54 protein-coding genes and 2 pseudogenes (1 of these 56 only partly in view) are annotated in these 56388 nt (G+C 58.2%); 25 read left to right on the top strand and 31 right to left on the bottom strand.

Annotated features, from left to right (window positions below; genetic code table 11):
- Nucleotides 1–105 carry the 3' portion of an H-NS family nucleoid-associated regulatory protein gene (locus tag B3229_RS14810; protein ID WP_048784849.1) on the top strand. It extends 297 nt beyond the left edge of the window, so 105 of the gene's 402 nt are visible here — the last part of the coding sequence; its start codon lies beyond the left edge, outside the window; the stop codon is at nucleotides 103–105.
- 67 nt (nucleotides 106–172) lie between these two features.
- Here the strand turns inward: B3229_RS14810 and B3229_RS14805 are convergent, their stop codons facing one another.
- Both B3229_RS14805 and B3229_RS14800 read right to left on the bottom strand, forming a co-directional pair.
- Nucleotides 173–1474, bottom strand: a complete 1302-nt coding sequence (locus B3229_RS14805; protein ID WP_048784847.1) for an LLM class flavin-dependent oxidoreductase — start codon at nucleotides 1472–1474, stop codon at nucleotides 173–175.
- A gap of 39 nt (nucleotides 1475–1513) precedes the next feature.
- Nucleotides 1514–2587: an iron-containing alcohol dehydrogenase family protein gene (locus B3229_RS14800; protein WP_286871935.1), complete on the bottom strand. Its 1074-nt coding sequence runs from the start codon at nucleotides 2585–2587 to the stop codon at nucleotides 1514–1516.
- A 269-nt stretch (nucleotides 2588–2856) separates the two neighbouring features.
- Here B3229_RS14800 and B3229_RS14795 point away from each other — a divergent pair, with 269 nt between their 5' ends.
- On the top strand, nucleotides 2857–4158 hold the full coding sequence (locus tag B3229_RS14795; RefSeq protein WP_286871932.1) for an MmgE/PrpD family protein: 1302 nt from the start codon (nucleotides 2857–2859) through the stop codon (nucleotides 4156–4158).
- Nucleotides 4159–4168: 10 nt separating this feature from the next.
- On the opposite strand, the gene B3229_RS14790 is transcribed toward B3229_RS14795, so the two are convergent.
- Genes B3229_RS14790 through B3229_RS14775 form a run of 4 tightly spaced genes read right to left on the bottom strand, consistent with a single transcriptional unit; the run spans nucleotide 4169 to nucleotide 9049 of the window.
- Nucleotides 4169–6451, bottom strand: a complete 2283-nt coding sequence (locus B3229_RS14790) for a molybdopterin-dependent oxidoreductase (protein WP_286871930.1) — start codon at nucleotides 6449–6451, stop codon at nucleotides 4169–4171.
- A gap of 24 nt (nucleotides 6452–6475) precedes the next feature.
- Nucleotides 6476–7237 (bottom strand): amino acid ABC transporter ATP-binding protein, encoded by a 762-nt coding sequence (locus tag B3229_RS14785; RefSeq protein ID WP_048784839.1) that lies wholly within the window; start codon nucleotides 7235–7237, stop codon nucleotides 6476–6478.
- Nucleotides 7230–8156 carry an amino acid ABC transporter permease gene (locus tag B3229_RS14780; RefSeq protein WP_048784838.1) on the bottom strand — a complete coding sequence of 309 codons (927 nt, stop codon included), beginning with the start codon at nucleotides 8154–8156 and terminating at the stop codon, nucleotides 7230–7232. The genes B3229_RS14785 and B3229_RS14780 overlap by 8 nt, the downstream gene beginning before the upstream one ends.
- Entirely contained in the window at nucleotides 8153–9049 is an 897-nt protein-coding gene (locus B3229_RS14775) for an ABC transporter substrate-binding protein (RefSeq protein WP_286871924.1), read from the bottom strand. The genes B3229_RS14780 and B3229_RS14775 overlap by 4 nt, the downstream gene beginning before the upstream one ends.
- Before the next feature lie 286 nt (nucleotides 9050–9335).
- Between B3229_RS14775 and B3229_RS14770 the strand changes: the two genes are divergently transcribed.
- The 5 genes from B3229_RS14770 (at nucleotide 9336) to B3229_RS14750 (ending at nucleotide 14359) form a co-directional block, all read left to right on the top strand.
- A complete protein-coding gene (locus tag B3229_RS14770) occupies nucleotides 9336–11480 on the top strand; it encodes a TonB-dependent siderophore receptor (protein ID WP_286871964.1) in 2145 nt (714 codons plus the stop codon).
- Nucleotides 11481–11713: 233 nt separating this feature from the next.
- Nucleotides 11714–11917 (top strand): hypothetical protein, encoded by a 204-nt coding sequence (locus tag B3229_RS14765; protein WP_033748479.1) that lies wholly within the window; start codon nucleotides 11714–11716, stop codon nucleotides 11915–11917.
- A 187-nt stretch (nucleotides 11918–12104) separates the two neighbouring features.
- On the top strand, nucleotides 12105–13361 hold the full coding sequence (locus tag B3229_RS14760; RefSeq protein WP_277268446.1) for a mechanosensitive ion channel family protein: 1257 nt from the start codon (nucleotides 12105–12107) through the stop codon (nucleotides 13359–13361).
- Nucleotides 13362–13564: 203 nt separating this feature from the next.
- Nucleotides 13565–13750 (top strand): general stress protein, encoded by a 186-nt coding sequence (locus B3229_RS14755; protein ID WP_071997410.1) that lies wholly within the window; start codon nucleotides 13565–13567, stop codon nucleotides 13748–13750.
- A gap of 351 nt (nucleotides 13751–14101) precedes the next feature.
- On the top strand, nucleotides 14102–14359 hold the full coding sequence (locus B3229_RS14750) for a hypothetical protein (RefSeq protein WP_033748473.1): 258 nt from the start codon (nucleotides 14102–14104) through the stop codon (nucleotides 14357–14359).
- Nucleotides 14360–14375: 16 nt separating this feature from the next.
- Here the strand turns inward: B3229_RS14750 and B3229_RS14745 are convergent, their stop codons facing one another.
- Entirely contained in the window at nucleotides 14376–15065 is a 690-nt protein-coding gene (locus B3229_RS14745) for a B3/B4 domain-containing protein (protein WP_286871961.1), read from the bottom strand.
- A 43-nt stretch (nucleotides 15066–15108) separates the two neighbouring features.
- Here B3229_RS14745 and B3229_RS14740 point away from each other — a divergent pair, with 43 nt between their 5' ends.
- From B3229_RS14740 to B3229_RS14725, 4 genes are all read left to right on the top strand, one after another.
- Nucleotides 15109–15711, top strand: a complete 603-nt coding sequence (locus B3229_RS14740; protein ID WP_286871918.1) for a helix-turn-helix domain-containing protein — start codon at nucleotides 15109–15111, stop codon at nucleotides 15709–15711.
- A 31-nt stretch (nucleotides 15712–15742) separates the two neighbouring features.
- Nucleotides 15743–16636: a dihydrodipicolinate synthase family protein gene (locus tag B3229_RS14735; RefSeq protein ID WP_286871914.1), complete on the top strand. Its 894-nt coding sequence runs from the start codon at nucleotides 15743–15745 to the stop codon at nucleotides 16634–16636.
- A gap of 137 nt (nucleotides 16637–16773) precedes the next feature.
- Nucleotides 16774–17235 carry a YlaC family protein gene (locus B3229_RS14730; protein ID WP_286871912.1) on the top strand — a complete coding sequence of 154 codons (462 nt, stop codon included), beginning with the start codon at nucleotides 16774–16776 and terminating at the stop codon, nucleotides 17233–17235.
- A gap of 80 nt (nucleotides 17236–17315) precedes the next feature.
- The gene (locus B3229_RS14725; RefSeq protein WP_286871911.1) at nucleotides 17316–17573 is read left to right on the top strand and encodes a hypothetical protein; all 258 of its coding nucleotides are present in this window, start codon (nucleotides 17316–17318) and stop codon (nucleotides 17571–17573) included.
- A gap of 242 nt (nucleotides 17574–17815) precedes the next feature.
- Here the strand turns inward: B3229_RS14725 and B3229_RS14720 are convergent, their stop codons facing one another.
- The 3 genes from B3229_RS14720 to B3229_RS14710 all read right to left on the bottom strand — a co-directional run bounded on the left by B3229_RS14720 (nucleotide 17816) and on the right by B3229_RS14710 (nucleotide 19028).
- Nucleotides 17816–18091, bottom strand: a complete 276-nt coding sequence (locus B3229_RS14720; RefSeq protein WP_048784829.1) for a biofilm development regulator YmgB/AriR family protein — start codon at nucleotides 18089–18091, stop codon at nucleotides 17816–17818.
- A 110-nt stretch (nucleotides 18092–18201) separates the two neighbouring features.
- The gene (ycgZ, locus tag B3229_RS14715) at nucleotides 18202–18429 is read right to left on the bottom strand and encodes a regulatory protein YcgZ (protein ID WP_048784826.1); all 228 of its coding nucleotides are present in this window, start codon (nucleotides 18427–18429) and stop codon (nucleotides 18202–18204) included.
- 290 nt (nucleotides 18430–18719) lie between these two features.
- Nucleotides 18720–19028: a hypothetical protein gene (locus B3229_RS14710; RefSeq protein WP_048784825.1), complete on the bottom strand. Its 309-nt coding sequence runs from the start codon at nucleotides 19026–19028 to the stop codon at nucleotides 18720–18722.
- A gap of 414 nt (nucleotides 19029–19442) precedes the next feature.
- On the opposite strand from B3229_RS14710, the gene B3229_RS14705 reads away from it, so the two are divergent.
- Both B3229_RS14705 and B3229_RS14700 read left to right on the top strand, forming a co-directional pair.
- Nucleotides 19443–20615 carry a diguanylate phosphodiesterase gene (locus B3229_RS14705; protein WP_286871908.1) on the top strand — a complete coding sequence of 391 codons (1173 nt, stop codon included), beginning with the start codon at nucleotides 19443–19445 and terminating at the stop codon, nucleotides 20613–20615.
- Between the two features lie 120 nt (nucleotides 20616–20735).
- Complete coding sequence (locus B3229_RS14700) at nucleotides 20736–21368, top strand: alanyl-tRNA editing protein (protein ID WP_277268444.1); 633 nt, start codon at nucleotides 20736–20738, stop codon at nucleotides 21366–21368.
- Nucleotides 21369–21399: 31 nt separating this feature from the next.
- Here B3229_RS14700 and B3229_RS14695 read toward each other — a convergent pair whose 3' ends face one another.
- The 3 genes from B3229_RS14695 to B3229_RS14685 all read right to left on the bottom strand — a co-directional run bounded on the left by B3229_RS14695 (nucleotide 21400) and on the right by B3229_RS14685 (nucleotide 24567).
- The gene (locus B3229_RS14695; protein ID WP_286871959.1) at nucleotides 21400–22131 is read right to left on the bottom strand and encodes a DUF421 domain-containing protein; all 732 of its coding nucleotides are present in this window, start codon (nucleotides 22129–22131) and stop codon (nucleotides 21400–21402) included.
- A 6-nt stretch (nucleotides 22132–22137) separates the two neighbouring features.
- Nucleotides 22138–22830: a DUF421 domain-containing protein gene (locus B3229_RS14690; RefSeq protein WP_286871904.1), complete on the bottom strand. Its 693-nt coding sequence runs from the start codon at nucleotides 22828–22830 to the stop codon at nucleotides 22138–22140.
- Nucleotides 22831–23073: 243 nt separating this feature from the next.
- On the bottom strand, nucleotides 23074–24567 hold the full coding sequence (locus tag B3229_RS14685; protein WP_286871900.1) for an alpha/beta hydrolase: 1494 nt from the start codon (nucleotides 24565–24567) through the stop codon (nucleotides 23074–23076).
- A gap of 388 nt (nucleotides 24568–24955) precedes the next feature.
- On the opposite strand from B3229_RS14685, the gene B3229_RS14680 reads away from it, so the two are divergent.
- Entirely contained in the window at nucleotides 24956–25312 is a 357-nt protein-coding gene (locus B3229_RS14680) for a hypothetical protein (RefSeq protein ID WP_065426306.1), read from the top strand.
- Nucleotides 25313–25363: 51 nt separating this feature from the next.
- Here B3229_RS14680 and B3229_RS14675 read toward each other — a convergent pair whose 3' ends face one another.
- Nucleotides 25364–25672: a hypothetical protein gene (locus B3229_RS14675; protein ID WP_033748457.1), complete on the bottom strand. Its 309-nt coding sequence runs from the start codon at nucleotides 25670–25672 to the stop codon at nucleotides 25364–25366.
- 111 nt (nucleotides 25673–25783) lie between these two features.
- Between B3229_RS14675 and B3229_RS14670 the strand changes: the two genes are divergently transcribed.
- Together B3229_RS14670 and B3229_RS14665 are read left to right on the top strand one after the other, a co-directional pair.
- Nucleotides 25784–26065 carry a VF530 family DNA-binding protein gene (locus tag B3229_RS14670; protein ID WP_033748455.1) on the top strand — a complete coding sequence of 94 codons (282 nt, stop codon included), beginning with the start codon at nucleotides 25784–25786 and terminating at the stop codon, nucleotides 26063–26065.
- A 30-nt stretch (nucleotides 26066–26095) separates the two neighbouring features.
- Nucleotides 26096–26890: a hypothetical protein gene (locus tag B3229_RS14665; RefSeq protein WP_286871896.1), complete on the top strand. Its 795-nt coding sequence runs from the start codon at nucleotides 26096–26098 to the stop codon at nucleotides 26888–26890.
- Between the two features lie 202 nt (nucleotides 26891–27092).
- Here B3229_RS14665 and B3229_RS14660 read toward each other — a convergent pair whose 3' ends face one another.
- The 8 genes from B3229_RS14660 to B3229_RS14625 all read right to left on the bottom strand — a co-directional run bounded on the left by B3229_RS14660 (nucleotide 27093) and on the right by B3229_RS14625 (nucleotide 36713).
- Complete coding sequence (locus B3229_RS14660; protein WP_286871893.1) at nucleotides 27093–27764, bottom strand: hypothetical protein; 672 nt, start codon at nucleotides 27762–27764, stop codon at nucleotides 27093–27095.
- Between the two features lie 52 nt (nucleotides 27765–27816).
- Entirely contained in the window at nucleotides 27817–28122 is a 306-nt protein-coding gene (locus B3229_RS14655; RefSeq protein ID WP_286871891.1) for a hypothetical protein, read from the bottom strand.
- A 664-nt stretch (nucleotides 28123–28786) separates the two neighbouring features.
- Nucleotides 28787–30238, bottom strand: coding sequence for a flagellin (locus tag B3229_RS14650; protein ID WP_286871888.1), 1452 nt, complete (start codon nucleotides 30236–30238; stop codon nucleotides 28787–28789).
- 320 nt (nucleotides 30239–30558) lie between these two features.
- Nucleotides 30559–31566: a substrate-binding domain-containing protein gene (locus B3229_RS14645; protein ID WP_048784592.1), complete on the bottom strand. Its 1008-nt coding sequence runs from the start codon at nucleotides 31564–31566 to the stop codon at nucleotides 30559–30561.
- Between the two features lie 36 nt (nucleotides 31567–31602).
- On the bottom strand, nucleotides 31603–32622 hold the full coding sequence (locus tag B3229_RS14640; RefSeq protein ID WP_369799136.1) for an ABC transporter permease: 1020 nt from the start codon (nucleotides 32620–32622) through the stop codon (nucleotides 31603–31605).
- Between the two features lie 33 nt (nucleotides 32623–32655).
- Nucleotides 32656–34161: a sugar ABC transporter ATP-binding protein gene (locus tag B3229_RS14635; RefSeq protein WP_286871886.1), complete on the bottom strand. Its 1506-nt coding sequence runs from the start codon at nucleotides 34159–34161 to the stop codon at nucleotides 32656–32658.
- A complete protein-coding gene (gene xylB, locus B3229_RS14630) occupies nucleotides 34158–35675 on the bottom strand; it encodes a xylulokinase (protein ID WP_286871883.1) in 1518 nt (505 codons plus the stop codon). Before xylB ends, B3229_RS14635 begins: the two co-directional genes overlap by 4 nt.
- 3 nt (nucleotides 35676–35678) lie before the next feature.
- Nucleotides 35679–36713 carry an NAD(P)-dependent alcohol dehydrogenase gene (locus tag B3229_RS14625; RefSeq protein WP_048784589.1) on the bottom strand — a complete coding sequence of 345 codons (1035 nt, stop codon included), beginning with the start codon at nucleotides 36711–36713 and terminating at the stop codon, nucleotides 35679–35681.
- A 221-nt stretch (nucleotides 36714–36934) separates the two neighbouring features.
- Between B3229_RS14625 and B3229_RS14620 the strand changes: the two genes are divergently transcribed.
- Both B3229_RS14620 and B3229_RS14615 read left to right on the top strand, forming a co-directional pair.
- The gene (locus B3229_RS14620) at nucleotides 36935–37477 is read left to right on the top strand and encodes a D-lyxose/D-mannose family sugar isomerase (protein WP_048784588.1); all 543 of its coding nucleotides are present in this window, start codon (nucleotides 36935–36937) and stop codon (nucleotides 37475–37477) included.
- Between the two features lie 83 nt (nucleotides 37478–37560).
- Nucleotides 37561–38562, top strand: coding sequence for a LacI family DNA-binding transcriptional regulator (locus B3229_RS14615; RefSeq protein WP_048784587.1), 1002 nt, complete (start codon nucleotides 37561–37563; stop codon nucleotides 38560–38562).
- Nucleotides 38563–38611: 49 nt separating this feature from the next.
- On the opposite strand, the gene B3229_RS14610 is transcribed toward B3229_RS14615, so the two are convergent.
- Together B3229_RS14610 and B3229_RS14605 are read right to left on the bottom strand one after the other, a co-directional pair.
- Nucleotides 38612–38995, bottom strand: coding sequence for a VOC family protein (locus tag B3229_RS14610; RefSeq protein ID WP_033748429.1), 384 nt, complete (start codon nucleotides 38993–38995; stop codon nucleotides 38612–38614).
- Nucleotides 38992–40149, bottom strand: coding sequence for an MFS transporter (locus B3229_RS14605; RefSeq protein ID WP_286871876.1), 1158 nt, complete (start codon nucleotides 40147–40149; stop codon nucleotides 38992–38994). The genes B3229_RS14610 and B3229_RS14605 overlap by 4 nt, the downstream gene beginning before the upstream one ends.
- Nucleotides 40150–40284: 135 nt before the next feature.
- Between B3229_RS14605 and B3229_RS14600 the strand changes: the two genes are divergently transcribed.
- Complete coding sequence (locus tag B3229_RS14600) at nucleotides 40285–41055, top strand: DeoR/GlpR family DNA-binding transcription regulator (protein ID WP_286871873.1); 771 nt, start codon at nucleotides 40285–40287, stop codon at nucleotides 41053–41055.
- Between the two features lie 4 nt (nucleotides 41056–41059).
- Here the strand turns inward: B3229_RS14600 and B3229_RS14595 are convergent, their stop codons facing one another.
- Nucleotides 41060–42547, bottom strand: a complete 1488-nt coding sequence (locus B3229_RS14595; RefSeq protein ID WP_286871870.1) for a PLP-dependent aminotransferase family protein — start codon at nucleotides 42545–42547, stop codon at nucleotides 41060–41062.
- Between the two features lie 178 nt (nucleotides 42548–42725).
- On the opposite strand from B3229_RS14595, the gene gabP reads away from it, so the two are divergent.
- Nucleotides 42726–44141, top strand: coding sequence for a GABA permease (gabP, locus tag B3229_RS14590; protein ID WP_286871867.1), 1416 nt, complete (start codon nucleotides 42726–42728; stop codon nucleotides 44139–44141).
- A 95-nt stretch (nucleotides 44142–44236) separates the two neighbouring features.
- Here gabP and B3229_RS14585 read toward each other — a convergent pair whose 3' ends face one another.
- On the bottom strand, nucleotides 44237–45121 hold the full coding sequence (locus B3229_RS14585) for a siderophore-interacting protein (RefSeq protein ID WP_286871864.1): 885 nt from the start codon (nucleotides 45119–45121) through the stop codon (nucleotides 44237–44239).
- A gap of 14 nt (nucleotides 45122–45135) precedes the next feature.
- Nucleotides 45136–46314, bottom strand: a complete 1179-nt coding sequence (locus tag B3229_RS14580; protein WP_286871957.1) for an MFS transporter — start codon at nucleotides 46312–46314, stop codon at nucleotides 45136–45138.
- Nucleotides 46315–46478: 164 nt separating this feature from the next.
- Between B3229_RS14580 and B3229_RS14575 the strand changes: the two genes are divergently transcribed.
- The 5 genes and pseudogenes from B3229_RS14575 (at nucleotide 46479) to B3229_RS14555 (ending at nucleotide 54428) form a co-directional block, all read left to right on the top strand.
- The gene (locus B3229_RS14575; RefSeq protein WP_286871862.1) at nucleotides 46479–48221 is read left to right on the top strand and encodes an IucA/IucC family protein; all 1743 of its coding nucleotides are present in this window, start codon (nucleotides 46479–46481) and stop codon (nucleotides 48219–48221) included.
- A complete protein-coding gene (locus B3229_RS14570) occupies nucleotides 48221–49168 on the top strand; it encodes a GNAT family N-acetyltransferase (RefSeq protein ID WP_286871859.1) in 948 nt (315 codons plus the stop codon). The genes B3229_RS14575 and B3229_RS14570 overlap by 1 nt, the downstream gene beginning before the upstream one ends.
- A complete protein-coding gene (gene iucC / locus B3229_RS14565; protein ID WP_286871856.1) occupies nucleotides 49165–50892 on the top strand; it encodes an aerobactin synthase IucC in 1728 nt (575 codons plus the stop codon). Before B3229_RS14570 ends, iucC begins: the two co-directional genes overlap by 4 nt.
- On the top strand, nucleotides 50889–52214 hold the full coding sequence (locus B3229_RS14560) for a lysine N(6)-hydroxylase/L-ornithine N(5)-oxygenase family protein (RefSeq protein ID WP_286871854.1): 1326 nt from the start codon (nucleotides 50889–50891) through the stop codon (nucleotides 52212–52214). The genes iucC and B3229_RS14560 overlap by 4 nt, the downstream gene beginning before the upstream one ends.
- Before the next feature lie 25 nt (nucleotides 52215–52239).
- A pseudogene (locus B3229_RS14555) lies at nucleotides 52240–54428 on the top strand (TonB-dependent siderophore receptor).
- Between the two features lie 191 nt (nucleotides 54429–54619).
- On the opposite strand, the pseudogene B3229_RS14550 reads toward B3229_RS14555, so the two are convergent.
- From B3229_RS14550 to B3229_RS14535, 4 genes and pseudogenes are all read right to left on the bottom strand, one after another.
- A pseudogene (locus B3229_RS14550) lies at nucleotides 54620–54772 on the bottom strand (DUF3916 domain-containing protein); the annotation flags it as partial.
- A gap of 100 nt (nucleotides 54773–54872) precedes the next feature.
- Complete coding sequence (locus B3229_RS14545; protein WP_286871848.1) at nucleotides 54873–55325, bottom strand: GNAT family N-acetyltransferase; 453 nt, start codon at nucleotides 55323–55325, stop codon at nucleotides 54873–54875.
- 211 nt (nucleotides 55326–55536) lie between these two features.
- Nucleotides 55537–55899 carry a hypothetical protein gene (locus tag B3229_RS14540; RefSeq protein WP_286871845.1) on the bottom strand — a complete coding sequence of 121 codons (363 nt, stop codon included), beginning with the start codon at nucleotides 55897–55899 and terminating at the stop codon, nucleotides 55537–55539.
- A 32-nt stretch (nucleotides 55900–55931) separates the two neighbouring features.
- Nucleotides 55932–56381: an anti-virulence regulator CigR family protein gene (locus B3229_RS14535; RefSeq protein ID WP_286871956.1), complete on the bottom strand. Its 450-nt coding sequence runs from the start codon at nucleotides 56379–56381 to the stop codon at nucleotides 55932–55934.
- Nucleotides 56382–56388: the final 7 nt, after the last annotated feature.

Genomic DNA, 56388 nt, shown 5'->3' with positions numbered 1-56388 from the left:
GATGAAACCGGCGAAACCAAATTCTGGACCGGTCAGGGCCGCACGCCTTCGCCGATCAAAAAAGTGCTGGATGCAGGCGGCTCGCTCGACGAGTTCCTGATCTAATAAGAAAGGCGCTGATATCAGCGCCTTTTTTTATTTCTGCATTGCGGCTTTCTGCGCGGCGGCCAGGTCAGACCTTTGGCAGGCCGAGGTTCTCACGCAGCGTAGCGTAAGCATAGTCGGTCGGAAACAGGCCGCGACGGCGCAGCTCCGGGATCACCAGCTCCACAAACAGATCCAGCTGCTCCGGCATAATGGCCGGCATAATATTAAAGCCGTCCGCGCCGCCCTGCTCCAGCCAGAGCTGGAAGTCGTCGGCGATATCCTCTGCGGTACCGACAATGACCCGGTGCCCGCGCGAGCCCGCTGCGATCGCCGCCAGCTCGCGCAGCGTCAGGTTCTCGCGCTTCGCCATATCGGTCATTAGCTTCACGCGGCTCTGGTTGCCTTCGCCCAGCGGTACTTCCGGCACCGGGCCGTCCAGCGGATAGCTGGAGAGATCCATGCCAAAGCGCAGCGAAAGCTGTTTCAGCCCGTTGTCGATATCCACCAGCGTGTTCAGCTCTTTCCACAGCGCTTTCGCCTCGTCGCGCGTGCGGCCGACAATCGGCATCACGCCCGGCATGATCACCACGTGATCCGGGTTGCGGCCCGCGGCTGCGACCTGCGCCTTCTGCGACTGATAAAACGCCTGCGCCTCTTCCAGACTGGCGGCGGCGGTAAAGACCACTTCGGCGGTTTCGGCGGCGAGCTGCTGCCCGTCGGCGGAGGATCCCGCTTCGATAATCACCGGACGCCCCTGCGGAGAGCGGGTGATATTCAGCGGGCCCTGCACCTGGAAATGCTCGCCAACGTGGTTAATCGGGTTGATCTTGTCGTTAACGAAATACTGGCCCGATGCCGGATCCGGCTGTACCGCGCCCTCTTCCCAGCCTTCCCATAGTTTACTGGTCACCTGCAGAAATTCGCGCGCGCGCGCATAGCGCTCGGCGTGGTTAGGCATATCGTCGCGGCTGAAGTTTTTCGCCACGTCGGCGGAGAACGACGTCACCACGTTCCAGGCGGCGCGGCCGCGGCTGATATGGTCGAGCGACGAGAAGGTGCGCGCCATGGTAAAGGGATCGCTGAAGGTGGTCGACGCGGTGGCGGCCAGGCCGATACGGCGGGTATTAACCGCCACCGCCGACAGCATGGTCAGCGGCTCGAGGCGCGCCATGGTAGAAGGCAGACGATACATGCTGGTCGCCAGCGCGTCGCCGACGAAAAAGAGGTCGAAACGTCCCGCTTCCGCTTTCTGCGCCAGGCGAATCAGCCAGTCGATATCGGTCGGCGCGCCCAGCTCTTCGGTCAGGCGCCAGCCGCTCACGTGATGCCCTACCGGCTGAACGAAAAGACCAAGACGCAGACGATTTTTTGCAGATGAACTGTCCATATTATTTCCCTGATTGCAGTAAGCGCCGTCTTTGGGCGGCTATGAAAAATGATCGGTGGCGATAAGCGCCTGTTCCAGCGCCGCTGGCGACACCTCAAACGGCAGACGCGCCGCGCTGGCCGCCGGAAAACGCACTTCAGCGGCCAGACGATGCAGCGCCGCCGCGCGATCGCCTGCCAGCGTGGGCAGCTTCAGCGGGGCGTCGAAGCGCCGCAGCAGCGCCACCAGCGCCGGGTCCGGTTCGCCGTTGCCCTGCTCCATAAAAGACTGAACCAGCAGGCTGTAGCCGACTTTTTCGCCGTGCAGCCAGTGGTGCAGCTCCGGCAGTCCGGTCAGGCGATTATGAATAGCGTGGGCGTAGCCGGGCGTCGGTAGAGTATCGCGCATACTGTTGGCCAGTCCAGCCAGCACGATATTCGCGTCGATGATGCGCTCCAGCGCAAAGGTCACCTGGCGTTGCCGGTTGGCTTCTACCGCCTCGTCGCCCCACTGCCGATAAGCGTCCACCGCGCGCTGCGCCGCCATGACCTTCAGGTCGAGCGCCAGGCTGTCGGGATTATGGCGCTGATAGGGCCGAAACTCGTACCATTTGGCCAGCGCGTCGACGATGCCCGCTTTCAGGTAGCGCACATCGCTGCGGGCGATAATTTCGCTGTCCACCAGCACCAGCGCCGGCATATTGCGCAGCGGCTGGCTGCGCAGATGCGCGCCCTGCGCATTATAGACAATCGCCACCGGCGACCAGGCGGCGCAGGTGGCGGCCAGCGTGGCAAAGTTAATCACCGCAACCTTATCCAGCCCGTCGCCCGCCGCTTTGGCGCAGTCCAGCACGCGCCCGCCGCCGACGGCCAGAATCGCCTCCGCGCCCTGCTGCGCCGTATTCGCCTGAAGCTGGCTAATCGCCTCGTCGGTGCATTCGCCGTCGAGCAGCTCCAGCTGCCAGCGGATACCCTGACTCTCGAGGCTTTGGGTGAGCTCAGGATTCACCGCCTGCCAGGCGCGCGGTGAGGTGAAAATGCGAAGATGGGTAGCGATGGGACGAATATGTTCTCCGGCCCGCGCGCGGATCCCGGCCTGCTGTAGATAGGCTTGCGGCGATTTGATGGCTAACACGGCTTATCCTGCTGTGGGTCTGTCCCCCGCTAAAAAGGTCGGGTAAACAGAGAGTTAATAAGGTTGCCCATGCGCGTGGCGTATGCAGGGCATAGTACGACAAACGCTAATTTAAGCAACGCCTTATGCGGTCTTGCTTCTTCACAAATTCGCATTAGCTTAGCGATATTTCAGATATAGACAGGAGCGCCTTTGTTGCTACCCTCTGGGTTCTGCTTTTTTATTTCGGAGATGTCGATGCGTTTTTTCCGTTATCTGGCGGCGACGCCGTGAGCCTGACCGCGCAGCTCAGCCAGCCGATTCGCCTGTCACAGCCCGATGACAACGCGCGCCAGCGCGCACGCGAAGGGGTGCAGGATTTTCTCGCCGTAAGCTGGCCGATACTCAACCAGCAGGCGCCGGACAGCGGCTTGCCGCTGCTGAAAACGATTTATGCCGATAGCGGCCCGGCGTCGCGCGCGCTGCTGCTCGGCTACGCCGCGCACGCGCTCGACTATGACGATTTTCACGCCGACTTTCGCGGCCATCCCAGCGTGGTGATCCTGCCTGCGCTGCTGGCGTGGGCGGCGGAGAATGACGCGTTTGACGCAGCGCGCTTTCTGGACGCCTGTATCATCGGCGTGGAGATGGCTGGCCGGCTCGGCCTGGCGATGACGCAAAGCCACTATACGCTCGGCTACCACAATACCGCGTCGCTCGGCACGCTGGCCGCCGCCGCCGCGCTGGCGCGCTTTAGCGGCGCGGACGCGCGGCAGACTGCGGTGCTGCTCGGCATCGCCGCCACCGAGGCAAGCGGCCTGCGCGCCCAGTTCGGCTCGGCGGTGAAGCCGCTGCACGCCGGTTTCGCCGCCGAACGCGCGGTGCGCGCCGCGCAGCTGGCGCTGGCGGGATTCGACGGGCAGGCGGAGGGCGTACTTGAGGCCTTTATTTCGCTGGGCAGCGCGCGTGAGGCGCAGCCTGAAAAGCTGCTGGAAAACTGGGGCGCGCCCTGGCGCATCGTCTCGCCAGGTCTGGAGTTCAAACCCTTCGCCACCTGCGCCGGCACGCACAGCGCGGCGGAGGCGACGCGCGAGATCCGCCAGCGCTGGAGCGGTTCGACGGCAGAGCTGCTGAGCGCTATCGATCGCATAACCGTGGCTTTTCCGCCCGGCGGTGATATCGCCGCCTCGGTGCGCCAGCCGAAAAACGGCATTGAGGCGCGTTTTAGCCTGGAGTATGTCATCGCCGCCATGCTGATTTACGGCGACCTGCGCATGGCAGACTTTGCCGAAGGCGAAGTCAATCCGCAGATTATGGCGCTGGCGGCAAAGGTAGCGCGCCAGCCCGACCAGGATGCGCCACCAGACGCCATCAATCCCGGGCTGCGCTTCCATGAGGTAACGCTGTTTCTCCACGACGGCTCGCTGCTGCGCCAGCGGCGCACCCGTCAGCAGTCGCTGGCGACGCCGGTGGACGTCGCGGGCAAGCTGCGCGCGGCGCTGGACGGGCAGCCCGCGCTGCTGGCCTGCAGTGCCTTGCGCAATGATGAGGATTTGCGCCGCCTGGCGCAGACGCTGATCGCCGCGCTGTAGCGCCCGGCGCTTAGCCCTGCGGCGGCGTAAAGGCGGCGACCGGCGGCGCGTCGCCGATATATTTTCTGACGTTCACCACGGCAATCTGGCCGGTGCAGCCCTGCGCCAGCGCCGAGGTGCCGATATCCTGTGTCAGCACGTTGGGGTTGCCGTGACGGCAGAGCGGCCGCGCCGCGGCGGGATCGACCGGGTCGTACCAGGCGCCGGTCGGCAGCCGCACCACGCCAGGCCTGATCGCCTCGGTGAGCGCGGCGCTCGCCAGCAGGTGCCCGCGCGCGTTGTAAAGCTCAATCACGTCGTTATCGGCGATGCCCAGCCGCTGCGCGTCCAGCGGATGCAGGCTGCAAACCTCGCGCCCGTTGCGCTTGCCGCTGCGGCTGTAATCGCCGAAATCGAGCTGGCTGTGCAGGCGCGTCGCCGGCTGGTTGGCGATCAGCCAGAAAGGATAGCTTGCGGAGGGCTGCTCGCGCGGCGCGCGCCAGACCGGATGGCCGGGACAATCTTCATAGCCGAAACCGGCGATGGCGTCGGAAGCGATCTGAATCTTCCCGGTGGGCGTCGGCAGCGGATGGGCCGTTGGATCGGCGCGAAACGCGTTCATCATGCGGCCGCCATCCTGCAACTGCGGCAGCGTCACCACGCCTTCCTGCCAGAAGGCGGCGAAATCGGGCAGCCCTACCTGATGCACCGCCAGCTTTTCCTGCAGCTGCGCATAGAGATGTTCAAGCCAGCCGCGTGCGTCGCGCCCTTCGGTAAACGCCGCCTCCCGTCCCAGTCGCCGCGCCAGCTCGCTGAATATCTGGTAATCGTCCCGCGCCTCGCCGTACGGGGCCGCCACCGGTTGCATGGCGATAAGATGGCGATCGGTCGGCGCCCCGCCGACATCTTCGCGCTCCAGCGTCATGGTGGCGGGCAGCACGATATCCGCGTGGCGCGCGCTGGCAGTCCAGGCGCTCTCATGGACGATCAGCGTATCGAGACGGCAAAAGGCGTGACGTAGCCGCGCCAGATCCTGATGATGATGAAACGGGTTGCCGCCCGCCCAGTAGGCCAGCCGGATATTGGGATAGGTGAGATGGCGCCCGTTATAGTGAAATTTCTCGCCGGGATGCAGCAGCATATCGGCGATGCGCGCCACCGGAATAAAGCGGTCGATGCCGTTTTTACCCTGCGGCAGCGCCGGAAAGCTCGCCAGATTATGGTGTTTGCCGTAGTGCCCCAGCGCGCCGAGCGCATAGGTAAAGCCGCCGCCGGGCAGGCCAGGCTGCCCCAGCGCGGCCGCCAGCGCCAGTCCCAGCCAGACCGGCTGCTCGCCATGCTGGGCGCGCTGCAGGGCGTGCGCCACGGTGATCAGTACGCGCTTGCCGTGCAGCGCATGCGCCAGCGCGCGAATCTGCGCCGCAGGCAGGTCGCAGAGATCGGCGGCCCAGTCGGCGTCGCGCGCGATACCATCCTCTTCGCCCAGCAGATAGGCTTTGAGCGTCGGCCAGCCGTGGGTATAGCGCGCCAGAAAGTCGTCGTCGGTCAAACCCTGTGTGGTCAGCTCATGCAGCAGCGCCAGCATCAGGGCCGCGTCGGTACCGGGGATCAGCGGCAGCCATTCGTCCCCTGCTTCATCGGGCAGATCGCTTTTCAGCGGGCTGACGGAAATAAAGCGCGTGCCGCGTCGGGCAGCGCGCTGCATAAAGCCGCGCTCGGTGTGCTCGCTAAGGCCGCCGCTCGCTACCTGAGAATTTTTCAGCGCCAGCCCGCCGAACGCCAGCACCACTTCGCTGTGCGAAGCGATCGTCTCCCAGCTCACGCCGCGCCGCGCAATCTCATTCATATCGCCGACGATATGCGGCAGCAGCACCGAGGCCGCGCCGGAGCTGTAGCTGTTGACCGAGCGTACATAGCCGCCCATCACGGTATTCAGAAAGCGGTGCACCTGACTTTGCGCATGGTGAAAGCGTCCGGCGCTCGACCAGCCGTAAGATCCGCCGAAAATGCCGGCCGGGCCGTAACGTTCTCCGACGCGCCGCAGTTCCTCCGCCACCCGCGCGTAAGCCTCTTCCCAGCTCACCGCCACGTAGCTGTCCAGACCGCGACGCGCGTCGGGACCCGGCCCGTTCTCCAGCCAGCCGCGCCGTATCATCGGGCGCGCCACGCGCGCCGGATGCGCGAGCGCGTTGTGCAGATTCGCCAGCAGCGGGCTGGGATCGGGGTCGGCGCTAAAAGGGGTAATCGTCAGGCTGTCGCCGTCGCGGCGCGCGCGAAATGCGCCCCAGTGGGCGCTGTGCATACTGTCGGTCATGGTCGTCCTGCGGAGAAATGGCGCTCAGAGCACCGTTGCGATGAAGTTGCGCACGCGTCCGTTGTTGGGATCGTCAAGCACCTGCTGCGTCGGCCCGGCGGCAACGATCCGGCCGCTCTCCATAAACACCAGGGTATCGGCGATTTCGCGCGCGAAGCCGATTTCGTGCGTAACGATCACCATGGTGATGCCGGAGTGCGCCAGCTGCTTAATTACCTGCAGCACTTCGCCTACCAGCTCGGGATCGAGCGCCGAAGTCGGCTCGTCAAACAGCAGCACGCCGGGATCCATCGCCAACGCGCGGGCGATGGCGACACGCTGCTGCTGCCCACCCGACAAATTTTGCGGCCACTCCTCTTCTCGGCCCGCCAGCCCAACCTGCTGCAGCAGCGCGCGCGCTTTTTCCAGCGCCTGCTGTCGCGGCGCCTTTTTCACGCGTATCGGCGCGTCGGCGATGTTTTGCAGCACCGTGCGATGAGGAAAGAGATTGAACTGCTGAAACACCATGCCGATGTCGCGGCGCTGGCGCGCCACCTCGCCGCTGCTCAGCTCATGCAGCGTCTGTCCTTTTTGCCGGTATCCCACCAGCTCGCCGCCGATGCGGATGGTGCCGCCATCCAGCTTTTCCAGGTGATTAATGCAGCGCAGCAGCGTCGACTTGCCCGAGCCGGACGGCCCGAGGATCACCGTCACCGAACCGGCCGGAATATCCAGATCGACCTCATCAAGGACGGTGACGCCGGAAAAGCGTTTGGTCACGTTACGCAGGGCAATTGCCTCAGCCATGGGTGATACTCCTTTCGCTGCGCGTCGGCGTAAAGCCGTTGAGCAGGCTGCGCCACAGGGTGTTCGACTGACCGCGCGATACGCCGCGCGAGAAATAGCGTTCGACATAGAACTGTCCGACCGACAGCACCGAGGTCATCAGCAGATACCAGAGCGTCGCTACCAGCAGCAGCGGGATCACCTCATAGGTGCGCTGATAGATGATCTGCGCGGAAAAGAGCACATCCTGCAGCGAGATCACCGACACCACCGCCGTGGTTTTTAGCTGGCCGATCACCTCATTGCCTGCCGGCGGCAGAATGGCGCGCATCGCCTGCGGCAGAATGGTGAAGCGGAAGATCTGCGCCGGGCGATAGCCGAGCGCGCGCGCCGCCTCAAGCTGCCCGTTGCCGACGCTCTGGATGCCGGCGCGCACGATCTCCGCCGCGTAGGCGGACTGGTGCATCACCAGCGCGATAACGGCGGCGCTGAACGGGCTAACCAGCGCGTTGGACTGGGCGCTCCACAGCTCGCCGACGCCCGGCAGCGACAGAGAGAGAGTGGGATAGAGCGCGGCGATGTTGTACCAGAGAAACAGCTGCACCAGCATCGGCACGCCGCGAAAGAACCAGGTATAGGCCCAGCTTACCGCCACCAGTACCGGATTCGAGGAGATCCGCATCAGCGCCAGCACCGTGCCGAAGGCGAACCCCAGCACCACCGATATCGCCGTCAGCTGCAGGGTCATTAAAACCCCCTGCAGAATCGACGCTTCGGTAAAGTTGTCGGCAATAACGCCCCATTCGAAGCGTGGGTTATTGATCATCGAGTGGGCCATTGCCACTACGCACAGCAGCACCAGCAGCGCGCTCAGCCAGCGGCCATAGTAACGTTTGCCGACGATGCGCAGCTCCTCAGCGCGATGCGGTTCCGGGTTCACTGGAAGATCTCCTGATTACGTTTCGCCTCTTTCACCGCGCCGAAGCCGATCTCCCAGCGATCGAGGATCTTCTGGTAGCTGCCATCTTTGATCAGCGAATTGAGCGCCGCCTGCACCGCAGGCTCCAGCGGTGCATCCTTCGGGAAGGCCACGGAAACCGGCGCATCGTTGACGCTGATCTCGCCGCTCATGGTCAGCGGTTTGATCAGCTTCACCTGCCAGGTCAGCCCCTCGTAAGGCCCGAAGAACATCGGCACGCGTCCGCTGACCACCGCCTGTACGCCAGCCGGACGATCCGGGAAAACGGCGATTTTAATCGGCGGCTTGCCTGCGCTTTCGCAGGCTTTGCTCGCCTCTTCGAGACGGGTGATTTGCGTGGTGCCAGCCCCCGCGCCGACCTCTTTGCCGCAGACCGCGTCGAAGGTGGTGAACGGCGCGATACTGGCGCTTTTCAGAGAGATAATGCCGAGGCGGCTGGCGTTGTAGTAGCCGACGAAATCGACCTGCTTCAGGCGCGCCTGGGTGGCGTTGATATTGGAGAGCGCCACATCGTAGCGGCCGGTTTTCAGGCCGGGAATGATATTGTCGAAGCCGCCGGTGTCGCGCCACTGCACCGCGACGCCAAGCCGTTCGCCGACGGCGTTCATTACGTCGATTTCGCGCCCCGCCAGGGTTTTGTTGTCTTCTTTATAGAAGGTGGTCGGCGGCGTGTTGGGGTTAGTCCCGGCGACAATATAGCCGCGCTGCAGGATAGCGGCAGGCACCAGGCTTTTCAGCGCGGGATCGGCCTGCACATGCAGCGAACTGTCGGTCGGCACCGAGGTTTCAGCGGCTATCGCGCCCTGCGCGGCCAGAGCGAGAGCGATAAAGGTGACGCCTTGCGTGAGTTTCACGGGGATCTTTCTCCTGATCAAATAAAACCCCTTGCGGGAAAAGTGGATATGTATCCAAACGGCCAGACGGCTTCATTCTCAAGGAGGAGAGGCAGGCTTAACAAATGCGAAAAAACGCTAAGTATTGCCGGAATAGGCATGAAGCAATGTAAATATGCTGACGCTATCTATACAATGAGAATCATTATCACTATCATGCGCATTTACTTACACTCATTAACGTATCAGGGAGAAAGTTTAAGTGAATGTAACGGTAGATTTCAGAAAGCGCCCTTGCGCCCTGCTGATGGTCGGCATGCTGAGCGCCACCGGCGTCGGCGCGGCGGAAGAGACAGAAAAGCTGGCTGACGACGAGACGATGCTGGTCACCGCCGAGCAGATCCTCAGGCAGCAGCCCGGCGTCTCCACCATTACCGCCAAAGATATTGAAAAAAGCCCGCCGGTGAACGACCTCTCCGACATCATCCGTAAAATGCCCGGCGTCAATCTGACCGGCAACGGCGCCAGCGGTAGCCGCGGCAACAACCGCCAGATCGATATTCGCGGCATGGGGCCGGAAAATACCCTGATCCTGATTGACGGCGTGCCGGTTTCCTCGCGCAACGCGGTGCGCTACAGCTGGCGCGGCGAACGCGATTCGCGCGGCGACAGCAACTGGGTACCGCCGGAAATGGTGGAGCGTATCGAGGTGATCCGCGGCCCGGCGGCGGCGCGCTACGGCTCCGGCGCGGCGGGCGGCGTGGTGAATATTATTACTAAACGGCCCACCAACGACTGGCACGGCTCCCTTTCTCTGTTTACCAACCAGCCCGAAGACAGCAAAGAGGGTGCGACCAAACGCGCCAACTTCAGCCTGAGCGGGCCGCTGGCGGGCGACGCGTTGACGATGCGCCTCTATGGCAACATCAATAAAACCGACGCCGACGCCTGGGACATTAATACCGCGCAGAACGGCTCCTATGCCGCGGGTCGCGAAGGCGTACGTAATAAAGATATCAACGGCGTGCTCTCCTGGAAGATAACCCCAGAGCAGATCCTTGATTTCTCATACGGCTACAGCCGTCAGGGCAATATCTACGCCGGCGACACGCAAAACAGCAACGGCAATAACAGCGCCAACGGGCTGGTTGAGTCGCTGGTCGGCAGCGAAACCAACCGTCTTTACCGCCAGTCTTACGGCCTGGCGCACAACGGCATCTGGGACTGGGGCCTGTCGAAGCTGACGTTCAACTACGAGAAAACCAATAACACGCGCCTGCAGGAAGGCACCGGCGGTAGCGTGGAAGGAATGATCAACAGCGATAAATTCGCCACCAGCCGTCTGGAGAGCTACCGCGGCAACGCGGAGATTAACTTCCCGCTCGACTGGCTGCGCGATCAGACGGTAACGCTGGGCGCGGAGTGGAACCATGACAAGCTGAACGATCCCGCCTCGATGCAGGCCGCCAACCAGGCAGGCGTCAATATCGGCGGCGTCAGCGGCAACGCGGCGGATCGCAGCAGCAAGAACAGCGCGACCCTCAGCTCGCTCTACTTCGAGGATAATATCGCCGCGACCGACTCGACCGAGATCATTCCCGGCATCCGCTTCGACTATCACAACAGCTTCGGCGCCAACTGGAGCCCGAGTCTCAACCTGTCGCAGGGTCTGGGAGACTACTTTACGCTTAAGGCGGGTATCGCTCGCGCCTTCAAAGCGCCGAACCTCTATCAGTCCACCGAAGGCTATCTGCTCTCCACGCGCGGCAACGGCTGTCCGAAAGATATCGCGTCAGGCAGCTGTTATCTGCTGGGCAGCGACGATCTTGAGCCGGAAGTGAGCGTCAATAAAGAGCTGGGCATTGAGTTCACCCATCAAGGCTATGTGGCGGGCATCACCTGGTTCCGCAACGATTATAAAAACAAGATCGTCTCTGGCCGCGAGCGTGTAGGCATCGCCTCTAACGGCTATAACATTCTGCGCTGGGAAAATGGCGGCAAAGCGGTGGTCGAAGGGCTGGAAGGCAACCTGACGGTGCCGCTGATCGCCGATACGCTGGAGTGGCGCAGCAACGCCACCTATATGCTGAAGTCGGAAGATAAAGAGACCGGCAATCCGTTGTCGATTATTCCCAAGTACACCATCAACTCGCAGCTTGAGTGGCAGATGACGCGCGACCTTTCCGGCAATATCAACTGGACGATGTACGGCCGCCAGAAGCCGCGCGAGTTTTCCGAATCGCGGCTGGAGGTGAACAATCTGTCGCAGCGTGAGGTTGGCGCCTACTCGGTGCTGGGCCTTAACCTTAATTACGACCTGACGAAAAACCTGCGCGCCAACGCGGGCGTCAGCAATCTGCTCGATAAGCGGCTCTATCGCGAGAACGCGGGCGCGTCGACCTATAACGAGCCCGGTCGCGCCTGGTACGCCGGCGTGACGTACAACTTCTGACCGGCCCTGCCGCCGCCGTTGCGCGACGCATTTGCGCGACGGCGGACAGTCGGTGAAAGATTGCTGATTTAACCTGATGTAAAGCGAGGCGCGTGGGGTTATGATGCTGCCGCTGCGGGTCATGCGTCGTCACTATCCGCCGCGCCTTGCGGGAAAAAGCAGACAGATGCACAGGCGCGGGTTTCGACGCCAGGCTACGCTGAATAAACCCGTAATTCAGGAGAGTAAAGCCCGTGAAATTTGAAAATCAGGATGCGTTTAAACTGGCGGTGGCTTATATGGAGCGTAAAGAGAATGTCACCGGCATTACCGTCTACTTTAAATCCTTTATCGAGACCTACCAGAAATTCGATCGCTGGCTGAGCGCCGCCGATCCGGTGCAGGCTGTCGAAGAGGAGAAAAAAGCGGCTAAAGCCAATCCGGATTCTCTGCTCTGACGCGCCGCGCGACGGGATAAGACAGTTAGCTTTCCCTCAGTCTTAACCCGTCGACATGGCGCCCCTCGCCCGGCTCCGTCTGGGCGTTGTCCTCTTGCCGTTGCCCCTTAGCGACGCATTCGTCGCTTATCATCCGCCTCTGTTTTATGCTTAACTTTCGCTCTACCTTTTTCAGTACGTGGTAAAAATGCACTATTTTAACGATCTAATGGGCTTTATTGAGGGGAACGTCGCGCTTTCCGCTACCTTCAATATTATTATGCTGATCCTCGCCGGCATGGTTGCGCATCTTGTCTGCAAATTCTTCGTGGTCAAAGTGGTGCGCAAAGTCTTTTTCAGCACCCATAAAAGCGACGTGCCGCTGGATAAGGATGTCAGGATATCGGAAAAGCTCTCCAACTTTATTCCGGTTATCACCGTCTATTATCTGCTGCAGTTTATGCCCGAACTGCCTGAGCATCTGCAAATCGCTATCAGAACGCTGTGCGGCATTCTGTTCTTCGTCTATTTATCGCTCTTTTTTAATGAAGTGCTGGAGATCGTCAACAACTCCTATTCGAAAAAATCGAAGCGTAAAAATCATTCGATTAAAGGCTATATTCAGGTCGGCAAAATTCTGGTGCATATTTTATCGGCGATTATGATCCTGGCGATCATGTCGAATAAATCGCCGGTGATTATTATTTCCAGCCTGGGTGCGGCGGCAGCGGTATTAATGCTGGTTTTTCAGCATACGCTGCTGTCGCTTGTGGCCAATATTCAGGTCTCTTCTAACGACGTGCTGCAGCTCGGCGACTGGATAGAGATGCCGGATAAAAATCTTAGCGGCGAAGTCACCGATATCGCCCTGCATACCATTACTATCCGCAACTGGGATAACACCATCTCCCGCATTCCCACCAAAAATTTCCTGACGGAAACCTACACCAACTGGCAGGCGATGTTTTCGTCGGGCGCGCGGCGCATTATGCGCAGCTTTTATCTCGATCTCGATTCGGTCACCTTTGTGAATCAGGAAATGCTGCAGTCGATGACCCAGCTGCGCGGCGTCAGCGAACCGCTTTCGGTGCTGCTCGACGGGCGCGACATCAGCGCCGTGGGCGATCGCTGGTTTATTGAAAACGGCATGACCAATCTCACCGTGTTCCGCCACTACCTGACCGCCTGGCTGGCGCAGCGCGACGACATTCGCAAGGATATGTATATCGTGGTGCGCGCGCTCAAACCCTCGCCGGACGGACTGCCGATCGAGGTCTACTGCTTTACCTCGTCGACGCTGTGGGCCGACTATGAAAATTCGCAGTCGGCGATTTTCGAGTATATCTACGCCGTCGCCGGGATCTTTTCGCTACGCATTTATCAGCACCCTTCCGGCTCCGATTTCTGGCGTCTTTCGCGCGATCGCGCGCAGGCGTCTGAGGAAAATCGCTCGCCTTTCGCCTGAATACGTTAGGGTTTTCAGACAGACTCACCTTGCTTTTTTTCATGCCGCTGCGCGCAGCGGCACCCTCCGCTTTTTAATTAACTTCGCGAAAAATAAGCATCTTTTGCTGCGGCATTCGCTTGCTTAAGCGTAACGCCGGGCTACGCTTAAAGGGTGACTAGCTAGTCCTTTTATCTAATGGAACATTGATAGGAGTTCTTTCTATGACACAACAGAAGTACAGAGGCGGCGCTGGTAATTTTGCTAACGATCCGGATCGAGCCAAAGAAGCGGGCAGTGCAGGAGGCAAAGCCAGCGGAGGCAATTTCAGAAACAATCCTGACAGAGCCAGGGAAGCCGGCCGGAAAGGTGGTCAGAAAAGCCGTCGCCCGCCAGGTAATTCTGAGTAAGGTGCCTTTAGGAATGTTGTTCGCCATGGAATGGCGGTTTCCTTTATCTCTTCAGACACGCATAAAAAAGGCCGCCCGAAGGCGACCTGACAGAATACGCGTGCCCCATCCGGCGCTTATCTCCGGCACTCGCAATGGCTTAGCTCTTGAAGGGGCGTAAGAATAGTCTCATAAATTTCACCGTGCGCTTTAACCTTTCTTGCTCATGAAACTATTAGCCTGCTAACAGATCATGGCGAGACGAACGGATCGCTTCTGCTTCTTTCACGCCTCTCCCCCCTTTTATAGCTACACTAAAGTCATCGCTGGCGTTTTTTGCCGCGCAGTTCTCTCCCTGATGAGGTCAAGCTTATGCCGTCCGGACAGTTCTATATACTCGATAAGCCTGAGCTTTCTTTTAGCTGCAACTACCATCTCGATAGCGTTGCCGATCGCGCGTTTGAGTCGCGCATGCTGCTTGAGATCCAGAAAGAAAACCAGCCGGTTGAAGTCTTCGCGCCGCTCAGCATTGGTCAGGATATGGTATTCGTTTCGCCCAGCGGCGAAGCGAAAAACCTCTATTTGATCAGCGAAACCGATACCCACTTTATTTTTTCTTCTCGCGCCTGAGGGCGCCGTTCGGGGTTTATATCGGTCCAAGCAGCGTCAACTCGCACTCCGCACCGGGCATGATGTTATCCAATCCGTCGGTCAGCATCTGCCCGGCAGCGTAGAGCGCCTCAAGCGGCATTTGCGGCAGGCTTTCAAGAATGAACCACATTCTCCGATCCGTTACGCTCAGGCGGGTTCGGACCCCCTGCCGCCAGTTCCAGCGGCGGCAGGTCACCCCCAGTTCGTCACGCCAGATGACTTCGCCAGCCTCAGGCGTTTCAACGGCAGGCTGCCCATCTTTGAAGGTATCGAACGTTTCTGTGCCGTCAGCGATAACCAACTCTGGCGTACCGACGTAGGCGGCAAGATTCTCTCCCCCAACCGGAATGGCGTAGCGCAAGCTGACCGCATTATAGAGATCGACGACTGGATCCAGCGACGCCATGCCGCCGTCACGAATAACGCGTTTACGTAACGCCTCTGCCGAGCATGGCGTGCGTTTAGGTTTCGCGCCAAAAGTTCGAAACACCTCGCTCCAGGCGTCTAAATGCGCATCTGCCCAGTCCGGTTTACCGGCAAGCACCGCTGCGCAAGCTTCGCGCAGCGCCTTAGTGCCGATCTGCGGAGAGCGTACGGCTGCAACCTTTACCACAATGCTTAATGCGCGGAAACCTGGCGCGATATGACGGATATCTGAACTGATTGACGGCACCATTGAAGCGATCTCATAATCTATTAATGACTAATTTATTGCATAATATCGACCGATGAACAAAAAAGTCAATATAACGACCGAAGCAGGCGCCGATGCAGCGGCGGTGAACGAAGCGATTTCCGCGCGGATCAAGCTTTACCGCGGTCAAAAAAAATTATCGCTGGATGAGCTGTCGCGCCGGGCGGGCGTCAGTAAAGGGATGCTGGTGGAGATCGAGGCCTGCAAGGCTAATCCCAGCATTGCGCTGCTTTGTCGGCTCGCGGCGGCGATGGGCGTCTCTGTCGCCGATATTGTTGACGTCGCCAGCGATCCAAAGGTGCACATTCTTCAGCCTGAACAGATCCCCTTACTGTGGCAGGGAGAACACGGCGGAAGCGCCAGATTGCTGGCGGGCACCAGTGGACCCAATATGGTTGAGCTGTGGCGGTGGGAGCTTTATCCGGGGGACATATTTACCTCTCCTGGACATCCGCCGGAAACCACTGAGCTGTTGCATGTGACGGCCGGGACGCTGTTGTTAACGGTAAATGGCGACGCTTTTACTCTTGAGGCGGGCTATTCAGCTGTGGCCGCCACCGATACGGCGCATAGCTACGCCTGCGCCGGCGATGAGCCGCTCATTTTTACTATGACGGTGCATGAAAAAGCGCGCTGACGCGCGTGGACTGAATAAACTGGAGCTCGCTATGTTTACCGGACTGAGCGCTTTTCCCCTGACGCCTGTGACCGCGTCGGGCATTGATGAAAAAGGATTCACTCGCATCCTTGCGCGGCTTACGGCGGCCAACGTCGACGCTATCTGTGCGCTGGGTTCGACGGGTAGCTACGCTTATCTGACGCGGCAGCAAAGAGCACGCGTCGCGACGCTGGCGGTTGAACAGGCCGAAAAGATTCCGGTGATGATTTGTATCGGCGCCGTCAGCACTTCTGAAGTACTGCATCTGGCCAATGACGCGCAGCGCGCAGGCGCCCGCGCGCTGCTTTTGCCGCCGGTAAGCTATCAAAAACTGAGCGAAGATGAAGTGTTTAGCCTGTTTGAAACGGTATCGCGCCACGTCTCAGTGCCAGTTTGTGTTTATGACAATCCCGCTACGACGCATTTTACCTTTTCTTCCGACCTTTATCGGCGTATCGCCATGCTCTCTTACATAGAGTCAGTAAAAATTCCTGGCGTACCGGCCGAGGCGGAACAGGCGCGCAGCCATATTAATCAGCTGCGCGCCCTGCTGCCTCGGCGGATCAATATTGGCGTCAGCGTAGACGCTGTTGCCGGGATAGCGCTCAATGCGGGCTGCGATCTCTGGTATTCCGTCTGCGGCGGGCTTTTTCCGCAGACGGCGAAGGCGATTACCGTCGCCGCCGCCCAGGGCGATCGTGCGCGCGTCACCCAACTCTCCGCGCGGCTGAGTCCGCTGTGGGCGCTCTACCGCAAGCACGGCGGGAGCATTCGCGTGATGGCGGCGGCGGCGGGCGTGTTGGGCGTGACCGATCCTGATTGCCTCCCTCGTCCGCTCCAGCCGCTTTCAATCGCACACCAGGCCGAAATCGCTGCGGTTATCTCGGCACTGGAGCTCTCCTGATACATTCTTGCAGACGTCGCCTCACGCAAAGCGGTCAGGCCGTAATTAGCCTGACTGGCCTTGGGCTTTATTTGCGGTGTCTAATCAAACGCGATTCATCTATACTTTTGGGGTTATTTTTAGCAGAGAGTGGTTACATGTATAGCGAATTAGAAAGCCTGTTGCAGCAAGAGTTAGACCAAATAAACCGCGCTGAAAATCGCAATGACCGACCCTATTTTGACGTTTCCTTTATTAAGCAATATCCAGGCCTGTATGGCCTGATGTGCTTTCTGTTTGTGATTACCATGGGCGTGCTGCTTTATTCCTCATCCTTCGGCACCATTGAATATATTGTCTGCTGCGCTATTTTCGCCGTCTGTAATTTCTTCTTCTTTTTCCATATCAATCCCGCCTACAAGGTAAAAGATATTGACAGAGGCGCGCTGAAAAATTGCTATACCGGCGACTGGTATATGGAAGTCCACGTACGCGACGCTTTTATTCAGTCGCTGCTTGCCGGCGACGTGCTTAGTGTCGACGAGAAGGCGCGCTTAAAGCGCCAGTACGACAAGAAAGGCTACCTTTACTTTGCGGATATCTACCGCCTCAGACGCTAGTTTAGAGAGAGCACAGGATGCCCTGCAGTTCGCTATTCCTGTGCTAAGCTTTTTCCAGGTTTCAGGCGAGACGAGTAAATATGGAAAATAATTCAAACGAGAAGATGACTAATATTGTTATTGGCGAAGCCGTTATGCAGCTGGTGAGCGCGGGCGCCGATATCTCCTGGCGCGCAGTAACGGAAACGCTGCAGCTTCACCTTAAAATGGAGCAGGACAGCGAGCGCCTGATGGCGATGCGCCATGCGCTCAATCAGGTGCATGACGAACTGCGCGCGCACTACGGAACGCACGGCTCGCTGACGGGTCTTCCGTCGGCGGAAAGATTCCTGCACTAAGGCGTTATTCGCCAATGCCCTCTCCTTCGCTCTCAGAAAATTCCTTTTCTTATCATAGAGACTTTCGCTCACGCGCTCGCGTGCCAGGCTAAAGAGAGTGAAATAAACGATAACAGGAGAGAGTGATGAAAATCTGGATTGCCGTTTCCCTTGCCGCCGCGGTGAGCTGTTCAGTTATGGCGTCGCAGGGTCAGTTTGAAACGGCTGCGCCGACGCCCGCAGGCTCGACGGCGCATCGCTGATTAGATTCCTTCGTCGTCCGGCGTGCGTCCTACCACGATTTCCAGGCAGTGACGCAGTACATCAAGATGCACCACGTCGGTGGTGCTCTCCAGTTCAGCGATAAGATAAATAATGATCGCTTTGCTGGTGACGCGTTTTCCGTGTATCACGATATCGCGAATCACGGCATCCAGCACGCGAGACTCTGCTTCCAGACGATCGCCCGCTTCGCGGAAGTGATGAATAATGTCGGCTTCGGCAGACGCGTTGCGCTGAGCATTCTGTTGAGTTTGCATGTTGTGTTCTTATAGTATGGCCCGCGAGAGTCATGCGCAGCGCCGTCAGAAAGAGTGGTGCTCAGGCCAGAGCGCGCGGCTTGACCTGAATAAATGAGTTCGCCAGGCGATTAGCGGCTGAACAGCATGCCGATAAGCAGATGAAGCTGCTGCTCTTCCTCAGGCCCCGTGGCCTGCTCCAGACGACGGATTAAACGCGAGCAGAGCGCCTTACGGTTAAGATTCTGACCAGCACGCAGGATCTCGGTGACAACCTGACCCAGCGTTTCCTGCTGCGACGGCAGCGTAGCGTCGCTCATATAGCGAACGGTATCTGAAATTACGACGTTCTGGCGCATGGTAAACCCTCTGCGTTAACAAGCGATTAATTAGTGGTCATCAAAACCTGTAGTAAAGTTATACAACTCTCTTAAAGTTGTACAGCTATTGCGTTGTTGTACAGGTCTTATTTTTGTGCAAAAAGTGCTAAACCACCTGCAAAGCCCGTTTTTACGGGCTTTCGGCGTCTTAAAAGGGCTCAGGTAAAGTTGTACAACTTTGCAGGTGGGGAATCAGGCGCAGATAAAACAGGTGTCATCCCTGACAGCGATCTCCGGCCGGGACGCGTCAGACGCGCCCGATAATGAGGTTACCTTTCATCGTCGTTTTCCGGCCGGAGCCGGATGACGTCCTCGCTGTGTCTTCCATCATCTTCCCGCCCTGCCACCGTTAGCCAGTGCAGTTCGGATCGATCCCGGTTGTCATGATGCTGATAGCTCTTCAGCCAGCGTCTGGCCTCAGAGATGGCCGTTAGCCTTGCGGCGTGGGTTTCATTTTCAGCCATCCGACTCAGCTCAGCGATGAGTGTCTCAACGCTTATTTCTTTCTCACCGAGAGCCAGGCTGATAACAGCTTCGCCGATAATGGCGTGACCTTTCTCATCGTTGTGAAATAACACGTAATCTCCTCCGTTTGCGAATTTTGCATAACCTCATTTGTCAGTTTAGTTATCACAAACCTGTACAGATTTTTATTTTTGTAAAGAGTTGCCGTTTGGCTTAAAAAACCGACGCTGAGAGCAGGGTAAAAAGTTGTAAAAACTGCAATTTATCCACAAGCGAAGCGGTAGCTTAGAATAAATCTTAGGTTAAAATATTTAAACATATACAATACAATAACTTAAAAGAAAGTTAATTTATTTTTTCTCACGACTGATAGGGAAAAAGCAGTGTAGTTATCTTTTTTATTCAGCCGCCCTCGCCACAATTCGCAGGATTAATCCTGTTATCGCACAAATTACTCAGTGTTAATTGGCGTTAGCCTGCCTGTAGCTGTTAATGTGGCGGCGACAATCACGATAAACGGAGCATTCATGCTTACAACAATAATTTACCGCAGCCATCTCTCTGACGAGGTGCCTGTAAAATCCCTTCCTGGCATGGTGGAAAAAGCCAGCCAGCTGAATGCGTCCCATAAAGTGACCGGCATTCTGCTGTTTAACGGCACCCACTTTTTCCAGATCCTGGAAGGGCCGGAGGCGGGCGTGCTGGATATTTATAGCCGTATCTGCGCCGACAAGCGCCATCACAACGTTGTAGAGCTAATGCGCGACTATTCGCCGTCGCGCCGTTTCGGCAACGCCGGTATGGAGCTGTTCGATCTGCGCGAGCATGAACGCTCCACCGTTCTGCAGGCGGTGCTGGATAAGGGCACCTCGCGCTATCGCCTCACCTACGACGATCGCGGCTTACAGTTCTTACGCACCTTTGTCGAGTCGCGCGAAAAAGAGAACTATTTTGAAGTGCCGCCGGTTGAATACTGGGACTTTATTGCCGATCAGACCGGCGCCTCAGACTCCTGGCCCGCCAATCACGGCGTGACCTTTAAACCAGTTATCGACCCGCTGGGTCGTCAGGTCACGGCGATTGAAGCTATCGCTACGCTGAATGGAGAGGTCGCGCTTGAAGGTTTGCCGAAATATCAGGCCAGCCTGAACGCCGCCAGACAGGCTTTCGACCAGGCGGGCAGAGCCTGCCCGGAAGGCATGCCGCTCTACGTCAGCCTGCTGCCGATGACGCTGGTCGCCATTCCTGAGGCGGTGCGCATTATTGTGGATGAGATCCGTCGCGCCGGACTGGTGCCGGAGCAGGTGATTATTGGCGTCAGCGAAACCGAGGTCATTTCTCAGCTCGATGCGTTTTCGATTGCGGTGAGACAGCTCAAGGAAGCGGGCATCAGTCTGTCGATCGATAACTTCGGCGACGGTTCGGCAGGGCTTTCCATGCTGACCCGCATTCAGCCCGACCGTATTCGTATCGACGCGGGCATTATTCGCGACGTACACCGCAGCGGCCCGAGGCAGGCGGTGGTTCAGGCGATTATCAAGTGCTGCTCCGCGCTGGAAATCACCGTTATCGCCGCCGGCATTGAACGTCCGGAAGAGTGGATGTGGCTGGAAGCGGCAGGCGTAATCAACTTCCAGGGCCGTCTGTTCAGCGATACCGGCGCCGCCGTCGCCTGGCCGGAGCTGCGCGAAGCGATTTAACGGATTGCCCGTCGAGCAGGGATGCTCGCACACGACCTTCTCTCCCCGCCTCCTCGTCCTTTTTTATTCCACGCAGACTCAGTATGCTGCTTCCTGTCTTTCCTTTTTACAGGAGTTGCCGTGACTGAAAAACGCTATTACGCCAGCGATGCGCTTGAGACAGAAAGCCACGTGATAAGCTGCACGCCGCAGAGCGACGATCGTTTCTGCGTCATTCTTTCTGCCACGCTGTTCCATCCGCAGGGCGGCGGACAGCCCTCTGACAGAGGCACGATTAACGGCGTAAACATGCTGCAGGCGGTGCAGGACGGCGACCAGGTGCTTCATTTCACGGATGGGCCGCTGGAGACGGGGCCGGTGCGGCTAAAAGTTGACGCCGGGCTGCGCGCGCTCCACTCCCGCTACCACTCAGCTGGCCATCTTATTGGTCTGGCGGGAGAGAAATATGGCTGGCTGGGCGTAAAGGGAAACCATAAGCCGGGCGAAGGACGCATCGTTTTTGAAGCCGTCGCCCCCTTAACGCCCATCACACTTGAGGAGCTTAATGCCGATGCGGCGGCGCTGGTTCAGCGTGGCGACTGTCGCGTTATCACCGACGCGGCGGGTAAACGTATGGTGACCTGGGGCGATCTCAAACCCTATGCCTGCGGCGGCACCCATGTGCAGAATACGCTGGAGATCGGCAACATTCGTATCCTTAAGCTCAAAGAGAAAAAAGGCCAACTCTCGGTTCAGTATGAGCTTGATGCCTGATCCGGCTGAGTAGAGGCAATAGACGGCACGCCTACGCCGCCGAATCGTCGCTCTGCGACTCGCGCGCGCGATGCGGATAGAGCTTTTCGGTGCCAAGCCGCTTCACCGCGCGCTCCCAGCGCGTATGCTGGCAGTAGCGGCATCCCTGCACCGGTGGGGATTGCTGCTCAATAACATAACCGCAGTTGCCGCAGGCGTAGCCGTCATCCACCAGAATGCGCCGTTCGAAGCTTTCGCTCTGTGCAGGCAGGATCCACAGCCCGGCGCGCGGTTCTCGGTAGCGCAGCAGGCTAACGCGTCCAGACGGCTCTAGCCAGGCGCGGCGCAGCTCACCCAGGTGTTGAACATCCAGCGCGCGCAGCTCCGAGAATATACGCGCGCGGGAAAGCTCCGCATGACGTAAATGCGCCTGCGCTAGCCTGCCGTCCTGCACCAGCATGGTGGCATCGCCCTGACTAAGCATCTCCATCTTATGCGAGCGAAAGGTAAGCCAGGAGAGCAGGCGAAAGCAGGCGAACAGCGTTATCAGCAGCAGCACCGTCGGCAGAATGCCCTTTTCCGGCGTCTGCAGCGGCGGACCGATGGCGGCACCCAGCATCACCATAATTGCCAGCTCGACGATGCTGAGCTGACCGGCGAACCGCCTCCCCATCAGACGCAGCACAACCAGCAGCGCCAGGTAGATAATCACGAAGCGCAACAGCACTTCGAAAGCGAAGCGCCAGGGCGCATCGCCAATTAGCCATTTATGCACGATCTCCATCACGCGTCAGTCCTCCAGCGCGACGGAAGCGTGCGCCCACTGGCTGGCTTCGCAGGCGCGGCACGCCGCGTCAAAATCAGCGCCCTCAAGCTGGCCACAGCGCATACAAACGCGATGCTCGTTGTCGCGCATCGCCGCGCGGAGTTCACTGTCGTTTTCAGGCACGATAGCCAGACCGGCATTTGGGGTGTTGCTCCAGACCAGCGTCAGCGCGCCGGAGGGTTCGATATAAACCCGGCTAAGCTGTCCTAGTTGCTGGACGCCGCGACCGCGCAGCAGCGAAAAAAGTTTTTCACGCGACAGTGCAGTGGACTGCAGCGAAGCAAGATCGAGACGGCCATCGCTGAGGGCTACACGAGCATCTCCGGTTAACAACCGATCAAGACGACGGTTGCGTACGCTGAGGATGCCGAGCAGATGCTGTAGTGCCACAATACCGCCAATGATCAGCAGAGGCGGCAGCAGTCCGCGTTTATCATCTAGCAGCGGAACACCGATAGTGCCCGCCAGCGCGATCACCGCAGAAAGCTCGATCAGCGTATATTGTGAGGCGACGCGTCTGCCCAGCAGGCGCATGGCGAGAATAATCATCACAAAAAAGAGTACGGCGCGCGCGACCACTTCCAGCAGAAAAAGAGGCGGCGTCTGTCCCAGGAAGATGCGCGACAGATCGGACAACAAGATCTCATCTGGTTTCATCGAAACGTTTCCGGTAAGGCAGCAGAAAGATGAGTATAAGTGCTTTTTTCACCCTGCTGCGGCTATCGCCTGTCAGAGACATCGGCAGAACGTTGCGCACCTCACACAGAAAATCTCTCCCGCTGCGCTATGATTAACAGGTAACACACAGCAAAGTGTTGCCTACGAAATCAAGAAACTAACGACACGCTCTGTTGCCCGCCTTGCGCGGGCTTTTTTGCTTAACATCTCTCGCGTCGGAGCCTAGCGGCCAATGCAGGCGCGGTAATCCTCTGCACCGCTGCAGGCAATTTGCGCGTTAATGCGCGCCATCATCTCGCTGAAAAAGGGATTCGAAGTAGCGCGCATAAAGGTTTCCGGGCCTACCGTCAGGCTGCTGGTTTCGCCGCGCAGCGAGATGTCGCCCAGCGAAATGCCGTAGCGGTTTTTCTTGTCAGGCTGCTCGCCATAGAGATCGTCGCTTAAGGGAAAAGGCACGGCGATATGCGACAAAGAGAACATATCCCGCGGCCACGCAAGGTTTAAAGGTTTAACCCTCTCCTCAACCTCGCCTGCGTTAATGGTGCGCGCCTCCGTTTGATAAGTCACCGACGTGCGGTTGGTGATTACGGTGGCGGCGTAAGCGCGCGGCGCGGCTGGCAGCAGACGGCTCACCGCCGAGGGAAGCGGCGCGCGGAACAGCGCGCTCATATTGGCCGCCTGATTGATATCAAAAATTACCAGACTGCTGCCGTTGCGCGGCAAATAGCGATAGAGCGCATCAACCACCGCGCGGGTGCTTACCGTGGCGTCCATTACCGACTGAAAGGTCAGCACGGGCGCCAGCGCGCTAATCTGCCCGCTGCGCGCCGCCTGCGCGATCTGCGCCTGCAACGCCTGCGTCAGCAGCCAGGACTGGCGCGCGGCGTTAACGGGAAACGAATTGTATTTAAAGGGGTTATACTCCGGCACCACGTTGAGCCAGGCGGTTCGGGCGAAAGCGGGAAACAGCGCAGGCCAGCCCGCAATGCCGGCAAAGCGGGCATAGCCGGTGACGCCGATCATCGGCGACAGCAAAACGATCTGCTGCGGCGCGCGCAGCTGTTTGTCACTCAGGCTCTCCAGCGCATATTTCATCGCCAGCGCGCCGCCGTTGGAATAGCCCACCAGATGCAGCGGCCGCTGCGCGCCCGCCAGCCGGCTCGCTTCCCGCACCGCCAGCCGCGTAGCCGCCATCCAGCTCTGCCAGTCGACCGCCGTGAGCGAGCCCGGCGCCGTGCCATGCCCAGGCAACCGCGGCGCAACCGCGACAAAGCCGCGCTGCTGATAATCCTCCGCCAGATAGCGCACGCTGTAGGGCGAGTCGGTCAGCCCGTGCAGCAGCACCACCGCCCCCCGAATGGCTCCTTTGGGCATCAGAATAAACGAACGATTCCAGTCGGTATCGAAGCGCGCTGGATAAACTGCGCTGCCGGGATAAAAGCGGTTCAGCGCGTTTTTATCCTCCTCGCTCAGCGCATCGTTCAGCTCTGCTTTCATCTCCTGAAAGATGCGCGCTTCCCGCTGCTGATACTCGGCAAAGCCGGCGCGATCTATCTCATCGGCCGACATCTCGTCGGCCACCCAGCTGTGCCAGCGATGCAGCGACGGTCCCTGCTCCGACTGATAAATACGACCAATAAAGAAAACCAGCAGCAGAACAGCGATGCCGATCAGCGCCCGTCTGGCCAGGGTTACGATTGTATGAGTGCGCGCCATCTGTTGATCCTTTCGAAAGCAGACGGCGATTTTGGATCAGAAGCCGCCGCGCTACCAGACCGGCGCGCTTTATTAGCGTTTAATCGCTATGCCCAGGATCGGGCCGCCGCGTGACAGTTCGGTCGCCGTCATCAACGAAAGCGCAGCCTTTAAATAGCGTTGAAGATTGAAAGCGCGCCCCTAAAGGCGCAGCGCCACAGCGGCTTTTTTAAAATCGATCATAGTTACAGGTTGAATTAAAAATAACCTTGCCCTGAATAATATTGTCGCCATGTGGTAAATAACCCGCCATCTCATATACTCACCTTATGCGGCGCGAAGCGTTAATTAGCCCGCAGGCAGACTCATCCGGCCTTAGCGTTATTTAGATCTGACGGGGAGCTTTCCGATGCGTAATTTTACGTTACCGCTGTTGATCGCCCTTTTTCTGCTGAGCGGCTGTCAGACATCGCCGCAGGAAGCAAGAATGAAATCCGCCGACTTTCATCAGGTTAGCGGGCGAAGCGCCGGGCAGTTAAGTGAATGCATCTATCGCGGCTGGTCATCCACCGAGGTTGTGCAAAAAGATAACACCACCCATCTGGAGCATGAAAACGAAAGAGTGACGGTTTATACCTGGGAAAACTCGATGTTCGCCGATGTGTATAAACGCGGCGCAGGATCGGAAGTGCGTTTTTATAAAACCTTTACCATGGGGCCGGAAGTGCTCGCCGATCGCAGCCGCATTGTGAAACTCTGCGCCTGACGCGTGATTATATCGGCTGGCCGATGCCAGCCGCATATCTGTTAAATAACCTTAGCGACGGCCTTTAATTACCGAGGCTTTCCAGCTGAAATCGGAGACTTCGCTCTCTTTCATCGCTTCGGGTTTCTTTCTGCGCGTCGGCGTCTTTTTGGCTTTTTCGGCCTGAGCTTTTTGTTTCGCCAGCTTTACGCTCATAATCTGCTGCCGGGCTTCGGCGGTAAACTCTTTCTCTTTCTTGACGTCCGGCTCTTTGCCGGTGCGCTGGCGATACTTTTCGATTAACCCTTTTAACACGCCGTCTACCGCCAGCCGCTCATCCGGGTCGAACTGGTCGATGGAGATCATCTTTTTATCGTTCATAGCGTATCGTCCTGAGTGAATTCACAGCGGTGAGTGTACTCTGAATAGTGATTGATTGCTGCTGCTTCGGCTTTCTTGTACCCTTTCCGGTCCATATAAAGAGGACTTTTCATGACCGATCATCGCGCGAAAGACCCGCTGCACGGCGTCACGCTTGAAATGCAGGTTAATGCGTTAGTGACGCGCTTTGGCTGGCTGGAACTGAGTAAGCGGATCAATATCAACTGCTTCAAAAACGATCCGAGCGTTAAATCGAGCTTAAAATTTCTGCGTCGTACCCCCTGGGCACGCGCCGAAGTCGAAGCCCTCTATCTCGATTCGCTGAATGAACCCGCAGCTGAAGCCAGCGCCGAGCCGGCATTTAATCCCTGGACGGCCGGTCGGGATAAGTAGTCGGGGCCGCCCACCATCGCGGCACACGCTATGATCACCAATAGCAGCGCCCCACACATTCAAAAGCTGTATGAATCGCGTGGCTTCGAGGTGCTGTACTTTACCTCGCGCCGGGCTATCAGCCGCTACGCGGCAACCCGCTCGATGTGCAGGACATCATCGCGATCCTCTAATGACCACCTGCCTCCAGCTGGTGGTCTAATCTGGAATCTGTCCCATGCCAGGATAAATCACCGTGTTCAAACCCGGCGTTTTCAGCTTTCAAAACACCAAGCTGGAAAACTTCGATCAGGATATTCATCCGGATATCCTGCGCTGCCTGCAAACCAATTTCAGCGCGCCTGTAAAGGGCATTTTCACTGCGAAGGGGATCCGGTCTGGGATGAGGTGCTTAGCGGGCTGCTCATACCGTCAAGTAAAAAACGAATTACCTTTGCGTACGCCAGCGGTTGCCGCCCGCAAGTTCGGATCGCCGTACTCTCAGTCTGGTTCTTGTTGTGCACGCCTATGGGCCGCGCATTCATCTTCTCCCCGGACATTGCGATGCCAGGCATCGTTCGCGAAATTATCCAGCTGATGACGCTGCATAACCCGGCGCTGGGCTATGCGCTGGAGTTCGACGCCCTTTCCGTTCTGTTAAAGGCCGGGCCAGAACACCGGATTGAGTGGATGCATCCCGACACGCTGACGAACGCGAAAATCGAGCAGATGAAGGGCTGCTATTTGGATCAGGCGCATCAGTGCGTTAATGAGCTGCTGGGGTCGCTGAGAGAGACGATCTCCCCAGAAGGCGGCTTTGATAGCCCGTGCTCAGGGGGCGTTTAAGCGCGTTATGACAACTGGGCCTTTGTACTGATGAGAATCGATGCCTGGCGTTTGGGTGAGTTTTATACCCTTGAAGCTGAGATGGTGCGCGAGCAGAGCGGCGAGGATTCGAATTTTTACTGTTCGACGGTTACTGGCGGAGTTTTCACAGGCGTAAAAAAGTCCCCTTACTGGGGGCTTTTCTTTCCAGGTCAGGAAAAATTTATTTGGGCAATGGTTTTCCATCGTCCGTATTAACACCCGTATCGACTAATGTTGCTGGCAAAGTAATATCTACAAGATGTTTTAGAGATTCATTAGCTGCTTTGCGGGGTTCATCTGCGCAGGCAATAACTATCCCGCCAATGATCATTGCTACAAATACGACACCAAGCGCGCCCGAAATACTCCCACCAATCCATTTAAATGCATTTATTCCAAATTTCTTAATACCTTTGGGCTGATTTTGTTGTTGAGTCCATTTAGCAATATGTTCTGCCCATTCGTGACGAGCGATCTTCAAAGCATCTTGCAAGTCGGCATTCAACTGGGTTATCTGAGTTACGTAGGTTGAAGCCTGCGCCTTAAGATCCTGCTCATGCTGCTGCTTCGCATCTTGCCTTGCAACGGCATTTGCGGCATCTATTAGGGCTTTAATAACCGACTCGCCAGAATCGCGAAACTGCTTAAGCCGGATAGGATCACTTACAAGCTCATCATGCCAGCCCTTTAACTTTGCCTCAACAGTCGCTTCTGTGGATCCAGGCTCAGATGCAAAAAAAACTGCCCTTTCGCTTTTATGAGATTTATATAAGGCGTAAGCCATTAACTGAGCCGGATCTTCACTATCCTTTACAATCTCAGTAAAAGCATATTTTCTGGGATGGCCGTTCATAGAATTTCCATATACAAAAGCCCCAAAGAGGGGCTTCTTTGTTCAGACTAAATTATAAGGTGGCGGCTTTAAGCGCCCGCTTAATAACGTCTAACCCAGCGGCATAACTTAAACCACTTCCGCTTTTAGCTTCGCTGATACCTGCATGAGGTTTCAGTTCCATAAGTTCGACAGTAACATCTGTTGAGCCATCAGATTTCACTTCGATTCTGACATCATGGCCCTGTGCCGTCATTTCCATCGCCCGCATATTAAGAGCTGAAAGGATACGTTTATCGTTAATGTTCGCTACTGTTAAGCGTGCCTTCGCGACCATTTCTTCTGGGTTGAAACCTGGGAATTTGATTAAATCTGGCATTTGATCCCCCTTAACTTTCTATCAGTTTACCATGCTGTACAGCTTTTACCCAACCGTCTTTTACCGCCTTAGATTCACCCACACCACAAAATGCAACTTTCCATAAACTGGCAGCCCAGACCTACTATGCGGAACGACTTTGCCTCGCTATCAAGAAAGTAACCTGCTGCTGGGCTTCAGCGCCCGTAGCCCGGAAGAAACCGCCATGAATCACTCCCGCCACGTCGGTGCGATACTCCTTAGCGGCCTGACGTCCGATTTCATAGCAGTAGATCTGTTTGCTGCAGTAGCTATCAACCCGCCACTTACGCGGGCACAGCTACGCATGCTGCGGGCGGTGGCAATGTCTATGCGTGTAAATTTCATTAACCTCTTGGGGCTGGCGCAACGCAGGCCGAAGCAATAATGGCTCTGTATCGCCCGGCTTTAGCAAGATAGCCGTCTGGCACGAGTGAACGCACCGGGATGCGGGGCATTGCTGGGTCCGCGCGCTTCTGTTTGCAGCTGCGCAAGAGGAGTGAGGTTTATACCTCGGGATATTCCATCTAATGGATTAGCATCCTGAGAGTGAGATTTTGCTGTATGTTCGTGACGGGTTGATATGTTAGCTGAAGAGAAAAGAAACCATCCCTGGTGATATGGCGGAGAAAACAGCAGCGGCACCTTAGCTGCGCAGCAGCGTCAGCACCATGTCCGGCGTCTGATTGGCGATTTTCATCACCGCGTTTTGACCCTGTTGCAGGATCTGCGTCTGCGCGAGGCGGCTCGCTTCCTGCGCGTAGTCCGCATCCTGAATGCGGCTGCGCGCCGACTGCGTATCGACGCTCTGCTGCGCCAGCACCGTTCTGTTCGATTCGTAACGGTTAATCTTCGCGCCATAGTAGGAACGGTAGGCGCTCACTTTCTCCAGCGCCGCATCCAGCGCTTTCGTGGTGACGGAAATATCGGCGCTGGTTAACAGCGTCGTATTCTTCAGCCCCAGCGTTTTCAGATCGGCGGGCGTCGGCTTAAGGGTATCGAACTGCATCTGCTGACCAAAATCGGCGCTGGTCACGACGTCAAAATGCTGGCTCTTGATGGGCGGCACTGCGGGTTGAGTCACCGGCTCCGGCAGATCTCCCCAGGTGAGCTGACTGGTAAAAGAGCCGTTGCCTACCACCACCACAATCAGATCTTCGGTCACCTTATCCAGGCTGATGCGCTCAAGTGGATTGCTCTTGATGGCGCCGTTGTTATAGTCGCCGGTGGCGGTGTCCTCGTAACGATCGCCATCGCCGCTGTAGCTGATGCTCATGCCGTTGTAGCTCATCGAGGCGCTGCCGCTCAGCGCCCAGCTCGCTCCGCCCTGAAGCAGCTGGGAATCGTCATAGGCGGCGCCGCTGGCAAAGCCGTTGGCGCTGGTCAGCAGCGACGTTGTCGCGGTAGCGTCATCGGTGATCCCTTTGCTTACCCAGGTAAAATCGGGATCGCTGCCGTTGATCGGCGTACCGACCAGATGCTTGCCGTCGCGCGTGAACAGCTGCAGGTCGTCGTCCTGCGCCAGCGAGTCGATAGTGATGGTAATGTTGGTCGCGCCTGCCGGAATATAAGCCAGCGGTATCACGCCGGAGGTGAACGAATAGCTCTGATTCGCAACCGGGAACTTATTTTTAATAGGCTGCACGTTGCCCAACAGCGCAGGCGGCAGCTCAGGATCGTCTGTCGCCAGCGGATACTGGCCAAATATCTCCGTCTGCTCGGAGATGTCGGTGATGCCCGCCAGAATCTGTTGATACTCGTTGTTGACGCTGGCGCGATCGGCATCAGAGAGCGTGCCGTTAGCGGCCTGGATCGCCAGGCTTTTGGCGCGAATAAGCCTCTCGCTGACGGTGCTAAGACTGCTTTCAGCGGTTTGCGCAAGGCTGATGGCATCGTTGAGGCCGCGCGAAACGACGCTATCCGCCTTAACGTTAGCCGTCATCCGGTTAGCAATCGCCTGCCCCGCCGCATCATCTTTTGCGCTGTTGATACGTGAGCCTGATGAGAGCCGTTCGATAACCTGCTCCAGCACTGACGAGCTGTTATTCATCGAATTACTCGTCAGCGCGGCAAATTTGTTATGGTTTATTGTTAACATAGCCGCTACATACCTTCATGGAAACTGTATGATTTATCGGCATGGCACAAGGCGGCTTTAGCGACTAAGCCAGTAGTTATGCTGCATTGCGGCCTGTTTGCCTTTAAGTGGTTGTTCGGGAATTGATTTAAGTTGCAAAAAAATTACAGCTTTTTTGCAGGATCGCGGGTTTGTGGCGCTCTACGCGCTGCGGCGGCCACTATGCAGCCTGCCTGAATGCGCATGGCATATCAGGCAGGCAACGATTTTCAGTCCGAATGGTGCGCGGTTTCTTTGGCTATAAAACCAAACGCGCGCTTTTGTGCAGGCGGCAACGGCCGTTACTTACGCGCATCCAGCAGCTGTTGCGCATTCTCCGGCGTCACTACCGTCCAGGGAATGTAATAGTGTTTGCTGGTGCCGCCGTTCCAGTTCAGATCTTTCGCATACTGTTTCCAGATGTCGGACTGCGGCTGATAGCTGTCGCCTTTGGCGGCGCGCATCGCCACATCGATAGCGCCCTGCATCTGGCCTTTCGCATCCTGCAGAATGGAAACCATTTCGCCAGCCTGAACCGCATGGATAGCATCTGACACGCCGTCGACGCCTGCGATGGCGAAATCTTTAACGTTCAGGCCAGCGCCTTTGATGGCTTCAATCGCGCCCAGCGCCATTTCGTCGTTCTGGCCGATAACGCCGTTGATTTTGCCACGGTGTTTCTGCAGCCAGTTTTCCATCAGCGGCTGCGCCTCGGCGCGCGACCAGTTAGCGGTTTTACGCTCCAGCACGGTCACCTGCCCCGGGCCGCATTCGGCAATGGCTTTATCGTTGCCTTTGCCGCGCTGGATTTCACCGCTGCCGCCTTTCGGCCCTTCGATGATCACCACGTTCACTTTTTTCGTTTTGCACTGCAGCTTGTCCAGCACCGCTTTGGCTTCCAGATAACCGCCCAGCTCGTCGTTCGACACCACTTCCGAGGTCATATCCTCGGTATTAAGGCGGGCGTTGGTGACGACGACCGGAATTTTCGCCTCGTTGGCGTTGGTGACGATATCGATATTGGCTTCAAAATCCATGGGGTTCACGATAATCGCGTCGGCGCGAGTCTGAATGGCGGTCGCGGCCTGGTCATTTTGCACCGAGGCGTCGTAGCGTCCGTCATAAAAGGTTAATACCGCATCGCCGCTTTTCACTGCCGGATGCTCTTTGCCGTAGCGCTCCATCAGCTGCACAAACTCCGCTTTGTTGCCGTACATCAGCACCGCGATTTTCACCGGCGCGGCCTGCGCCACCGCCATATTGCCCATCATCATTGCCGAGGCAAGCAATGCAATTTTGGTCATTTTCATTCTTATCTCCTGGTCGCTTTTTTTATATAAGTAGGGTTAATCGCGCTGTTGTTTACGCGAAGGGTCGAGCAATACAGCCACTACAATCAAGGCGCCTTTAATGATCTGCTGGTAATAGGACTGCACGCCCAGCAGGTCGAGGCCGTTATTCATCACGCCGATAATGAGTACGCCGAAGAAGGTGCCAAGCAGCGTCCCGACGCCGCCAGCCATGCTGGTGCCGCCGATCACCACGGCGGCGATGGCGTCCAGCTCATAGCCGGCGCCGGCGCTGGTCTGCGCGGAGCCGGTGCGGGCGGTCAGGATCAGCCCGGCCACCCCTGCCAGAGCGGCGCACAGGGTATAGACCAGCACTTTGATGCGCACCACGCTGATGCCGGAGGTGCGGGCGCTTTTGGGATTGCCGCCTACCGCATAGATGTAGCGGCCGAAAATGGTTTTATTGAGCAGTAGCCAGGCCAGGCCGAACAGCACCACGAAGATAATCACCGGTACCGGAATGCCTGCCATATAGCCATTTCCCAGCCAGCGGAAATCGCGGTTCAGCTGCGAGACCGGATTGCCGTCGGTGGTGAGCATCGCCAGCCCGCGCGCCGCCGACAGCATGCCCATGGTGACGATAAAGGGTTGCAGACGATAGCGCGCCAGTACCGTACCGTTAATCAGGCCGCAGACGATGCCGATGCCCAGCGCGATGATTAACGGCATCATGACCGCGTGCGCGGTATCGCCAATCGCCAGTCCGCTGTTATTGGTGGCGAAACGCGCGGCGACGATGCCGCTTAGCGCCAGTACCGATCCCACCGACAGATCAACCCCGGCGGTAATGATCACGAACGTCATGCCGATGGCGAGAATGCCGTTGATTGAGACCTGGCGCAGGACAATCAGCATATTTTCATTGCTGAGAAAGTAGTTGTTGGTCCAGGCGCCCTTCGCCACCTGCACCTCGCCGATTGCCGCGACAATCAGGCACAGAACAAAGAAGGCGATAATGATGCCGTACTTGTGCATGCGGCGCTTGTTGCGCGTAAAAAACGAAACCCCGGGTGTCATAGAATGCGTACCGTTCATCTTATTATCTCTCTGTTATACCGCCAGTTTCATCAGCTCAGCCTGCGTGGCCTGCGCCGCAGTTAATTCACCGGCTAGCTGCCCGTCACGGAAGACCAGAATGCGATCGCTCATGCCGATAATTTCCGACAACTCTGACGAGACCATAATTATCCCTTTGTTTTTAAGAGCAAATTCCGACATAAAGCGATAGATCTCTTTTTTGGCGCCCACGTCGATGCCGCGCGTAGGCTCATCCAGCAGCAGGACGTCCGGATCGAGCAGCGCCCAGCGCCCCAGCACCACTTTCTGCTGATTGCCGCCGCTCAGGTTGCCGACAATCTGATCGCCGTCCGGCGTTTTGACGTTAAAGCGTTTAATCATCTCGCTGGCGCGATCGCGTTCCTGCTTCTCATTGATAAAGCCCGACCGGCTGATGGCGCCAAAAGAGGCGATATTGATGTTCTCGCTAACCGAACGGCAGAGAACCAGCCCCGTCTGCTTGCGGTCTTCCGTGACATAGGCGATGCCGCACCCGATCGCCTCTTTCGGCGAATGGCGTCCCAGGGTGGTGTCGCCCAGCTGGATGGTGCCGCTGTCGGCATGATTGATGCCGAAGACCAGATCAAGAAACTCGCTGCGCCCTGACCCCACCAGGCCATAAATCCCCAGGATCTCGCCGCGCCTGAGATGCAGGCTGATATCTTTGATTTTGTCGCGCCAGCGCAGGTTTTTTACCTCCATCATCACCTCCTCGCCCGGCTGGTTAAACTTGGCGAATTCGCTGTCGTACTCGCCGCCGATGATGTGCTCAATCAGCTGCTCGCGGGTGATGTCGGCGATAAAGCCTTCGTGGATGTAGGCGCCGTCGCGAAAGATGGTGTAGCTGTCGGCTATCTGGAAAATTTCCGACAGCCGGTGCGAGACATAAATAATCCCTTTGCCTTTCTGCGCCAGCCGGGTGATGGTCTGGAAGATCTTCTGCGCATCCTCTTCCCCAATCGCCGAGGTGGGCTCATCCATAATGATGATGTCGGCATTCGCATGGGAAAGCGCCTTGGCGATCTCCACCAGCTGCTGCTCGGCGACGCTGAGGTTGCGCATTTTTTCGGTGGCGGAGATAGTGAAATCAAGCTCTTTCAACAGGTCGCGGGTGCGCTGGTTCAGGGTGGCGAAATCGACGAATCCCAGACGGCGCGGCTCGCGCCCCAGCCAGATATTCTCCGCCACGGTCAGATCGGGAATGGCGCTCAGCTCCTGCTGCACTATCGCCACGCCTGCGGCGAGCGCATCTTTAGGGTGATGAAACTCGCAACGCTCGCCGTTGATGAAAATGCTGCCGCCGTCGGGCTGGATAAAGCCCATCAGAATACTCAGGAAGGTCGATTTTCCCGCGCCGTTGCCGCCGCACAGCGCATGGATCGAGCCACGCCGCAGGGCGAATTCAGCGTTTTTCAGCGCCACGACCGGACCAAAGGTTTTTTTTACGCCGGTCACTTCCAGCAGATAAGCGGGCTGTTGCGTGTGCGGATCGCGTGTCACAGTGATACCTCCGGATAAGCCTGTTGCAGGCGCTGCAGGTAACGTTGATAAAGCGCGTCGTACTGCGCCTGACGTTCGGCGTCAGGCTCGGCGCGGGTGGACTCATCAAGGGAGACGAAACGCCGACAGAGATCGCTCAACACGCTCTCCGCCTGCTGATGCGGATCGTCCGCCAGCGCGGTCGCCCACATCGCCTGAATCGCGCCGCCCAGCGCCGCCGTCTCGTTGACCTTCAGGCAAACCACCGGGCAGCCCGTCACGTCCGCCACAATCTGCCGCCAGCGCGGACTGCGTGCGCCGCCGCCAGTCAGGCGAATTTCCCGCGCCGCGATGCCCTGACGACGAAACAGATCCAGGCCGTAGCGCAAGCCGTAGGTAGCGCTCTCCACCACCGCCCGACAGAGGTTGGCGCGGGTAAAGTTGTCGCTGTCGAGGTTATGCAGGCTGGCGCGCGCCTGAGGCAGCGGCGGTACGCGCTCGCCGTTGAAGAAAGGCAGCATCTCTAATCCGCCGGCTCCGGGCGCGGCCTGCTCCAGTAGCCGGTTAAACCCCGCGACATCCTCTTCCAGCAGCGCCTGCACCGAGGAGGTCGCGGAGGTGACATTCATGGTGCATATCAGCGGCAGCCAGCCGTTGGTGCTGGAGCAGAAACCGGCGATGGCGTCAGTGTCGGCGACGACGGGCGCATCAGACCAGGCGAACAGCGTGCCGGAGGTGCCGAGACTCATGGTCACGGTGCCGGCCGCGATATTGCCGGATCCGATAGCGGCCATCATATTGTCGCCGCCGCCGGTGGCGACGCGCGTGGAGGTAGAGAGACCGAGCCTTTCCGCCGCTTCCGGACGCAGCGTGCCGATACAGCTTTCAGCGCTTTTCAGCGGCGGCAGCGCCTCCCACAGCCGTCCGCTGTCGTCGATAAGCGATACCGTACGGCGATCCCATTCGCGGGTGCGTACGTTCAGCAGTCCGGTACCGGACGCGTCGCCATACTCCGCCACGCGCTCCCCGGTCAGCCAGAAGTTAAGGTAGTCATGCGGCAGCAGCACCGTGCGCAGACGCGACCAGAGCTCAGGATGCTGCTGTTTGAACCAGAGAATTTTCGAGGCGGTATAGCCGGTCGCGACCGTTAAACCCAACTGTGCCAGCGATCCGCTCACGCCGCCCAGCTGCGCCAGCAGCGCGGCGTTCTCGTCGGCGGTTTCGGTGTCGCACCATAGCTTGACGCTGTGCAGCACCTCGCCCTGCTCATCCAGCGGCACAAAGCCGTGCTGCTGACCAGAGACGCCCAGCGCCTGGATGCGGCGCGCATCCACACCCGCCTGGGAAACCGCCTGCTGGAAAGCGTCCACCAGCGCGTCGATCCACCACGCCGCCTGCTGCTCGCGTCGGCCGCTGGAGTCGCTGATCAGGCGGTGCGGTGCGCTGCCCTCGCCGAGGATCACCCCCTGTTCGCTGTCGACAATCACGACTTTGGTGCCTTGCGTTCCGCAGTCAATGCCCGCATAGAGCGACATGAGTTACTCCATTTCCAGCATGATTTTGATATCAGAGGCATTACCGGCGGCAGCGCGCTCAAAAGCGGCGACGCTTTCGCTGAATTTGTAGGTTTGACTGATCAGCGGCTGCACGCGCAGCTTGCCGCTGCTCAGCAGACGCAGCGTGCGCGGATACATATTGGCGTAGCGGAAAATGGTCTTGAAGGTAATCTCTTTTGCCTGCGCGGCCACGATGTCCATCGGCGCCGCATCGATCGGCATGCCGACCAGCACCGCGGTCGCGCCCGGCGCGGCATGCTGCGCCAGCGTGGCGATAGCCGGTTTGGCGCCGCTGCACTCGAACACCACGTCAGCGCCGTTGCCGCTGGTCAGCGCGGCGACGGTAGCGGCCAAATCGCCACTTTTAATATTGACCGCGTGCAGTCCGTCGTAGTTGGCGGCGACCGCCAGCTTCTCATCGAACAGATCGCAAATAATGACGTCTGAACATCCGCCCGCGAGCGCAGCCAGCGCCGTGACGACGCCGATAGGGCCGGCGCCGATCACCAGCGCGATATCCCCTGGCTTAATACCCGCTTTCGTCGCGGCGTGCATGCCAATCGCCAGCGGCTCCACCATCGCCCCTTCGGCAAAACTGACGTTATCGGGCAGTTTGAAGGTAAAGGCGCCGGGGTGAATAACGGTTTCACGCAGACAGCCGTGTACCGGCGGCGTCGCCCAAAAACGTACGGCGGGATCAAGGTTGTAGATGCCGGCGCGCGACTGGGCCGAGTTCAGATCCGGGATGCCCGGCTCCATACAGACGCGATCGCCGGGTTTAACGTGAGTGACGTTTTTGCCGGTGGCCAGCACCACGCCCGACGCTTCATGACCCAGCACCATCGGCGCCTCAACCACAAAAGGACCAATGCGGCCGTGCTGATAGTAGTGAACGTCGCTGCCGCAAATCCCGACGGAGTGAATTTTAATTTCGACGTCGTTATCGCCGAGCGTTTCATCAAATTCACGATCTTCAATGGCGATTTTGCCCGCCTGCGCCAGAACCAATGCTTTCATTTTATGCCCCCGGTAAGATCATTTTAATGGTATCGATATCATTTATCTGCGGCGATACTGCTGTAAATAAAGCTGCAAAACTGTGATGTTTGTTAAAAAATTATCATTAAGGTAAACAGTTAAACCCTATATCAATGAGTAACATTGAGCTTGATCACAGATTAACCAGGCCTGCCCTGCAATAAATGTTATCGATACCATTACGATGAGTTGAGGAAGCGATGACGGATACCCATGAATATGTGCAACAAACGCTGAGCGCGCTGCGTCAGGCCAACATTACGCTCACGCAGGAGGAGCAGCAGCGTATTGAGATCGCCACTTTCGGACTGCCGGATTACCCTGCTTCCGGCCTGCAGCTGCTGACCTACGTGAACTCGCCGCGCTACTGCGCCAAAGAGCTGGTGCTGTTTCCCAGACAAACCTGTCCTGAGCATCTGCACCCGCCGTTTGAAGGCACGCCGGGCAAACAGGAAACGTTTCGCTGCCGCTCGGGCGAGGTTTATCTGTTCGTGGACGACAGCAGCCTGACAGAGAATGACGCCAGCGGCGCGCCGGTTTGCCGCGTGCCGGAAGGAAGCGAGGAGTGGTACACCTGCACCCGCTATGTCCTGCTGCGGCCCGGCGAGCAATACACCATCGCGCCGAATACGCGTCACTGGTTCCAGGCGGGCGATAACGGGGCGGTGGTCTCGGAGTTCTCGTCTGAAAGCCGCGATGAGCTGGATATTTTCACCGATCCGCGCGTAAACCGGCTGGCGTAACAATCAGCATTAGCTTCACACCCCAGGATCTGTCATGATTTGTAAATGATACAAAATGATGTGGTTTAATTAAGGAGCCGAAATTGGCAGCAGGTCGGGGACGAAAGGCGACGCTGGCAAGCGTCGCCGCGCAGGCAAACGTCAGTAAAATTACCGCTTCCCGGGCGTTTTCGCAGCCTGAGAAAGTGCATCCGGAAACGCTTCAGCGCATTCGCGAAACGGCAGAGCAGCTTGGCTATGTCGTCAATGCCGCCGCGCGCAACCTGCGGGCGAAAGCCAGTAAAACCATTGGCATCGTCAATCCTGATATGGCAAACCCGTTTTTTGGCGGACTGACGCGGCTAATGACGCTGGAAGCGCAAAAGATGGGTTATGACACGCTGGTTTTTGACTCCTGCGAATCGCAGGAAGCGGAAGACCGTATTATCGATAAGCTGATCGGCTATAACGTCGACGCCATTATTCTTTCCGTGATTTCCAATGACGTTAACTATCATCCCGCCTATATGAAGCGGCTGGAAATTCTCAACATTCCCGTGGTGCTGGTCGATCGCGAACTGCAGGCGTCGCACTGTAGCGGCGTCTATATCGATAACCTGGACTGCGGCCTGCAGACCGGCCGCTGGCTTCTGGAGCAGCAGGCCAGCCGCGTCGTCGTGGTTTCCGGACCGGAAAATTCCAACGTCGCGCGTGAAAGAGTCACCGGCTTGCAGGCGGCTTTGCTGGGCAAGGTAGAGTCGTTTGAAATTCTCTATGCCGATTTCTTTATGGATGCGGCGTGGCGGGAAACCAGCCGCTGGCTGAACAGCCATCAGGCCCCCGATTACTTTGTCGGCTGTAATAACCAGATTTCGCTGGGCATCATTAAAGCCTGTATCGAGCACAATTTGCGGCTCATGGACGAGGTCAACCTTTTCAGTATCGATCATGTTTCGCACGCCGAGATTTACGGTTTCCACTTTCCCTGCGTCAGCCACGACCTGCAGGAGATCGCATGGCAGGCGCTCAACCTGGCGATTCGCCGCGTGCAGGATGGCGACAGCAAGCCAGGAAAGGTTATCGTGCGCGGCAGGATCGCCGCATAGCGAATGCGGCGCGCGATCTCTGGGCCGATAATCGGCCCAGGTTCCCACCCTAACTTACAATCTCAATCAGATTGCCGTCTGGATCGCGGATAATCGCCTCATAATAGCCATCCCCGGTGACCCGCGCGGGGCTAACCAATATGTTACTGGCGTCAGCCTTCCTGACCATCTCATCGACCCGTTGCCGAGAGCCTACCGTGATGGCGAGATGAGCCCATCCCGTCACTTCTTTCCCGTGCGGGCCGCTCTCCAGCCCGTCCAGGCTCATAAGCTCAATGGTCGGCCCTTCGGCTAAGCTGACAAAATAAGAGCGGAAGCCAGGCCGATTTTTGCTGATATAGAGATCGTTCGATTCAGCGGCGAAGAAATGCCGCCAGAACGCCTTTTGCGCTTCAAGATCTCTGGTCCATAACGCCACGTGTGCGATTTTCATGCGTTTTCCCTTACTGACTGCGCGCGGTCAAGATTCAGGCTGAACGCCAGCGCGCCGACAAACAGCATTATCCCCATGATGAGTGAAAAGGCGACGGCGAGCGACGTGAAATGAGCGACATAGCCAATGAGTGCCGGGCCGCTCAGCACGCCCAGATATCCCAGGGTGGTCATGGCCGGAACGGCAACCGACTGCGGCATCACGCTCTGCTGCCCCACCGCCGAGAACATCACGGGCACGATATTCGCACAGCCGGCTCCTACCAGCGCGTATCCCGGCAGCGACAGGTGCCACGAGGGGACGTAGATCACCAGCGCCAGCCCGGCGATCGTCATCACCGATCCGCCGACAACCACGGTTAAGCGGCCGAGATGGCGAACAACGCGGTCGCCCGTTAGCCTGGCGGCGGTCATGGCCACGGCGAAACAGGTATATCCCAGACCGCCCAGGGTATCCGGCATGCCTTTCACCTGCGTCAGATAGAGGGCGCTCCAGTCGAGCACCGTCCCTTCGGTCAGAAACACGGAAAAACAGATAATCCCCAGCAACAAAACGATTCCGCGCGGCCTGGCGAACGCAGGCCCCTCTTTAGGGTTTGCGTAGGTCAGCAGCCCCGGATAGCTCAGTATGGCTAACGCCAGCACCATAAAAATAACCAGCAGCGTCGCGACAGCAACCTCTGTTCCCATCGCTAACAGCAAGGTCATTACGCCCGCGCCCGCAATGCCGCCAAAACTGTACATGCCATGAAAACCCGACATCAGCGGAACGGATGATTGCTTTTCAACCAGGATTGCCTGAATGTTCATGGCGCAGTCGGTGACGCCCATACCCACGCCGAACAGCAGCAGCACCAGCCCCAGCAGCAGCGGATCGGCAATAAACGCCAGCGGCGGCGTGCTGACGATAATCACCGCAATGGAAACCATGATGACGCGACGGCAGCCGAAGCGACTGGTGAGCGAGCCTGTTACCGGCATCGCGATCAGCGCGCCGACGCCCAGACAGAGCAGCAACGTGCCCAGCGTCGCCTCATCGACGCCCGTGTTGGCGCGAGCATAGGGCACGATAACCGCCCAGGCGGCGGTGACCACGCCCGCAATAAAAAAAGCCAGCCGCGTCGCATGGCGCGAAGTAATTCGGGTGAATGGCATAACCATGTAATTCCTCGTCAGATGGCTGAAAACCCCTTTTGCGTACGGGTAAAAGCGCAGCAGCGGGTTGACAGGTGCGGTGGCATGCACGATCATGCTCGCTTAAGCTCGTTATAATAATATTAAAGGTAATTTATGCTCGATTATGCAGCTTTCCCAGAGCAGCGGCAAGCGTTGATCCGACAAACTTTGCGCGAACAGGGAAGCGTCGTTTGCGCCGAACTCGCCCGCCAGCTGGGTGTCTCAGAGCATACGGTCCGGCGCGATCTTCATGAACTCAGCAAGGAAGGCCTGTGCAAAAAGGTGTATGGCGGCGCGGTGCTAATCGTGCCGGATGCCGGCACCTTTGCGATACGAAAAGAGCACAATCTCTCAGCTAAAGAGGCCATCGCGCAAAAGTGCGCAGAGCGAATAAAAAATGCGAGCTGCATCTTTATCGATGCCGGTACCACCAATCTGGCTATGACCCGTTTTCTGCCTCAAACGCTCGTCGCTACGGTGGTCACCAATGCGCCCGATATCGCCGCGGCGCTGCTGAACTATGCCGCGATTGACGTCATTATGCTTGGCGGTCGCATTGATAAAAACAGCGGCGGCTGCGTCGGCAACAGGGCCATTGAGCAGCTGAAAGGCGTGATGTTTGACCAGGCGTTTATAGGCGGATGCGCCATGAGTCCCGATACTGGACTGACAGGCTTTAATTACGATGATTGTGAGTTTAAGAAAGCGGCTATCAGGCAAAGCAGCCAGACCATTGTCGGGCTGACCGCAGAGAAAATCCCAGGCGTCGCCAGGTTCTCCGTCGCCAGCTGCGAGGAAATAGACGTTCTGGTTATCGAAGACAAGCTTGATCGCGCATTCCAGCTGGCGCTGAAAGAGAAAAACATCACCCTTGTCACCGTTTAAGACATTACTGTGCCTTAATCTCGATGCCCGCCGCGACCAGACAGCCTTTGAGGACGCCAAACGCGTCCTGACACTGCCGCTCATTGACGCAGGCATAGCCGAGCAGCAATCCGCGTTCGCGCTGCGGATGCATATAGTACTGCGAGAGCGGCCGCACCTTTACGCCGCGTTTGAGCGCCTCCGCGGTAATCGCGACGTCGTCGCAGCCCGGCGGCAGCCGCAGCACCAGATGCAGCCCCGCTTCATGGTTGACCAGCGGTAAAAACGACGGCCCCAGATAGCGCTCGATCAGCCTGCATAAAAACTGACGTCGCTGGCCGTAGAGCAGCCGCATGCGGCGGATATGATCCATGTAATGCCCCTGCCGGATAAACTCACCCAGCGCGCGCTGGATCAAGAGATGGCCGCCGCGATAGAGTTCGGTCGCCGCGGTGCGCATCGGTTCCGCCAGCATCTTCGGCACCACCATGTAGCCAATGCGCAGCGCCGGATAGAGCGTTTTGCTGAAGGTGCCCATATAGATGACCGGCGCATCCTCTTCCAGTCCCTGTAGCGACGGCCAGGGCGTGCCTGAAAAGCGAAATTCGCTGTCGTAGTCATCTTCGATAATCCAGCTACCGTGACGCCGCGCCTGCGCCAGCAGCGCCTTACGCCGCGCCAGACTCAGATGAGCGCCCAGCGGATATTGATGTGACGGCGTCACGAATACCATGCGGGGCGGCGGGCCGGACGCTGGCACAATCCCCTCGTCATCGACCGGGATGGCGCGAATTTTCAGGCCGTTTTTACGCAGCAGGTTGCGCGTTCCCCAGTACCCCGGCTCCTCCATCCACACCAGATCGCCAGGATCGCCCAGCACGCAGCTCACCAGATCCACCGCCTGATGCACCCCTTCGGTGATCAGGATTTGATCGGCATCCGCCTTCACCGATCGCGCCACGCGCAGATACTCCACCAGCGCATGGCGCAGATCGGGGCAGCCGCCGCCGCTGCTGTAAATCAGTCGGTGAACGTCGGGATCGCGGTTGAGTCGCGCCTGAATCTGGCTAAACAACTTATGAGGGAATTCGGTCACATCAGGCGCGCCGGGCACGAAGGCGCCCCACTGATAGGGCGAGGCGGTGGCATGCCCTAGCAGCATCGCGCCGCGTTTTGACAGCGTGGCTGGCAGCGGCGCGGCAACCGGCTGAAGCAGCTCGATCGCCTGACTTTGCAGACAGATCTCCGGCAGCGTCTCCACCACGCGGGTGCCGCTGCCGGTGCGCGCCGTCACGTAGCCCTGCGCCATTAAACTTTCATAAACATGCATTACCGTATTTCGCGATACGCCCAGCTCGCGCGCCATGTCGCGCGTCGGCGGCAAACGTCCGCCGCGAGGAAAAACCCCTTCAATAATAGCGGCCTGTATGCAGGCCAGCAGTCGCTGCTGTAGCGAACCACTCTGCAAAACCTGCAGTCGCGCTAATAAGTGATCGGCATATAACAGCTGCAATTGGCTCCATCCCACTCTCTGAAATTGGCTCTGGCAACTTACCTCTCCGCACGCATAAATAAAAGCCTTTGTCGGGAATTGTAAATAAAACGTATCAGCTTCCCGGCTCGCTGCCGCGAGTCTGTCCCCCTGCTCGTCCCGGGCACATAAGCCCGGGAGCCGTTCTGGAGATGTATTGATGACGAGAATGCAGAGTGCGAACGAAGATGCACTGGCACAAAATCTAAAGCCGCGCCATGTGCGCATGCTGTCCATTGCCGGCGTGATTGGCGCAGGCCTGTTTGTGGGGTCCGGCCACGCTATCGCCGAGGCGGGCCCGGCGGTGCTTATCGCCTATGCCGCTGCTGGCGCGCTGGTGGTGTTGATTATGCGTATGCTGGCGGAGATGGCGGTGTCGCTGCCGGACTCCGGCTCTTTCTCTACCTACGCCGATAAGGCGCTCGGCCGCTGGGCCGGCTTTACCATCGGCTGGCTCTACTGGTGGTTTTGGGTGCTGGTGATCCCTCTGGAAGCGAACGCGGCCGGCACCATCCTGCACGCCTGGTTTCCGCAGATCGCCATCTGGCAGTTTACGCTCGCCATTACGGTGGTTTTAACCCTGACCAATTTGCTGAGCGTAAAAAACTATGGCGAGTTTGAGTTCTGGTTCGCCCTGCTCAAGGTCGCGGCGATCGTCGCATTCCTGTGTGCCGCCGGGCTGGCCGTATTCGGCTATCTGCCCAACAGCGGCGCCAGCGGCCTTCAGCATCTTTATGACACCCAGGGATTTATGCCCAACGGCATCGGCAAGGTGATGGCGGCGATTCTGACCACCATGTTTTCATTTATGGGCACCGAAATTATTACCATCGCAGCCGCCGAATCGAAGAACCCCGGCAAGCAGATCACCCAGGCCACCAATTCGGTTATCTGGCGTATCGCGCTGTTCTATCTGCTGTCGATATTCTTCGTGGTCGCTCTGGTGCCCTGGAATTCGCCGTCGCTGGTTGAGCACGGCTCTTATCAGACCGTGCTGCAGGCCATGAATATTCCGCACGCCAAACTCATTGTCGATGTCGTGGTGCTGATAGCGGTTTGCAGCTGCCTTAACTCGGCGCTCTATACCTCTTCGCGTATGCTCTACTCTCTGTCGCGTCGGAAGGATGCGCCTGCGGCGGCATCCCGCACCACGCGCAGCGGTACGCCCTGGATTGCGGTGCTGCTCTCGACGGCGGCGGCGTTTGTCGCGGTGGTGGCTAACTATCTGGCGCCCAGCGTGGTGTTTGAATTCCTGCTGGCGAGCTCAGGCGCCATTGCGCTGCTGGTTTACCTGGTGATCGCCTTCTCTCATCTGGTGCTGCGCAAAAAGCGCGAAAAAGCGGGCGAAACGCTGAGTTACCGCATGTGGCTGTTTCCGGGCCTGACCTGGCTGACCATTTTGTTTATCGTCACCGTGCTGGTTTGCATGCTGTTTAACGCGCAGCATCAGAATGAGTTGCTGGCGACCGGCGGCCTGACGCTGGTGATTATCATCGCCAGCCTGGTGATGCCGCGCAGACAGCGTCAGCAGCAGAAAGCGCGTTTCTACGCCGTTCGCTCCTCTGAAAACTCCTGACAAGCCCCTCGGAGGCGCGCCGTACCGCTGTGCGGCGCCCCTCAGCATCCCGCCTGTCCCGCTCTGCGCACGATAAATTAAGCGGACTGACGCGGTTAACCTTTGCACCAGTAGGCCATAAAGCTCACGCTCTCGCTCGCCAGCTGGCGCTCGCCCACCAGATAGCGCCGGATATGCCTGACGGCTGACGAATCCGCCGCAACCCAGCCGTAAAAAAGATTGTCTTTGCACGCCGCACTGCGCCACAGGCTCTCCTGTTCCACCTCCAGCGACGCCGGACAGGCGCTGAGCGCTGAGTCAGGCACGGCGAGGTTCGCCTTTACCGCCTGCAGCAGCGCTGCGCCGTGCGCCGTGCGGGTTTGGTCGCGGGGAAGCCAGAAGACCTCGGCAAAGGCGTATTGACGCCAGTCGACGCAGTCCTCCGCCCGCGGTACCTCCTGAAAAATCTGCAGCGCGGGCGGCGCCGCCAGTTGCGCCACCTGCTCAAGGATCCCTTTCACCGCCGGCAGCGCCGTCTCATCGGCCACGATCAGCGCGCGCGCGACCTCGGCATGAGGACGCCACTCATATCCGCCGCTGTCATCGGCGTGTTGCCGGTTGGGCGCAACCATCTGCAGAGCATCGCCTGGTTCCGCGCTGATGACCCAGGCCGAGGCGGGTCCCTCGGTGCCATGAATCACAAACTCCACCTCCACCAGGCGGTCGGCAGCGTCAACCGCGCGCAGCGTGTAGGTGCGCGGTATCGGCTTTTGCTCGGGCGGCAGGGTTTTAAGCTGCTCGCGCCATGGAAGATGCGCGGTTAACGAGGCGGGAATCCCCTGTAACGACGGAAAGAGAATTTTAATGCGTTGATCGGGCCCATCGCGCTTCATCATCCCGACCTCTTCGCCCGTAAAGAGGCAGCTCACCAGCGAGGGAGAGAGCCATCTTTTGCGCAGCAGAGTGACATTGAATAAGCGGTAGGCTGGAATGGCGTCCATATTTTTTCCTGACTTCAGCGCGCGCTTTCCGCGCTTGCCGTTAATCGCAGCCGACAGGCCACCATGAAAAACATCATTGATGCTATCCATGCGCCCGCCAGCAGGTGGTGCTGTCCCCACTGCCACGTGATAAAGGGGATCAGCAAGGCGCTCAGGCCGTAGCCCAGCGTGTGGCTGGTGGCGATCAGGCCAGCCCCTTTGCCGATAGAGAGTTTTTGATTAAGCATCAGCTGATAGGCTGGGGTCGCCATCGCAGCGCCGAACGAGGTGACGGCGATGCCTGCATAAAGCGAAATAAGGTTGCCGACGACCATGATGCCCAGCCCTGCGCTCATCAGTACCGCAGCGCTAAACAGCAGCGGCTGAATCTGCAACCGCTGCGGCCTGACCACCAGAAACTGCGCCAGCAGAGTCGCGATGGCGGCCAGGCTCAGCAGCCAGGCGATATGGCGGCTGACCGCCGCGGGCGCGCTCATGTAATCGCGCAGCACGGGCGCCAGCCCGATCTGCATCAGGCTGATGCTGAGGGCGAGCAGCGCCGCCAGCGCCAGAAGCGGCAGTAAACTGCTCTGCCAGCGCGCCGCCTGATGCGCAACCGGCGCCAGCGGCGGATCGCCATACTCGCGGCCGATCAGCATCAGGGCGAAGAGCGGCGCGGCGGCCATCAGCCACAGCGGCGCCATGGGATAAAGGCTGAGAGCGCCCGCCGCCAGAGGCGGCCCCAGCAATCTTCCGCAGCTTAGCCCGGAGCTGATCGCCGCCAGCGCCGCCATGCGCCGCTCTGCGCCAGCGCGCTGCATCGCCCAGGTTTGCGCGGCGGGCACCATGCCCGAGACGGTGAGACCGTACGCCATCCGCGACAGGATCAGCGCCGCAAGCCCGACCGGCATGCCGATCCGCTTTTCCGCCATCATCCAGACCGCCAGCGCCAGAATGCCGAAGCTGGCCAGATAGCCTGACAGCGACGCCACCACGACAAATTTACAGCCCCTCACTTCGGAGACCCGTCCCCACCAGGGCGAGGCGGGCAGAAACAGCATCGAACCAAACATCAATAAACCGGCCCAGCTCGAGAGCGTCAGGCCGGTCATCTCTACCAGCTGCGGCAGCACGACCAGTAAGCCATTCTGACCAATTCCCAGCAGCCCGGCGCAAAAAGCCAGCGGCCAGCTTGATTTACCCGGCCCCGTCATACCCGCCGACTCTGTAATAACTGACACATAAATGTAAAGACACCGTTAAAAACAGGGATATACAGTTCATAAGATGTATGCAAATATTGCAAAAATGATTGCCTTTGTAAATTAAATAATTATCATAACGATAATCATTATCAGTTAAGAAGTGAGATTATCTTATGGATGGCTTCTCTCAAACGGCTGGCGTTGACGTGGCGGCGCAGTGCTTTCTCAATGCGCTTTTTCGGGAAACGCGCGACTGGAAATATGTTGCCGAGGCTGCGCCCGGCCAGAGGCAACATATTGACCTGCCCCTTTCGTCATCGCAGGCGATCCGTCTGCCGCTGCGCTACTTCTCTCCTACCCAGCACCATCAGTATCAGTTTCCCGCGCGGCTCATCAGCCCGGATTCGCCTGAGGGCGAAGCCATCAGCTTTGCAACCCTGGTATCGCTGATTCTGGCAAAACCGGCCATTCGCGCGGAACTCAGCAGCGGCATCATCGAGCGTTTCCAGCAGCGCGTCGGCGAAAGCCATGCCAATACCTGGCAGGCGATCAATGTGCGCCATCGCTGGCCTGAGCTACGCAACAAACCGCTTTCGTTTGCTGAGGCCGAACAGGCGCTGCTGGTGGGGCACGCGTTCCACCCTGCCCCGAAATCGCACGAGCCTTTTGATGAAGCAGAAGCGCGCCGCTATCTGCCTGACTTCGCCTCTGACTTCCCGCTGCACTGGCTCTCCGTCGATAGCGAATATGTGGCGGGCGAAAGCCTCGGCCTGTCGCTGCGCGCGCGTCTGCTGCGCTTTGCCGCGCAGAGCGCGCCCGCGCTGCTGAGCCACTTTACCGACCGGCGCTGGCTGATCCCGATGCATCCGTGGCAGGCCCGCTATCTGCTGTCGCAGGCGTGGTGCCAGCAGCTAATCGATAACGGCGCGCTGGCGGACTTAGGGGAATGCGGCAGCGCCTGGCTGCCCACCAGCTCTTCACGTTCGCTCTACTCGCCTGTCAGCAGCGACATGATCAAATTCTCGCTGAGCGTGCGTCTGACTAATTCGGTGCGGACCCTGTCGGTGAAAGAGGTGAAGCGCGGTATGCGCCTGGCGCGTCTCGCCCAGACCCCGCGCTGGCAGTCGTTGCAGATGGACTATCCCACTATGCGCGTGATGCAGGAGGATGGCTGGGCCGGGTTGCGCGCCGCTGATGGCGTGATCCAGGAAGAGAGCCTGATGGCGTTTCGCGTCAACAGCCTCTTCGATACCCCGGCAACCCAGACCAACGTGCTGGTCAGCCTGACGCAGGCCGCGCCAGACGGCGGCGACAGCCTGCTGGCGGCGGCGGTAAGAAGAGTGAGCGTTCGGCTCGGGCTGACGCTTGCCCAGGCGGCGCAGTGCTGGCTGAACGCCTACTGCGATCGCGTACTGCTGCCGCTGTTCGGCACCGAGGCCAATTACGGCCTGGTGCTGCTGGCGCATCAGCAAAACATCCTGGTCGAGATGCAGCAGGATCTGCCGGTCGGACTGCTCTACCGCGACTGCCAGGGCAGCGGCTTCACGGAAAACGCCATCGACTGGCTGGCGCAGATTGACGAAGCGGATGCGGAAAACTGCTTTAGCCGCGAGCAAGTGCTGCGCTACTTCCCCTATTACCTGCTGGTCAACTCCACGCTGGCGGTTACCGCCGCGCTGGGCGCAGCGGGCTTTGAGACCGAAGAGCGCCTGATGGCCCTGGTGCGCGACAGGCTGGCGGCGTTGCGCAGTCGCGTCAGCGACACCCGCAGTCTCGATTACGTGCTCGACAGCCGACACTGGAACTGTAAAGGCAATTTCAATTGCTATCTCTACGACCACAACGAAAACACCATCGCCGATCCGGCAGTGATCTACTTCGATTTTCAGAATCCGTTCTACAGGGAGAAGCCGTGATGCCAAATGCGCATATCGTACATGGCGACACCGGTTTCCGCTGTGCGCTGACCGGACAGGCGTTGCCGCTCATGCTCGGGCTGGACAACAGCGCCGCGCTGCAGTTTATGGCGGCGATACCGGAAGGCTGGCTTGCCGAGGCGATCGATCAGCTGCTGGTGGCCGCGCCGCACCTGAGCGGCGTTCATCTCCCCTGGGCGCAGTGGCAGCATGAGCCGCAGGCGCAGGCGCTGTTCGCGGCGGTCGACGGCGACTACATTTCCCGCGAAACCTTCTGGCAGCTGCCGATCTGGCGCCGCGGCGAACGGTCAGTGGCCAGCGGCAAAATGCAGTTCGATGATGAGCGTCAGCTCTTCTATCCCGTGCGTCCGGCCAGGCCGGAAGGCGAAATCTATCGGCGCTACGATCCGCAGATCAAGCGGACGCTCAGCTTTCGCGTCGCCGACGTGGCGGAGGACGCCGCGCGCTTTACACGCTGGATGAACGCGCCCCGCGTCAACGCCTTCTGGGAAATGGCCGCGCCGCAGCCGAAGCAGGAAAACTACCTGCGCAAGCAGCTCGACTCCGCGTACTGCTGCCCGGTCATTGGCTGTTTCGACGACCAGCCGTTCGGCTATTTCGAAATTTACTGGGCGGCGGAAGATCGTATCGGCCGTCACTACCGCTGGCAGCCTTACGATCGCGGTCTGCATATGCTGGTAGGCGAAGAGGCGTGGCGCGGCGCGCACTTTATTCGCAGCTGGCTGCGCGGGCTGACGCACTATCTGTTTCTCGACGAGCCCCGTACGCAGCGCATCGTCGCTGAACCGCGCTACGACAATCAGCGTCTGTTCCGCCATCTGCCGGTTGCCGGCTATCACACCCTCAAGGAGTTCGATTTCCCCCACAAGCGTTCTCGCCTGGTGATGAGCGAACGCAACCGCTTCTTTACGGAGGAGGGCTTATGATGTGGGAGCGCGTCAACCGCGAGATGATCGCCAAAATTCTCGCCGAGCTGGAGTATGAGCAGGCGCTGCGCGCCGTGGAGCGTTCAGCAGGCCGCTGGGAAATCAGCGTGGGCTCAGCGTGCTGGGCGTTTGCCGCCCGCCGCGGCATCTGGGGCTGGCTGCATATCGATCCCGCCTCTCTCAGCGGCGGGCCGCTGGAGGCGGACGCGCTGCTGCGTCAGCTGGCCGTGGCGCTGGAGATGAGCGATGCCCAGACGGCCGAGCATCTTGAAGATCTCTACGCCACCCTGCGCGGCGATCTGCAACTGCTGGAAGCGCGCCGGTCGCTGAGCGCTGACGATCTGATCGCGCTCGATGCGGATGAGCTACAGTGCCTGCTCAGCGGACATCCCAAGTTTATCTTCAACAAAGGGCGTCGCGGTTGGGGGCTGGATGCGCTGCGCGCCTATGCGCCGGAGTACCGCAATCGGTTTCAGCTGCACTGGGTCGCGGTGCGCCGGGATAAGCTGGTCTGGAGCCATGAAGAGACGTGCGACCTCTCTACCCTGCTCGCCAGCGCCATGGATGACGCCGAGCTGACGCGTTTTCACCAGCGCTGGCAGTCAGCCGGACTCGACGACAGCTGGATGGCGGTGCCCGTTCATCCCTGGCAGTGGCAGCAAAAAATCGCGATTCACTTTCTGCCGCAGCTGGCGCGCGGAGAGATAGTCGAGCTGGGCGCCTTCGGCGACCGCTATCTGGCGCAGCAGTCGCTGCGCACCCTGACCAATGTCAGCCGCGCTGCGCGGTTCGATATCAAACTGCCGCTGACCATCTATAACACCTCCTGCTATCGCGGCATTCCCGGCAAGTATATCGCCGCCGGGCCGATCGCCTCCGGCTGGTTAACGCGCCAGTTCGCGCAGGATGAGACGCTGCGCGCCACCGGCGCCCGTATTCTGGCGGAGCCGGCCGCAGGCTACTTGTCTCACGAAGGCTACGCCGCGCTGCCGCAGGCGCCCTATCGCTACCAGGAGATGCTCGGCGTGATCTGGCGCGAAAGCCCCGGCTGCTACTTGCAGGCAGGCGAACAGGCGGTGCTGATGGCCGCGCTGATGGAAACCGATAACGACGGACGCCCGCTGATCGACGCCTGGATCAAGGCGTCGGGACTGGATGCGGCAAGCTGGCTGAGCCACATGTTCGACGTGGTGGTGATCCCCTTCTATCATCTGATGTGCCGCTACGGCGTGGCGCTTATCGCGCACGGTCAGAACGTCACGCTGGTGATGAAGGACCATATTCCGCAGCGCATTCTGCTGAAGGATTTTCAGGGCGATATGCGTCTTGTCGATCGCGACTTCCCGGAGGCGGCGTCGCTGCCTGCGGCGGTGAAAGAGGTCACCGCGCGCCTGAGCGCCGACTACCTTATTCACGATCTGCAGACCGGGCACTTTGTCACCGTGCTGCGTTTTATCTCCCGTCTGACGCTGCAGTCGGGCATCGATGAGCGCCATTTTTACCGCCTTCTCGCCGGCGTGCTGCAGCGCTATATGGCGCAACATCCGACGATGGCCGATCGCTTCGCCCTGTTCGATCTCTTCAGGCCTCAGATCATCCGCGTCGTGCTTAATCCGGTAAAGCTGAGGTTCTCAGAGCATGACGGCGGCAGCCGAATGCTGCCCAACTACCTTACCGATCTCGATAACCCTCTCTATCTGGTCACCCAGGAGTCTGCAAAATGAAGCCTTATGATTTCATTGGCATAGGCATCGGCCCGTTCAACCTCAGCGTCGCCGCGCTGGCGGAAGGACTGGACGGTTTTAGCTCGCTGTTTCTTGAGCGCAAACCCGACTTCGCCTGGCATCCGGGCATGATGGTGCCGGACTGCGCGATGCAAACCAGCTTTCTCAAAGATCTGGTGAGCGCGGTTGAGCCGACCAGCCGCTATAGCTTTGTGAACTATCTGGTGCAGCAAAAGAAATTCTACCGTTTTCTCACCACCGAGCAGCGCACGGTCTCCAGAGAGGAGTTTTCCGACTACCTGGCCTGGGTGGCGAAGCGTCTCAGCAATCTGGCCTTTAACCAGCCGGTCACCCGCGTGACCTTTAACGACGCGACGCGTCTGTTCACGGTCGAAACCGCCCATGACTGTTTCCAGGCGCGCCATGTCTGTCTCGGCATCGGGAAGCAGGCCCGGCTGCCGGCGTGCGTCACTGAACAGAGCGATCGCTGCTTTCACGCCAGCGAAATGATGCTGCGTCGGCCGGACCTGCACGGCAAGCGCGTTACCATTGTCGGCGGTGGCCAGAGCGGCGCCGACCTGTTTCTCAATATCTTCCGTGGTGAATGGGGTCAGCCCGCGGCCCTGAACTGGGTGTCGCGCAGGAATAACTTCAACGCGCTGGATGAAGCCGCCTTCGCCAACGAGTACTTCACGCCGGAGTACCTGGAAAGCTTCTCGACGCTGGACGAAAGCGCGCGCCAGCAGATGCTGAACGAGCAGAAGATGACCTCAGACGGCATCACCAGCGAGTCGCTTCTCGCCATCTATCGGGCGATGTATCACCGCTTTGAGGTGCTGCGTGAGCAGCCCTGGGCGCGTCTGATGCCGTCGCGCTCGGTGATCTCGCTTGAGCAGGCGCAGGAAGCGCAGCAGCTGAGGCTGCGTCACCATCTCGATCACGGCGAAGAGCAGCTGACGACCGACGTGGTGATTTTCGCCACCGGCTATCGCTCGGCGCGTCCCGCTTTTATGGCGCCTGTCGCGCATCGCCTGCAGCTTGACCGCGACGAAAATTTCCAGATCAACACCGACTTCACCCTTAACTGGGACGGGCCGGAAAGCAACAGTCTTTTTGCCGTCAATGCCGGGATGCAGCGCCTGGGCATTGCGGAACCCCAGCTCAGCCTGATGGCCTGGCGCGCCGCCCGCATTCTTAACCGTGCGCACCCGGATGAACCCTTTGAGCTGAGCACCACCCCTGGCGTGATCCAGTGGCGCACGCAGCAGCCGGAAAATCACGCTCGGGATCCTCAACACACCGTTAATTCCGTTCAGTTTTGAACACGTCATCGGAAAAAAATAAAAAATGAAACAGCCGTATCTGTGGGTTTTAAATCCTTGTTTACTCGCGATGCTCTCCTCCGGCGCCTGGGCCGAAGAGGTAAAAGAGGATCAGATGGTGGTCTCCGCCAGCCGCTCGCACCGCAGCGTGGCGGAAATGGCGCAAACCACCTGGATTATCGAGCAGGAGGAAATTGAGCAGCAGGTCCAGGGCGGCAAGGAGTTGAAAGAGGTGCGGCGCAGCTCATTCCCGGCATGGACGTCAGCAGTCAGGGACGCACCAACTACGGTATGAACATGCGCGGTCGCTCGATGATGGTGATGGTGGACGGCGTTCGCCTTAACTCGTCACGCAGCGACAGCCGCCAGCTGGACGCGATCGATCCGTTCAACATCGAGCGTATCGAGGTGATTTCAGGCGCGACCTCGCTCTATGGCGGCGGCAGTACCGGCGGCTTAATCAATATCGTGACGAAGAAAGGTCAGCCGGGCACGCAGGCGGAGCTGCAAACCGGCGTCAAAAGCGGGTTCAACAGCCATAACGATCATGATGAGAACGTCGCGGCGGCGGTGAGCGGCGGCGACGACAAGGCCTCGGGTCGCCTGTCGGTTGCTTATCAGCGCTACGGCGGCTGGTATGACGGCAAAGGCAACGAGGCGATTATCGATAATACCCAGACCGGGCTGCAGTACTCCGATCGTCTGGATGTAATGGGCACGGGCACGCTTAATATCGATGAGAACCAGCAGCTGCAGCTTACCACGCAGTACTTCAAGAGCGAATCAGACGGCAAGCATGGCCTCTATCTGGGCGAGAATTTCTCGGCGGTGACCGGCTCCGGCAGCGCCTATAACTCAGGCAATCTCGACTCCGACCGCCTGCCCGGCACCGAACGCCATCTGATCAATGTGCAGTACTCCAATACCGACTTTTTCGGCCAGGATCTGGTGGCGCAGGTTTACTATCGCGACGAGAGTCTGACCTTCTATCCTTTCCCTACGCTTACCCGCAATCGCGTCTCCAGTATCGGCGCCTCGCAGCAAAAGACCGATTTCTATGGCGGCAAGCTGACCCTTAACAGCCAGCCGATCGATGCCCTGACGCTGACTTACGGCGTTGACGCCGACCATGAGACCTTTGACGCCAATCAGCAGTTTTTTGACCTGAACACCGCGGCGCAAAGCGGCGGCATGACGCTGAAAAACGCCTACAACGTCGGGCGCTATCCGGGCTATAGCATCACCAATCTCGCGCCGTTCCTGCAGTCGAGCTACGACATCGACGCCATCACGCTGAGCGGCGGCGTGCGCTATCAGTATACGAAAAACAAGGTGGACGATTTTGTCGGCTACGCGCAGCAGCAGGCGATCGCCACCGGCCAGGCCAACTCGGCGGATGCGGTACCGGGAGGATCGACCGACTACAATAACCTGCTTTTCAATGCCGGTATTCTGGGTCGACTGACCGAGCGCCAGCAGGTCTGGTTTAACTTCTCGCAGGGCTTTGAGATCCCCGACCTGGCCAAATATTACGGTTCCGGCACCTATCGCCTGGCGAACGGGCATTACAACCTCACCAACAGCGTTAACGTCAACGATTCGAAGCTCGATGGGATCAAAGTCGATTCTTACGAGCTCGGCTGGCGCTATACCGGCGATAACCTGCGCACCCAGCTGGCGGCTTACTATTCGCTGTCGGATAAAACCATCAGCATCAATAAAACCGATATGACGATTAATCTGGATGACGATAAGCGCCGCATTTACGGCGTGGAGGGCCAGGTTGATTACTTCTTTAACGACAGCGAATGGAGTACCGGCTCTAACTTTAACGTCATTAAATCTGAAACGCGCGTCGAGGGTAAATGGGAGAAGCTGACCATCGACAGCGCCAGCCCGTCCAAAGTCAGCGCCTGGCTGAACTGGGCGCCGGGCGACTGGAACCTGCGCGTGCAGAGCACGCAAACCCTTGACGTTTCCGATGCGGATGGCAAAAAAATCAACGGCTATAACACCGTTGACCTGCTGGGAAGCTACGCGCTGCCGGTCGGCAAACTCAGCTTTAGCGTAGAGAACCTGCTGGATAAAGATTACACCACGGTGTGGGGCCAGCGGGCGCCGGGGCTCTATAGCCCGACCTACGGCGACGCGGGTCTTTATACCTATAAGGGGCGCGGACGAACCTTTGGGCTGAACTACTCGGTGCTGTTCTGAGGTTAAACGGGCATCTGCGCTGGCAGCTGCCTGTTTTCAGAGAACGACTCAAGCACAGGGATTCTTCTTTTTCTTGAGTAAAGGCTTTGCTCTATTGAGCGGCGCTTCTCGCTTGCCGGGAGTTGTGGCTGGCGTGGATGCCAGCTTTAAAGTAGAAGCGAGTGCTCATTTAGACATTTTCCCCCTCTCTTTCACAAGACCTGACCATAATACCCGCGCTCTCCTGTGAACCATTCATCGCGGTCTTCGCTTCCATATTCTTCGAGTGTAATACCCAGTTCTTGTACACTGGCGGGAAGAATAAGGCCCCACTCAGCAGCCAGGCTGCGATCTTCAATCAAAGCAGAAGCCCCAGTTTGGTTACGTCAGGGCTCTATCTCGGCAGACATTCCTGAAAAGTGGTTCACTGGACAGAATATGCGGTCTATCCAGGAGGTGACTGTATCAACGCGCTGGGTCTCTGAGGCATAGACGGTGCGTGGCTTTTTCTATGCCAGTTAAAGCAACGAAACCAGCTCGTTCATAGAAAGCGAATGCCGATGGAGGAGCGTTTGTGTTGATCAACTCAAACCAGTGGCCAGAATCCTTAAGTATCTCACGGAGCAGGGCGCTGCCAATCTGCCTTTTTCTCCATCCCGAGTCTACATAGAGATGTCGCAGACGTCCGATGCCAGTTTTTAGCGTAAACGGGTCAATGTTAAGTCCACAAACGCCAACGATTAACCCATCCACAGAAGCCCCAATGAGTTTTTCTCCGGGTCTATCAAAGCGGTTGTGTCCGCTAAGCCAGTTATCTTCCAGTCGGCGTAACATGTTAAATCCTTCAGCCATGCTCTGCGATCTTAACTCAGCAAATCCTGGGCTGTCCGGGGTGACGTTTGTGAGTTGGATATCCATGATTCTTCCAGTGATTTCAATCTGCATCGTCTGGACAGAATTATGATTGTGTCCAGTATGACAATGGTACTCTCACACTTCTAATGCCATCAATATCCGCTTTGTGCCAGAAGCGGATGTTAACAGTTCAACAACCTTCATAAGTAATAGGGTGAAACCGGATTACAGCTGGATCGTCACAAGAAAAAAGCCGCCCAGAGGCGGCTTGTCATTATTTACGTGTTTTACCTGCATCCGAGCGCTTCTCTCCAACTCTTCCATCGTTGTTACGATCGCGAGGCTGGGTACCGCCGCCAGGTTTAGGAACAACTACGTCGGGATTGAGTGGTCTTCTATCCGCCATAATTCCATTTCCTAATTGAATGGCAAAAGTGCCGCCTTTTTTGATACGCCTGATATTATGACCTTTCAACCCCAATAAGAAAATTTGTTGTGCGACGGCATCTTTTTCCGCTTTCCGCTTTAAGCGGATGTTGGCTTCCCCGTATGTCCGCGTTTTGCCAGAAGCGGACATTATTTCTTTTGACTGAAGCTGCTTATTGCAATTCATTGCCTGCAAATGAACAACTTCCATGAGACTTTAGCCGGATTCAGCCTGATCGGTGGTTAGTCGAAAACGCCATTAATTACAGCGGTCACGACAGCCGTACTCAGAGCAATAAGCACTAAATCATTGCCTACGGCCCGCCACTCATATCCGGGGTAATAGGGCAGATCATTAATCATTGAAGCAGGTAAGCTTTTTTTAGCGATACCTGGAGGTAAAGGTTTACCACGCGCAACCTTTTTAGCGATACCGGGAGGCAGAGACTGATACCCTGTCAGGCCATAATTGACGGCAAGAGAACGTGCACGAGAGAAAATGATATCAGACCCGACACGGTCTGGTTGTCCATAATTCTTACGATTTCCATGTTTGTCTTCAGACTTCACATTATGTTGTCCTTTACCCCCGTGCGCGCCATTGTTACCGTGATTGCCATTGCCATTGCCATTGCCATTGCCATTGCCATTGCCATTGCCAGGGTTTGCATAAGCTGGAGGGCTTTGTTGAATAAATCAG

The sequence above is a fragment of the Pantoea sp. UBA5035 genome, from assembly GCF_002415245.1.
Classification (GTDB): domain Bacteria; phylum Pseudomonadota; class Gammaproteobacteria; order Enterobacterales; family Enterobacteriaceae; genus Pantoea; species Pantoea septica.
Note: the sequence above shows the minus strand (reverse complement) of the source record. Positions and strands in the feature narration are given on the sequence as shown.

What these genes read in the sequence shown, in the direction of transcription:
- B3229_RS14805 (WP_048784847.1), bottom strand. Translation starts at nt 1,474, where the DNA reads ATGGACAGTTCATCTGCAAAAAATCGTCTGCGTCTTGGTCTTTTCGTT.
- B3229_RS14790 (WP_286871930.1), bottom strand. Translation starts at nt 6,451, where the DNA reads ATGACCGACAGTATGCACAGCGCCCACTGGGGCGCATTTCGCGCGCGC.
- B3229_RS14785 (WP_048784839.1), bottom strand. Translation starts at nt 7,237, where the DNA reads ATGGCTGAGGCAATTGCCCTGCGTAACGTGACCAAACGCTTTTCCGGC.
- B3229_RS14770 (WP_286871964.1), top strand. Translation starts at nt 9,336, where the DNA reads ATGGTCGGCATGCTGAGCGCCACCGGCGTCGGCGCGGCGGAAGAGACA.
- B3229_RS14760 (WP_277268446.1), top strand. Translation starts at nt 12,105, where the DNA reads ATGCACTATTTTAACGATCTAATGGGCTTTATTGAGGGGAACGTCGCG.
- B3229_RS14755 (WP_071997410.1), top strand. Translation starts at nt 13,565, where the DNA reads ATGACACAACAGAAGTACAGAGGCGGCGCTGGTAATTTTGCTAACGAT.
- B3229_RS14750 (WP_033748473.1), top strand. Translation starts at nt 14,102, where the DNA reads ATGCCGTCCGGACAGTTCTATATACTCGATAAGCCTGAGCTTTCTTTT.
- B3229_RS14740 (WP_286871918.1), top strand. Translation starts at nt 15,109, where the DNA reads ATGAACAAAAAAGTCAATATAACGACCGAAGCAGGCGCCGATGCAGCG.
- B3229_RS14735 (WP_286871914.1), top strand. Translation starts at nt 15,743, where the DNA reads ATGTTTACCGGACTGAGCGCTTTTCCCCTGACGCCTGTGACCGCGTCG.
- B3229_RS14730 (WP_286871912.1), top strand. Translation starts at nt 16,774, where the DNA reads ATGTATAGCGAATTAGAAAGCCTGTTGCAGCAAGAGTTAGACCAAATA.
- B3229_RS14725 (WP_286871911.1), top strand. Translation starts at nt 17,316, where the DNA reads ATGGAAAATAATTCAAACGAGAAGATGACTAATATTGTTATTGGCGAA.
- B3229_RS14720 (WP_048784829.1), bottom strand. Translation starts at nt 18,091, where the DNA reads ATGCAAACTCAACAGAATGCTCAGCGCAACGCGTCTGCCGAAGCCGAC.
- ycgZ (WP_048784826.1), bottom strand. Translation starts at nt 18,429, where the DNA reads ATGCGCCAGAACGTCGTAATTTCAGATACCGTTCGCTATATGAGCGAC.
- B3229_RS14705 (WP_286871908.1), top strand. Translation starts at nt 19,443, where the DNA reads ATGCTTACAACAATAATTTACCGCAGCCATCTCTCTGACGAGGTGCCT.
- B3229_RS14695 (WP_286871959.1), bottom strand. Translation starts at nt 22,131, where the DNA reads ATGGAGATCGTGCATAAATGGCTAATTGGCGATGCGCCCTGGCGCTTC.
- B3229_RS14690 (WP_286871904.1), bottom strand. Translation starts at nt 22,830, where the DNA reads ATGAAACCAGATGAGATCTTGTTGTCCGATCTGTCGCGCATCTTCCTG.
- B3229_RS14685 (WP_286871900.1), bottom strand. Translation starts at nt 24,567, where the DNA reads ATGGCGCGCACTCATACAATCGTAACCCTGGCCAGACGGGCGCTGATC.
- B3229_RS14680 (WP_065426306.1), top strand. Translation starts at nt 24,956, where the DNA reads ATGCGTAATTTTACGTTACCGCTGTTGATCGCCCTTTTTCTGCTGAGC.
- B3229_RS14675 (WP_033748457.1), bottom strand. Translation starts at nt 25,672, where the DNA reads ATGAACGATAAAAAGATGATCTCCATCGACCAGTTCGACCCGGATGAG.
- B3229_RS14670 (WP_033748455.1), top strand. Translation starts at nt 25,784, where the DNA reads ATGACCGATCATCGCGCGAAAGACCCGCTGCACGGCGTCACGCTTGAA.
- B3229_RS14665 (WP_286871896.1), top strand. Translation starts at nt 26,096, where the DNA reads ATGATCACCAATAGCAGCGCCCCACACATTCAAAAGCTGTATGAATCG.
- B3229_RS14660 (WP_286871893.1), bottom strand. Translation starts at nt 27,764, where the DNA reads ATGAACGGCCATCCCAGAAAATATGCTTTTACTGAGATTGTAAAGGAT.
- B3229_RS14655 (WP_286871891.1), bottom strand. Translation starts at nt 28,122, where the DNA reads ATGCCAGATTTAATCAAATTCCCAGGTTTCAACCCAGAAGAAATGGTC.
- B3229_RS14650 (WP_286871888.1), bottom strand. Translation starts at nt 30,238, where the DNA reads ATGTTAACAATAAACCATAACAAATTTGCCGCGCTGACGAGTAATTCG.
- B3229_RS14645 (WP_048784592.1), bottom strand. Translation starts at nt 31,566, where the DNA reads ATGAAAATGACCAAAATTGCATTGCTTGCCTCGGCAATGATGATGGGC.
- B3229_RS14640 (WP_369799136.1), bottom strand. Translation starts at nt 32,622, where the DNA reads ATGACACCCGGGGTTTCGTTTTTTACGCGCAACAAGCGCCGCATGCAC.
- xylB (WP_286871883.1), bottom strand. Translation starts at nt 35,675, where the DNA reads ATGTCGCTCTATGCGGGCATTGACTGCGGAACGCAAGGCACCAAAGTC.
- B3229_RS14625 (WP_048784589.1), bottom strand. Translation starts at nt 36,713, where the DNA reads ATGAAAGCATTGGTTCTGGCGCAGGCGGGCAAAATCGCCATTGAAGAT.
- B3229_RS14620 (WP_048784588.1), top strand. Translation starts at nt 36,935, where the DNA reads ATGACGGATACCCATGAATATGTGCAACAAACGCTGAGCGCGCTGCGT.
- B3229_RS14610 (WP_033748429.1), bottom strand. Translation starts at nt 38,995, where the DNA reads ATGAAAATCGCACACGTGGCGTTATGGACCAGAGATCTTGAAGCGCAA.
- B3229_RS14605 (WP_286871876.1), bottom strand. Translation starts at nt 40,149, where the DNA reads ATGCCATTCACCCGAATTACTTCGCGCCATGCGACGCGGCTGGCTTTT.
- B3229_RS14600 (WP_286871873.1), top strand. Translation starts at nt 40,285, where the DNA reads ATGCTCGATTATGCAGCTTTCCCAGAGCAGCGGCAAGCGTTGATCCGA.
- gabP (WP_286871867.1), top strand. Translation starts at nt 42,726, where the DNA reads ATGACGAGAATGCAGAGTGCGAACGAAGATGCACTGGCACAAAATCTA.
- B3229_RS14585 (WP_286871864.1), bottom strand. Translation starts at nt 45,121, where the DNA reads ATGGACGCCATTCCAGCCTACCGCTTATTCAATGTCACTCTGCTGCGC.
- B3229_RS14580 (WP_286871957.1), bottom strand. Translation starts at nt 46,314, where the DNA reads ATGACGGGGCCGGGTAAATCAAGCTGGCCGCTGGCTTTTTGCGCCGGG.
- B3229_RS14575 (WP_286871862.1), top strand. Translation starts at nt 46,479, where the DNA reads ATGGATGGCTTCTCTCAAACGGCTGGCGTTGACGTGGCGGCGCAGTGC.
- B3229_RS14570 (WP_286871859.1), top strand. Translation starts at nt 48,221, where the DNA reads ATGCCAAATGCGCATATCGTACATGGCGACACCGGTTTCCGCTGTGCG.
- iucC (WP_286871856.1), top strand. Translation starts at nt 49,165, where the DNA reads ATGATGTGGGAGCGCGTCAACCGCGAGATGATCGCCAAAATTCTCGCC.
- B3229_RS14560 (WP_286871854.1), top strand. Translation starts at nt 50,889, where the DNA reads ATGAAGCCTTATGATTTCATTGGCATAGGCATCGGCCCGTTCAACCTC.
- B3229_RS14545 (WP_286871848.1), bottom strand. Translation starts at nt 55,325, where the DNA reads ATGGATATCCAACTCACAAACGTCACCCCGGACAGCCCAGGATTTGCT.
- B3229_RS14540 (WP_286871845.1), bottom strand. Translation starts at nt 55,899, where the DNA reads ATGGAAGTTGTTCATTTGCAGGCAATGAATTGCAATAAGCAGCTTCAG.